This window comes from Salmonella sp. 32120201201600049SM, assembly GCF_017572835.1.
Taxonomy (GTDB): domain Bacteria; phylum Pseudomonadota; class Gammaproteobacteria; order Enterobacterales; family Enterobacteriaceae; genus Salmonella; species Salmonella enterica.
Map to the genome: position 1 here is coordinate 287,020 of NZ_JAGESA010000002.1, position 57,671 is coordinate 344,690.

Sequence of the window (57,671 nt, forward strand, 5' to 3'; positions counted from 1 at the left end):
CGTTCTGGCGCTGAGTTCCGCGTGCGATGCAGCGGCAATTTGCCAGCGGTCGTTATCCGTACTGCCTGGCGTTCGACACACGATATCCTCGTCGCATAGCGCCTCAATACAGGCGCGAAGGCCTGCGGCATCCATCGGTTCGCCTTTTTGCAGGAGTCGCCCAAGCGCGCTTTGGTGCACATCCGTCTCGCCTTTCTTATCGCTGCGACGCCGCACCAGCGGCGCGACGCCGAGGCTGCAATGCCACACTGCACGGGTCAGCGCGACATAAAGTAGGCGCAGGTCTTCCGCCAGGCGCTCGGCTTCCGCCAGTGCTATGCTCTCTTCGGCGTGACTAAGGTCCAGCACCGCCTCGTAGGAGTGCCTGTCGTGATAAAAAGCCTGGTCCTGCACGCGGAAATGGGTGATAAAAGGTAACCAGACCAGCGGGTATTCCAGACCTTTCGATTTATGAATGGTGACGATTTGCACCAGATGCTTATCGCTTTCCAGACGTAGTTGCTGGCTGGAAGCATTGCTATCGGGTTCAAGGATATGTTGCGCCAGCCAACGCACCAGCGCATGTTCGCTTTCCAGCTGCGAACCGGCTTCCTGTAACAGTTCGCTAATATGCAGAATATCCGTCAGCCGACGTTCGCCTCCCGCCGTCGCCAGCAGGTTTTCAGCAATATTGCGCGCCGACATTAGCGCGCGCAGCATAGGTATCACGCCGCGTTTATGCCAAATCTGTCGGTAGCCATCAAACTCTTCAACAACCGCATCCCACGCATTTTCATCATTGTTAAGCGTTTCGATATCCAGCGCGGTAAGGCCCATCATTGATGTCGCCAGAGCGCTACGCAGCGTATTCTCACGTTCGGGCGCCATCACCGCCTGCAACACCCACAGCATCTCCTGCGCTTCGAGCGTTTCGAATACGCTGTCGCGGTTAGAAAGATAGACGGAAGGGATCGCCAGTAAGGTCAGCGCATCCCGTATCAGCGCGGCCTCCCGCCTGCTGCGCACCAGCACGCTGATATCCGAGGCGCGAACGGGCCGCGACGAATCGCCGTTCGTCAGCAGTGCGTCGCCCGTTTGCCCGGCGCGCAGCCAGTCGCGAATTTGCGTGGCGCACACCTGCGCCATATAACTTTGATAATCGCCCGAACCGCAGCTTTCTCCCTCCATTAGCCACAGGGTCATCGCCGGTTGAGGCGCGTCATTCACTTTAAATTGCAGCGACTGGTTTCTGGGCGCAAACTTTACCGGACTGAAGGGAATATCGCGGAACATAAAGGCGTCATTCATCTGACTGAACAGCTTGTTAACGCTATTCACCATCCCCGGCGCGGAGCGCCAGTTAGTGTCAAGGGTATAGTGCGCGCTCACTTCGCTGCGAGCCTTCATGTAGGTAAAGATATCCGCGCCACGAAACGCATAAATCGCCTGTTTAGGATCGCCAATCAGCAATAGCGCCGTATCGGGTTGATGTCGCCAGATACGGCGAAAAATACGGTACTGTTGTGGGTCGGTATCCTGAAATTCATCGATCATCGCCACCGGAAAACGGGTACGAATCGCCGCAGCTAGCGCCTCGCCGCTTTCACTACGCAGCGCGGTATCTAAACGGCTGAGCATATCGTCAAACCCCAGCTCGCCGCGCCGGCGTTTTTCCTGAGCCACCGTTTCACGGATCTCTGATAGCGCTCGGGTAAGAACCAGATCTTTAATCGATAGCGGTTCGCCCAACAGGTTATCAATGGCGACAAACAATGGGTGCTGGGGCGTCACGCCGCCAGCTTTGGTGCGCTCAGCTAAAAAACGCTGTGAAAATTTTCCCAACGCCTCGGGTAATTGATAGTTTTTCGTCTCTTCTTGCGCCCACGCGGTGATCTTTTCGATCCATTTCGCCTGATTGCCGCGGTTGAACTTTCTGCGATCGATGCCGGATGATTCGATCAGCGCGTCCAGCTCGCTAACCGCCTCACACCACTGCTGCTTCACCTGGTTGATGCGCGCCAGGATCTGTTCATGACGCGATGCCAGCGTCTCCTCCTGCGATGGCGGCGCTTTAATGACCGGCGCTTCGCCCTGCAGATAACGATCGATATCCTTTAAGAGCGCCTTCGGTCCCTTCCACACGTCAAACACCACCTGAGCGATGTCGCGCGGCAGCGGATAGCAATGACGCCGCCAGAAATCGGCGCAGGCCTGATAACGCAACAAAGATTCGTCTTCAATAAGCTGTTGCTCAAACAACATACCGGATTCGAAAGCGTTCAGGCTGAGCATACGCTGGCAAAAACCGTGGATGGTAAAGACCGCGGCCTCGTCCATTTGTCGTTCCGCCAGTAATAACCACTGCGCGGCCTGCTTTTTGTCGCTAATTTCTTCCAGCAAGCGGGCATACAGCGGATTATCCGTGCTTTCCCGCAGACAGGCGATGCGCAACTCATGGATATTACTGCGGATTCGCCCACGCAGCTCTTCAGTGGCGGCCTCCGTAAAGGTTACCACCAGCAGTTCTTCAACGGTCAACGGACGGGGAAATGCGGCACTGCCGCCTAAACCGAGCAATAACCGCAGATACAGCGCCGCGATAGTAAACGTTTTGCCTGTGCCCGCTGATGCTTCAATCAGACGCTCGCCTGTCAGGGGCAAGCGTAGAGGATCAAGAGTCTCGGCGACATCATTCATTCTTTTCGCTCATTAGAGGTAACGTTTGCTGCAATGCGCTGACGTTATCCCACACTTTCCAGCCTGTCGGATGCACGTATTCTGCTTTTCCATTCTGGCTACCAGCAATCTGTGACAATATTGCCATACCTTGTGGTTCCACCACCGCCAGGTGGAAGAAGTCGGCAAGCTTTTGTGGCGTCAGCAATTTTATCTGAGCGATGATTTTATCACGCGAGTCAAAGCGCATATTACCCCGATCGAAATCCTTGCTTAAACGGGATGCTTCTTCGCCCAACGTTTGCGGCGCCTGGCGCATTTGCGTAATGATCGCTTGCTGAATTTGGGCGAACTCTTCCGGCTTCATCGCCCTCAGCTTCGCCTCGGCGTCAGGGAAAAATGCCTGATAGCGTTGCCACAGGTAAGAGGGCTGTTTATCGTTGCTCTGTAGCAGGAATCCCATTCCCCACTGACGGCCAACGCTCATCGGAAAGGCGAAAACGGCGTATCCCAGTTGCTCTTCGGTTCGTAGCTGATTGTAAAACCACGGTTGAACAATCTGACCTAACATCGCGCTGTAGGCGGCGCTGACGTACTCGTCGTAGCCGACCGGAACAAAGACCGCGGCTAACGCGGAGTCGGTGCTACTGCCCGCTTTTTCAAATATTACGGACTGCTTTTTCTCAACCACCACGTCTTTGTTACGACACCACGCCGATCCGTTCGCCACTAGCTGTTTTTGGACATCTTGCGCCAGAGAGGTCGCCTGGGCTTCGCTCATATTCCCTATAACCAGAAATTCCGGACGAGCGCCCGTTTTTAACGCATTACGATAGGCCATCACCTCTTTCAACGTAATGGACGGCAGCAAAGCGCGACGTTCATCACGGGAAAAATAAGGCACCTGCGAAATCATCTGCACCGGCATAATCGCCTGTTCGTAGGCTTTTCCCTTCTCCGCAGAATCCATCATCTGCGTATACCAGGATTTCGCCTGCGCCAGCTGTTCCTCCGTGGCGTCGTAGCTAAAATATCCTTCCAGCAACGCCAGGAAAAGCTGCGGCAAACGCTGGGTATAACCGTTCGCAGTGACCATCAGACCATTGTTGGCGTTAGTGGAAAAGCTAATGCCGCCCACTGCCGCCTGGTTGCTGAGCTGATCGAGCGCCATTCCCGCCAGATAATCATTAAGGGCGAACAGTACCTGATTGCGGGCGCTGTCCATCGCCTGCGGGTTACGCAATACCACGCTCACGTCAGCTTTTGGCTCGCTGGCGAAATAACGACTCGGCGCATAAACCACGCGCAAATCCGCTTTATCGACAATCAGTTCTGGCCGCACGTAGTTTTTGTCATTCTTAACAAGCGTGAAATCATCAGGAATATAGGGGTTTAACTCCGGCAGCGACAACGCAATGCTCTGTGCTTTTTGCTGCCAGTTTTTAAACGTCTGTTCGCTAATCTTATCGACCTGATAAGGCGCATCCACAAAATACGCCGTCTTATTATGGGGTTCCTGGGGACTGATGTACCAGATGCGCGCATTCTGCGGCGTCATCATCGCCAGGCGATTTTTGATAGCGGCAGGATCGTAACGATCGGCGATATTCGCCGCATCCAGCGTATGCGCTACCGGGACGCGGATCATAGTGTCCGCCAGCCATTCGACATAGTCCATATCGCGGGTAATCGACGGATAGCGGAAGTCGAGATCCAGCACATGCGCCAGCTCGTCAAAGTAACGTTTATCTATCCCTTTTTCACGTAACGTATTGAGATAGCTAAAGATAGCTGCGACGACTTCATCACGATTGGCCAAACCTTTATCGGTCAGCGTTGCCGAAATGGCAAATACGCCGCTGTTACCATTAACAATCGGATCGGAATCCGCGCTAATACCTTCGACCAGTCCTTGTTTTTGCAGCCAGTCAGAGAGCGTCCCCGGGCTACGATTGCCAATCAGATAAGAGACCAGTTCATCGGTCTTGCTACGGAACTGCGCGCTATTGTTATCAATACGAAACTCCACGCGCAGCACTTTACGCGGTAGCGCCGGCACGTAATGAATAATGATGCCCTTCTGCGCCTCGGTGATAACAGGTACGGTAATTTCCGGTTTTTTAATCTGTTTATTCGGCACGCGACCATAGGTTGCGGCGGCAATACTCGCCAGTTCCGGCAAGGGTTTATTACTGTAAATCACCGCCTTCATCAGATTAGATGAATAGTATTTTTCATGAAAAGCGATCAACGCCTGTTGCACCGGATTTCCCGGCTTATCGCTTAGCGTTTCCAGATTGCCGCCAGAAAAGTGCGAGCCTGGATGCGCCGGGTTAATGGTTTCGGCGCTTACCTGCGCCATACGCATACCGTCGCGGGTGCGCGCCATCGTCAGCTCGGCATTCACCGCGTTTCGTTCGCGTTCGGCATACTTTTTATCGAGCAATGGCGCGGCAATGGCGTCGGCCAGGCGATCTACGGCGCCTGGAAGCGCGTCGTTTTCAACCTCCAGGTAGAAGGCTGTTCGATAAGGCGCGGTGCTGGCGTTGTGGCTACCGCCATGTCTTTTAAGGTATTCGGCAAGGCTATCCGCCTGCGGATATTTTTTTGACCCCATCAGGCACATATGCTCAAGATAATGAGCAAGCCCCTGATGAGCCTCAGGATCTTCAAGCGATCCAACGGGCACCACTAACGCTGAAAGAGACTTTACAGCCTGCGGATCGGATACCAGCAACACCACCATGTCATTCTCAAGACGTATCGCCTGATACTGCCGGGTATCTTTATCGCTTTTACGGATAGTTTCTTGCAGCGGTTGCCAACCGATATCCGCCTGAACTGCAGGCCCCCAGAGGGCAACCAATAACAATAACGCTTTGAACCAGGTGCTGCGGGGCATTCACGGACCTCATCATTAACTTTCATTCCCACTCATCTGTATGGTCACGTAAACCATCGACCTGAGCAGAACGGGATATTATTGTGCTGAACCAGGCAGCATCTTTTTATCAGTAATCAGTCCGTGACGAAGAGCGCATCATAGTCGAAGCCTTTTAATTGCGCGATTTTCATACAATCAACGAGACTGATTAAAACGAAACAGCGGTAACAGGTAATGTCGGGACTGCGCAATGATAGCCTGCAACGTTTCAGATTCCAGCTGACGCCAAAGACGTTGATACCAGATATCTTCGCCTTCGCCGCTCACCATCATGTTGCCTTCATAAGCCTGTAAAAACTTTGTCCTGGCCTTCTGTAAGGTATCATCGTCGTCTAACATGACATCATTTTCAGCGTCATAACAGGCTTTTATCCATGCGCCGCCGCTTTCCGGCAGTACCAATAGCGGAGAAGACATGCCTTCCCGGTAGCCTTCAATCAGTTGCGCCAGGTAAGCCATTGCCTGCGTTTTATCAAGAGGCGGAAATCGCCACTCTCCCTCTTTGCGCAAAAACAGGCGACTTTCGCCACTCCCGCCGCTGGCACAATAGACAAGGTGTTCCAGCCAAAGTTGCACACCTTGCGCAACGCTGATTAAAGCGGGACGCCAGCGTAATAATCCATCCTCCTGTACCTGCGGTAGCCAGCCGGTTAGCTGAACGCCATTGCAAAGCAGATCCACTTCCAGGCTTTGGCTCGGCTTACGACAGGCGATAACCCGGCTTGCCAGTTGCTGCATCTCCTGACATTGCGCATCCCAGAATATTTCGCCAAACGCGCCGTAAGGCAACTCTCCCGCAGCCCGGAAACGGCGGAACAAGCGTTCGGCGTCCTCCTCTTCAACCAGCGTATTGAGCAACTGTTGGTTAAGTTGATATCGCGTCAATCCCTCTAATTCAAACGGTTCCGCATCAGGAATCTCACTCTCTTCCGAGCGGAAATTAACCTGAAGCCGCATCTGAAAAAATGCGCGTACCGGATGGGCCCAAAAACGCTGCAGACTTTCCAGAGTCAATGTTTCCGGCATCGTAAAAGGAAGCGGCTGCACAAAGTCAGAATGCGCTTTTCCCGACTGACTCGCCGCGGGCAACCACTCTCTGGCATAACTTTGCTGTTCGCCGGGTTGGTAATTTTGCGCATCAAAAGGCATACGGGTATGCAGACGCGTAATATGCGCTTTGACTCGTGCTTCGCTCTCATCACAGGTCAGCGTTTCGTCGCCCGGCAAATAGTGGCTTTGCCCGATGTAATCCACCAACTCTTGCACCAGTACAGAGGGAAAGCGTTCGCTATTATCCTGGATGGAGCGACCAATGTAGCTGATATACAGCGTCTGCTGCGCCGAGATTAACGCTTCCAGAAACAGGTAGCGGTCATCGTCGCGACGGCTACGATCCCCGCGCATGGGTTTTTGGCTCATCAGGTCAAAGCCCAACGGCGCAAGCTGGCGCGGGTATACGCCGTCGTTCATTCCCAGCAGGCAAACGACTCTGAACGGAATGGAACGCATCGGCATCAGCGTACAAATATTGATGGGGCCCGCCAGGAAGCGCTGGCTAATACGTTCCTGATCCAGACGCTGCGCCAGTTCATCCCGCAGTAGCGAAATCGGTACCGCGTCGCCATATTCCGCCGCGACACCTTCGGCGATAATGGCCTGCCACTGCTGTTCAATCAATGTCATTGCCGCTTCCGTGTCCGCATCGGGCAGGAAGAAATCATTGAGCATATCGCGACAAACGGGCAACCACTCTTCCAGCGGTCGCTCCTGCGCCAGACCGCGCCGCCAGATATTAAGCTGCATCAGCAGCGAAGCCAGATGCCCGACCAGCTCAGCAATCAGACCGCTGGATTCGTCATAAGGCAGAACCGACTGCCACTCGCCCTGGGCGCTTTCCATCGCATACCCCAGCAGCATACGCGTCAGGCCAAATTGCCACGTATGCTGCCCCGTGGCAGGAAGCTCCAGCTCGCGTACGTTGTCATCGTCAATTCCCCAGCGAATGCCTGACTCATTGACCCACAAGCGCAAATAACGCAGCCCTTCTTCGTTGATCGTAAAGCGGGCAGCCAATACCGGTACGTCTAACAACGCCAGAACATCCTCGGAGACGAAGCGGCTGTCCGGTAACGAAAGTAGGCTGATAAATGCCTGTAACACCGGATGTGACTGACGCGCCCGCCGATCGGAAATGGCATAAGGCAGATAGCGCTCCGTTGGCGCGCTACCAAATACCGCCTGGATAAACGGGCTATAGCTGTCAATATCAGCCACCATAACGATAATGTCGCGCGGCGTTAGTGTCGGATCGGCTTCCAGCATCGCCAGCAGGCGATCGTGCAGTATTTCCACCTCGCGCTGCGGGCTGTGACAAACGTGAAAAGAGAGGCTGTTATCCTCGGGATCGAGCAGACGCTTATTGTCGCTGCGCGAATACTCCTCAAGATTTACGCCCGCCACCGCATGGCTTTCCAGTTCAAGGATATCCGCCTGAATCCGATGCAAAAGATTATCTGGCGTAATATCAACAAACGCATCCAACTCCTGGCTGTTTTCCAGTTCAGATAGCAGGTAGATATAATCCCGCCCCAGTTTTCCCCATGAGGCCAGTAGCGGATTACCGATATCCTGTTCACCGTCGCTGTTAAATAAGGCTTCCGGATTCTGGTTTTCACGGAACAACGGTAAATGACGGTCTTCAAAACTGTGACGACGCTGGCGAGCCATGAGTTTTGCCAGCCAGGCTGGGTCTTTAATATCCCCCCAGTAATACCGACACGGATTAGTAAAAAGGAGATGGATTTCAATATGTTTACCCAGCGCCTGCAATGCTCTGAGATACACTGGCGGTAACGCGGAAATGCCGCAAATAAAAACGCGGGACGGCAACCCTGGCGGGCAGGCGGTCGCGCTTTCCAGCGTTTGAATAAAGCGTTGGTAGAGATTGGCGCGATGCCAGCGTGGCTGCCCCAGCGCGGCGGTATATTCCACCAATGCTTTCCACAGCGGCGCCTGCCAGTTTTGCGCCTCCCCCAGACCTTCCACGGTTTTTCCCGCTTCCCACTGCGTAAGCCAGTCAGGCCGATAAACCAGATACTGATCGAACAGGTCGGCGGCTCGCGCGGAAAGCTGAAAGAGTTTGCGTTTATCGGTGTCGTCGGTCAGATAATGGCGCAGCAGTACAAACTCATCCTTATCCAGCAACTGCGGCAGCAAGGTCATCAGTTTCCAGCTCATGCTTTGTTTGCTGAAAGCGCTTTCTTTGGGGATATCCGGCAACACGCGGACAAACATCTCCCAGATAAAACTCGCTGGTAACGGAAAAGCGATATTCGCCGCAATACCAAACTTTTGTGAAAGGGTCATCTGCAGCCACTGCGCCATACCCGTGCTTTGTACCAGAATCATTTCTGGTTCAAAGGGATCATCCAGCCGCTCGCGTTCGACGATGAATTCCATCAACGCTTCCAGCACATCCAGACGATTGGAGTGGTAGACCCTTAACATAATTACTCCTGACGATTAACGATTTGGACAATGCAAGCGCGTCATCTGCCCCTGCCTGCCAGAGGGTGAAACCATCGTGACGCTGATGCTGACACATCCCGATTGCGTTGTCTGCATCCGGTTGGCCTTCCAGTCCTCAGCAGGCGAAAATGGATACAGCGCCGTTTGCTGCCACGCCTGCCGCCAGATCTGGAGATACTGGTGTCGTAATGCAAAACTGTGCATTAATACCCGCTGATAGCCTGACAGCGCGGTGACGATCATTACCATTAGAACCATCGCCACTAAAACTTCCGGGAGGCTAAACCCGCGTTGTAAATTCAGGGGATGCGACATAACGCCACCTCTTTTAACGGACAAAAATCGCTCCAGCCGTGGGGAGAAAAGACAATGCTTCCCTGAATGACGTTGCCCAAACGCCATAACGTCATGCCGTCATCTTGCGCCGCCATCACCACCTCATCCTCCGATAATCTCCGCAAACAGACCCTCGCTCCTGAAGGGGAATAGCGCCGACATTCCATTTCGGTTACGCCTGACCATAGCTGCCCCCGCCCCCATTCCAGCGCCGACTGTACGAGCGCCTGGCGTTGTATCGCCATGCTCTGCGTCGTCACGCGGGCGGCATAGCTGGCCTGCTGCTGATTTACGCCTTGCAGTAGCAGACTACCCAGAATCAGTATTAAAAGCGCCAGTATTAGCGAAGAAGCGCCACGTTCCCGATTCACAGATTAAATCCCGTTACGCTGTATTGCGCGTCAATAACCGTCTGAGGCTCGGCTTTGCTGGCGCCGCGCAGATGCAGCATGAGCACTGGCGAGAATCCCGTTATATCCCGGCGCTCAACGGTAAACGCCGTGATGAGTACCGTATTGGGATCGGTCATTTTTTCCCATCCCTTACCCTGGCAAGATGTTGCTCCGCGTAATGTTTCCAGAACGTTATCCTTCATACGGAACCCGGTCTGGTCGGCCTCTTTCGCCGGTATGGTATCCCAGACACCGTTATTATTCCCGTCCCACTGAACGATGACGCATTGTCCCTGTTCGGCAAGATGTAACCCTTCGCCAATACAGTGGCCATGGCAGTAACCCGCACGTTGAAGATGCTTCGCTACGGTATAGGTTCGCTGCCAGATTTCATCTTCCAGCGATAACTGTCGCGTGTTGTGCCAGATCTCACGCTGTAGCGCCGGTAAAAATCGTGCGGACCCAAGCAGTAAAATGGAACCTATCGCCATCGCCAGCACAACTTCCAGTAGCGAGAACCCCCGCGTGGTTATTGACATGTGGCGGCCTCGTTACGCTCGCATAGCCTGATTCGCCCCCAGGAGGAGACGACCAGACGCCACTCTCCGGCAGCGTTTTTCAGTACGATGTGCCCTGCCCATGCCGTATTGCGCAGGCCAAAGAAGGCTAACGACGGCGTGATATCGGCAAGGACGACATCACGCCAGTCGGGCGTAAACACAAAGGGGGAAGATGGCGTACACGATGTTTGCGTAGCAACAGAGCTGACAAAGCACCATGAACCGCCTTCGCTGACCACGCGAAGAATGTGATCGCGGTTATGCCAGTGAGCGTCCTCACGAAGTTGCAGCAGGTAATCCCGCACCTGACATGCGGTTTGCCACAGGCGCTGTTGCTGCTGCCAGCGTTGCCAGCCATAAAGTCCTGTGGCGCTGAGAATGATAATGAGCGACATCGCGACCACCGTTTCAATGAGCGTATAGCCCTGTTGTTTTTTCATGTCGGCAGTATGGCGGACGGAAGAAAAATAACGAGCGCCAAATACAGATTGTTCGGCGCGTTACGGAAAAAAGTTCATGTCTTGCAGCGCGTTGCAAAATTTCAGGAATGCGCGCCGAAGATTGAGACGAAGGGTAAAAAAAACCGACGCGCGATGACGTCGGTTATGGCAGGATCGTCAGCGCTTAGATAGCGACCGGCGCTTTAATACCGGGGTGCGGATCATAGCCTTCAATTTCGAAATCATCGAACCGGTAGTCAAAAAGCGAATCGGGTTTACGCTTAATGACCAATTTCGGCAGCGCGCGCGGTTCACGGCTTAATTGCAGGTGCGTCTGCTCCATATGGTTGCTGTACAGGTGCGTGTCGCCGCCGGTCCAGACAAAATCGCCGACGTCCAGGTCGCACTGTTGCGCCATCATATGCACCAGTAACGCGTAGCTGGCAATGTTGAACGGCAGACCGAGGAACACATCGCAGGAGCGCTGATAAAGCTGACAGGAGAGTTTTCCATCTGCGACATAAAACTGGAAAAAGGCGTGACACGGCGCCAGCGCCATCTTATCCAGCTCGCCGACGTTCCACGCAGAAACGATAATACGGCGAGAGTCCGGGTCGTTTTTAAGCTGGCTTAAGACCGTGGCGATCTGATCGATATGGCGGCCATCCGGTGTTGGCCATGCACGCCACTGCTTACCATAAACCGGGCCTAAATCGCCGTTCTCATCGGCCCATTCGTCCCAGATGGTGACATTATTTTCGTGCAGGTAAGCGATGTTGGTATCGCCCTGCAAAAACCATAGCAGTTCGTGAATAATTGAGCGTAAATGGCAGCGTTTTGTCGTCACCAGAGGAAAGCCTTCCTGCAGGTTAAAACGCATCTGATGGCCAAAAATGGAAAGCGTGCCGGTGCCGGTACGGTCGTTTTTCTGTGTGCCTTCATCCAGCACTTTTTGCATCAGTTCTAAATACTGTTTCATGGTTCCTCAGGAAACGTGTTGCTGCGGGCGGCGGCGATATGCCCAAACCATCATGATCGCGCCAGCGATAATCATCGGGATAGAGAGAATCTGCCCCATGCTGATGTACTGTACCCACGCGCCGGTAAATTGCGCGTCCGGCTGGCGGAAGAATTCAACAATGATACGAAACGCGCCATAGCCAATCAGGAATAATCCAGAGACTGCGCCCATCGGACGCGGTTTGCGAATAAAGAGATTAAGGATGATAAACAGCACCACGCCTTCTAATGCCAGTTCATACAACTGGGAAGGGTGGCGCGGCAATACGCCATAGGTATCAAAAATAGGTTGCCATTGCGGATGTGACGGCAGCAGCGCAATATCTTCCGCGCGTGAGCCAGGAAAGAGCATGGCAAACCGGAAGTCAGGATCGACGCGCCCCCACAATTCACCGTTGATAAAGTTGCCCAGACGCCCGGCGCCCAGGCCGAACGGAATTAACGGCGCAATAAAATCAGACACCTGAAAGAACGAGCGCTTCGTGCGCCTGGCGAAGATAATCATCACCAGTATCACACCGATAAGCCCGCCGTGGAAGGACATGCCGCCGTCCCAGACGCGGAATAAATAGAGCGGGTTATCCAGAAACAGAGGGAAGTTATAAAACAGGACATAGCCAATACGTCCCCCCAGGAAGACCCCCAGGAAACCTGCATAGAGTAAATTTTCAACTTCGTTTTTGGTCCAACCGCTTCCCGGACGGTTAGCGCGACGCACCGCCAACCACATCGCGAAAACGAACCCCACCAGATACATCAAGCCATACCAGTGAAGCGCGACGGGCCCAATTGAGAAAATGACCGGATCAAAGTCCGGAAAATGCAGATAGCTACTGGTCATCTGTCACCACAATTTCTTGTTATTTCGCTGAAGAGATAGCGATTGATAAGCGCGCCTGCGCGTTGCAGACGCTCCAAAGGTGCGAATAATAGCACAAGGGTTAAAAGCGAGATGCCGATTACCGTTAAAAGATATGTATACGCATTGTCTTTCATCTTGCAGGCGTGTTGTCTGCGCCGTGAATCCACAGTTACTCTCTTTTCCCGCTCCAGTCGTTACAACCCTCCTCGAATCAATCCCCCCATCCCGCGGCGCTCCATAAACGCCGCCACCTGATGACGCACTTCGGTCGCCATCTGCGCCTCAAGGCTGCGTCTGGCAAGGGTTTGCGCGTCTTCAAAATCGATATGCCGCAGCAGATATTTCACACGCGCTACCGAACGGCCATTCATCGAAAGATGGCGATATCCCAGACCGATAAGAATCGCCACGCACATCGGATCGCCCGCCATCTCGCCGCACAAGCGAAGATCAAGGCCATGTTTTTCGGCTTCCTGCGCAATCATGGACAGTGCGCGCAGCATAGCCGGATGCAGACTGTCGTAAATACTGGCCACGCGGGTATTGTTGCGATCTACCGCCAGGATATATTGCGTTAAATCGTTGGTGCCGACCGAGATAAAGTCGATCCGGTTAGCCAGATGCGGCAGCATAAATACCATTGATGGCACTTCCAGCATAATGCCGATACGCGGTTTCGGGATCGCATAGCCGATCATCTCCTCGACCTCGCGCCCGGCGCGTTCGATCAGACGCCGCGCTTCATCGACTTCATCAATACTGGTGACCATCGGCAACAAAATGCTGAGGTTGCCAGTCGCCGCATTGGCGCGCAGCATCGCGCGGACCTGGATCAAAAAGATCTCCGGCTGATCCAGCGTAATGCGGATCCCGCGCCAGCCCAGACACGGGTTCTCCTCGCTGATCGGCATATAGGGCAGTTGCTTATCCGCTCCCACATCCAGGGTCCGCAGCGTCACCGGTTTATCGTTAAACATTTGCAGCATCCCTTGATACTGCGCCACCTGCTCTTCTTCCGAGGGAAACCCGCTTTGCAGCATAAAGGGAATTTCAGTACGGTACAGGCCGATACCGTCGATCCGACTGCCTAACTTTTCCTCATGCTCGGGACTGAGCCCGGCATTCAGCATCACTTTGACTCGCTCGCCGCTTTTCAGTTGGGCGGGAAGATTGACGTCGTCCTCCGCCAGACGACTGAGTTCTATCTCTTCACTAATGAGCCGCTGATATTCCTGAATAAGCACGGGTTCAGGATCGACCAGTAATTCACCGCGATAGCCATCCACCACCAACGTACGGCGATGTAGCACCGAAGGTTGGATATCCGCGCCCATGACGGTCGGGATACCGAGCGCGCGCACCATAATCGCCGCATGCGAGTTTGCCGCGCCGTCGCGCACCACAACGCCCGCCAGCCTGTCCTGCGGCAGCTCCGCCAGGGTGGTCGCCGACAGCTCATCCGCGACCAGAATAAAACGTTCCGGCCAGGCGTTTGGCCCCTGAACTGAATCATCAAGGTGGAATAACAGCCGCTGCCCCAGCGTGCGTAAGTCTCCCGCACGTTCTTTGAGGTAGTTATCGGTTAGCGCCGCAAATTGCTCGGCAAATTTTTCGATAATTTTTTTAACGGCCCACTCCGCAACAGCGCCTTTGTCGACCTCGGCGAAGAGTTCGCGACGCAGTCTGGCATCTGAAAGCAGGTGTGAGTACAGATCGAAAATGGCCGCCGTCTCTTTTTGCGCGCCGGCGGCAAAGCGTTTGCTGTATCGTCGGAACTCGTTCGCCGCCTCTTCCAGCGCGCCGGTCAATCGTTCACGTTCAAGAGAGGTATCCAGCGTAGACGCTTCGTAAACCTGTTCCATCAGCGGCATGGTCGCGTCTTGCCAGCCCGTTGCGATAGCCACGCCCGGCGCCGCAGGAAGCGCGCGGATTCGCGTCTGCCGGTATTGCCCGAACAGCGCTGTGACCTGCGACTGTGACAGGATAGCCGCCATCTGCGTAGCGAGCGTGACGAGGAAAGACTCTTCGCTTTCATCGTACTGGCGCAATTCGCGCTGCTGTACGACCAGCACGCCGAGAAGTTGGCGACGCTGAATGATCGGCACGCCGAGAAACGCGCGAAAACGCTCCTCTTTTACCGAAGGAATGTATTTAAAGCTGGGATGTTTTTGCGCATCGGCAAGGTTAATGGGTTCCGCCAGTCTGCCCACCAGACCGACGATCCCCTCATCAAACGCAAGCGCAACGGTTCGACCACGCGGTTTTTTCAATCCCCGCGTCGCCATCAGGTAATAACAGCGTCGGTCATGATCGGCCAGGTAAACCGAGCAAACCTCAGTATCCATCGCAAGACAGATATCCGTGACCAGAATATTCAGCGCCTCGTTCAGACGCGGCGCACTGGCCACTTTTTCGACTATTTCGCGCAGGCGAGTGAGCATAATTTGCGTGGCTTAACCTCTTTTACGTCGATAAGCAGGCGCGCTTTGTAGCTTAGGGGGATTATCCTGAAGCGCCATGACAACACTTGCAAACTCTTTCATTACCCTGCGGTAGACATCGCGTTTAAATGACACCACTTGTCGAACCGGATACCAGTAACTTACCCAGCGCCAGCCGTCAAACTCCGGCGTACTGCTGGTTTGCATATTGATTTCGGCGTCGGCGCTCATTAACTGCAAAAGAAACCACTTTTGTTTCTGGCCGATACATACCGGCTTTGTGTCCCAACGCACCAAACGTTTTGGTAACTTGTAACGCAACCAGTTGCGAGTAGAAGCAAGGATCCGCACATCTTTACGGCTTAACCCAACTTCTTCAAACAGTTCCCGGTACATCGCCTGTTCTGCCGACTCCCCTGGATTTATCCCGCCCTGCGGGAACTGCCAGGAGTGCTGACCAAATCGCCGGGCCCACATCACCTGCCCCTGACGATTACAAATTACGATACCTACATTTGGGCGGTAGCCATCGTCATCAATCACCGGACTACCTCAACATAAACCTTATATATGAACGATTGTTTCATACTCCAGTGAGGCGGTAAACCACTCTGTAATAGTGACACAGCCTAATAACAATTGAATAACTCACAGTAAATAGCCGAGTTATAAACAGATGATGACGCCCTTGCGCCATTTTATTCACCTTTTCTGTGGATATAGTTGTGAAGAAGTATGGAATTACCACGGGAAAACCCAGAACAGTCTGAATTCCTCATGCGGAAAACAGTAAAAATAGTGCCTTATATTCATTGTGTTATAGACAAATCTTACATGCCACCTTCATAAAGCGTGACCAGCATCACATCTAAGATCCTTATGCTGATGAAAGATCAACCAGCGTCGGTTTTATCCACAGATTGTGCCAATAACTTACGCACTATTTGTCTGAATTTTCGATTTTCGTCGCACGTCAAGGCTGTAAATGGAAACAGTAGTAGTGGTTTTACACAGTTATCCCAACTTTCTGTGGATAACATAGTGTAAGATCCTGTTTATTGTCAGTGACCAGAATTGGAAAACCCGCTTCAGCGTTGCGCAACACGAAGAAACAACACAAAAAAGGCAATAAAAATCAGTCTATTGAATATAAGACACAGAAAAAGATAAACTCTGCCCATACGGTATAAAATCACTGCTCATTTTTTAATCTAAGGTAATGGTAATGTCCGCTCTTTGTCCGCTACTGACTCCGCCTGCTTCGGAAGCATTGCTGTTAGCCCAGGCGCGGCAGCTTTCCGGCTATACGTTAGGCGAGCTGGCGGCGATGGCCGGCATTACCACGCCTAAAGATTTGAAGCGAGACAAAGGCTGGATCGGCGTCTTGCTGGAGATCTGGCTCGGCGCCAGCGCCGGGAGCAAGCCGGAGCAGGATTTCGCCGCGTTAGGCGTAGAACTGAAAACCATCCCGGTGGATAGTCTGGGTCGTCCTCTGGAAACAACCTTTGTTTGCGTGGCGCCGTTAACCGGTAACAGCGGCGTGACCTGGGAGACAAGTCACGTACGGCATAAATTGAAGCGCGTGCTATGGGTGCCGGTCGAAGGCGATCGCAGCATACCGTTAGCCGAACGCCGCGTAGGTTCGCCTCTACTCTGGAGTCCGAGTGAAGAAGAGGACAGGCAGCTACGCCTCGACTGGGAAGAGCTGATGGACATGATAGTGCTGGGCCAGGTGGAACGCATTACCGCCCGCCATGGCGAAGTCTTACAACTGCGGCCCAAAGCCGCCAATGCCAGGGCGCTCACCGAGGCTATCGGCGCGCGCGGGGAACCTATTTTGACGCTACCGCGTGGATTTTATCTGAAAAAAAATTTTACGCAGGCGCTGCTGGCTCGCCATTTTTTATTGCAGAATCCGTAACGTCCATTACACGCAAATGCGCCTCCGCTATGGCTACGCATCGGGCCAGCGCCGGATAAACGTAAGCGTATTGTCGCCGCTATTTTACACCGTTCCTGGTTGCGCAAATTCAGCCTGGGCTTTCGCCCGTCACTCGACGGGCCTATAATTACCGCTTCTTTTTTTGGCAGGACTTTGTTCGATGTTATTTGCATGGATAACCGATCCTAATGCCTGGCTGGCGCTCGGTACGCTGACGCTGCTGGAGATTGTACTTGGGATCGACAACATTATTTTTCTTTCTCTGGTGGTAGCAAAACTTCCTACGGCGCAACGGAACCACGCACGGCGGCTTGGGTTGGCGGCGGCGATGGTTATGCGCCTGGCGCTGCTGGCGTCAATCGCCTGGGTCACTCGGCTGACTAATCCGCTGTTTGAGCTTTTCGGCGAAGCGATTTCCGCCCGCGATCTCATTCTGTTACTGGGCGGGTTATTTTTAATCTGGAAAGCCAGCAAGGAGATCCATGAGTCCATCGAAGGCGAAGAAGAAGGGTTAAAAACCCGGGTTTCTTCTTTCCTGGGCGCAATTGTACAGATTATGCTGCTGGATATTATTTTCAGCCTTGATTCAGTTATCACAGCGGTTGGCCTCTCCGATCATCTGTTTATTATGATGGCGGCAGTCGTTATTGCCGTGGGCGTCATGATGTTTGCGGCACGGCCCATCGGCGAGTTTGTCGATCGCCATCCGTCGGTAAAAATGCTGGCGCTCTCCTTTCTGATCCTGGTTGGCTTTACCCTGATTCTGGAAAGTTTCGACGTTCACGTTCCGAAAGGGTATATCTATTTCGCCATGTTCTTCTCTATCGCAGTAGAGAGCCTGAACCTGTTGCGTAATAAAAAGAATCCGCTGTAATCCTGTCTCGCTCCCCCGCCGGGGAGCGAATACTCACTTTATTTCCTTTCTTCTCACAGATTAAGATTTTGCTGCTTCCGACATGCAGAGCTGCGCGTTATTACTAGACTATTATCAGACATATGATTAACAGACTATTATCAGATGCAGGCTACGTGAGGACAAACGGATGAAAAAGTGGGCAGTTGTAATTTCCGCAGTAGGGTTGGCTTTTGCGGTATCCGGATGCAGCAGCGATTATGTAATGGCGACGAAAGATGGTCGTATGATCCTGACCGATGGAAAACCACAAGTTGACGATGATACCGGTCTGGTCAGCTATACCGATGCACAGGGAAACGAGATGCAAATCAACCGTGACGAAGTGTCTCAAATCATCGAACGTTAAGCGGTGGCCTGTGATCGAGGTCAGCGTTCTGCAAGCCTTCAGGCTGCGTCCCGTAACGGTGCGTGGCGACCACGCCCGGTAACAATTACGCCGTGCAGCCTGCAATTTTACTTTCCCTTTTGCCTTCCCTCTGCCATTTTTATTGTCCTTTGTCGGGAATTTCTGACTTCATAATAAAAAGGAAACGGCTATGCACTATCACCGTATACCCCACAGCTCGCTCGAAGTAAGTACGCTAGGGCTGGGCACAATGACATTTGGTGAACAAAACAGCGAAGCCGACGCTCACGCACAGCTCGACTATGCCATCGCAAATGGCATTAACCTTATCGACGCCGCCGAGATGTATCCGGTACCGCCGCGCCCGGAAACACAAGGGCTGACGGAGTCCTATATCGGTAACTGGCTCGCCAAACGCGGCAACCGTGAAAAACTGATCATCGCCAGCAAAGTTAGCGGACCGGCACGTAATAATGATCAAGGCATCCGGCCTCATCAGGCGCTGGATCGTAAAAATATTCGCGAAGCGCTACACGACAGTTTGACCCGATTGCAGACCGACTATCTGGATTTGTATCAGGTGCACTGGCCGCAGCGCCCCACTAACTGCTTCGGTAAACTCGGCTATAACTGGACGGACTCCACGCCAGTAGTAAGTCTGCTGGAGACGTTAGACGCGCTAAGTGAGTTTCAGCGAGCGGGTAAGATTCGTTATATTGGCGTTTCAAATGAGACAGCGTTTGGCGTTATGCGCTATCTGCATCTGGCGGAAAAACATGACCTGCCGCGTATTGTCACGATCCAGAACCCCTATAGCCTGTTAAACCGCAGCTACGAGGTCGGGCTGGCGGAAGTCAGCCAGTATGAAGGTGTTGAATTGCTCGCCTATTCCTGTCTGGCGTTTGGCACATTAACCGGTAAATACCTGAACGGGGCCAAACCCGCAGGCGCGCGGAATACCTTGTTCAGCCGCTTCACACGTTACAGCGGCGAACAGGCGCAAAAAGCCGTTGCCGCCTACGTCGATATCGCGAAGCGTCACAATCTTGATCCGGCGCAGATGGCGCTGGCCTTTGTTCGCCGCCAGCCGTTTGTCGCCAGTACGTTACTGGGCGCAACCACGATGGCGCAGCTCAAGACGAATGTGGAAAGTCTGCATCTGACGTTAAGCGAAGAGGTCCTGGCGGAGATTGAGGCGGCGCATCAGGTTTATACCTACCCGGCGCCGTGATAGTCAGTGCCCGGTGGCGCTACGCTTCCGGGCTTACAGAGACAATGTAAGCCGGATAACGCGCACTCGCCGCCCGGCATATTCACTCAGTATGATGCCTGCCGGCGCTGCCAGATCCACAGCGCCGCGATCGCCAGCGCGAACAGCACGCCAAAGCCGATACCTATCGCCACTGCCGGAACGCCAACCAGCACCGCCAGCGAGTACAGTCCCAGCATTAATAGCATGGCGCTATTCTCGCCCAGATTTTGTACGGCAATGGCATTCCCGGCGCCAACGCTCTTCTTACCGCGCTCCTGGAGCAAAGCGTTGAGCGGCACCACAAAAAAGCCGCCCAGCATACCTATCAACAGCAACAAGGCATAAGCAGGCAGCAATGCGTGCTGTAATGAGAAGATCGCAACCACAACGCCAATCAAAATCCCGGCGGGCATACAGCGCGATACGGTCTCCAGCGTCACCAGTTTTGCCGCCGCGCCCGCGCCGACCACAATGCCTACCGCCACCATGGCGTTCAGGTAAGTCGGCGTGGCGTTATCCGTAATCCCCAGCGCCACCGGCACCCACAGCACCAGCAGAAAACGCAGCGTCACGCCTGCGCCCCAGAATAGCCCGGTCCCCACCAGCGAAAAACGCGTTTCACCGTTACGCCAAAGGACAACGCAAGCGCTGAAGAAGCTACGCGTCATCGCCGACAACCGCCAGGATTGTCCTGGACGCGCCGCCACAAGCTTCGGGATAAACAGGTTCGCCGCCACTGCGCCAGCGTAGGCCAACGCGCAGGCAACCAGCGCGGCGATGACATGCCAGTCGGCCAATACGCCGCCCGCGACGGAACCGAGCAAAATCGCCGCAATCGTAGAGGCTTCCATCAGGCCATTGGCTTTCACCAGCTTATCGCCCGTCGTTAGTTCGCCCAGAATACCGTATTTCGCCGGAGAATAAGCCGCCGCGCCAATCCCGACCAACGTATAACCGACAAAAGGATTTACGCCGAGGCAGATACCTGCCGCTCCCGCCAGTTTAAGACCATTGGCGACCATCATCACCCGGCCTTTGGCAAAGCTGTCCGCTATCTGGCCGACAAACGGCGCAAAAAGAATGTAAGCGCCCACAAACACCATTTGCAAAACAGGCTGGCTCCAGTCCGGGTAAAACTGAGCTTTCAGCAGTGCCAGCGTCGCAAACAGCAGCGCATTATCGCCAAAAGCCGAGAGAAACTGCGCGACAATCACCGACAGCATCCCTTTCGACCAGATGGAGGTGTTAGTACGTACTGACTCACTCATGATGTTGTTCCGGCGCATCCACCCAACTTTTCAGCGTCACAAAATCGGGTTTCCCGCTGCCAAGCAAGGGAAGCTGTTTCAGATAACGGATATCACGCGGGACGGCAAGTTCCGGAATACCGTGTTCACGGGCATAGTGCTGTAACTTTTCTCGGGTGAGTTCGCTGTCAGTCGTAAACAGTACCAGCGCTTCACCTTTGCTGGCATCGCTTTTAATGGCGGTAGCGTGCATTTTGTCCGCCGAAACGCCAAGCGCCAGTTGCTCGACCATCTCCAGCGAGACCATTTCGCCAGCAATTTTCGCAAAGCGTTTCGCGCGCCCCTGAATCTGCACAAAACCATTTTCATCGAAGCGTACAATATCGCCCGTGTCGTACCAGCCGCGCTCAGTTTCGCCTCTGGCGTTTTCCGCCGACGGCACCTCCAGCACGCCCGGTTTTTCCACGCGCAGATAGCCATTCATGATATTCGGCCCTTTCAGCTGTAGCCGACCGCCGTTTTCAATACCGGGCACCGCCAGCAGACGCGCGTCCATGCCAGGCAGAATGCGGCCAACAGTGCCAGGCTTAGCCGCCATCGGCACGTTAATCGAGACTACTGGCGCGCATTCCGTTACCCCGTAGCCTTCAAGAATGCGCAGACCGAATTTATCCTGCCACAGTTGTTTGGTGCTCTCCTGAAGTTTTTCCGCACCGGCCACCACATAGCGCAGACGATAAAAATCATACGGATTGGCAAAGCGCGCATAGTTGCCGAGGAAGGTTGACGTACCAAACAGCACGGTACAGTTACGGTCATAGACCAGTTCCGGCACAATGCGATAGTGCAGCGGACTTGGATAAAGAAATACTTCCGCGCCGGTCAACAACGGCGTAAACAGGCCCACCGTCAAACCGAACGAGTGAAAGAGCGGCAGCGCCGACATAAAACGGTCATTGGCGGTGAAATCCGCAATCGTTTTTATCTGCTCGACGTTCGCCAGAATGCTTTTATGGCTGTGCACCACCCCTTTCGGGTGCCCTTCCGAGCCGGAGGTAAAAAGAATGATCGCCTCGTCTTCCGGCTGCTGTTTTACCTGCGCCAGTCGCGGCGCCAGGAGGTGGGCAAAAATCCACAGCTTGTCGGCGGGTGTGACGTCCGCTTTTAAATCTTCCAGGTAAACCCAGTGAACCTGCGTTAGCTGCTCCGGCAGGTGCCACAATTTACCTTTATCGAGGAACTGGCGGGAGGTAAAAATCGTTTTAATTTCCGCCGCGGTAATCGCGCTGGTCAGCCCTTTTACCCCCGCAGTGTAGTTCATCATGGCCGGAATGCGGCGACGAGAAACCGCGCCGAAAATCACCGCCGCGCTGATGGCGGCATTCGGCAGCATTAAACCGATTTTCTCTCCCTCAACGCTGTACTTTTCCAGAATCCGGCCAACAAAAAGCGTCTTGGTCAGTAACTTACGATACGTATCCGGCGTAAAGTTAATGTCCTCAATACAGTTTTTACCCGCGCCGTAACGATATTGCGCCGCCAGCAACGATTCGTATAACGTCTCGCGCGGGCGCACCGCCATACGCGCTTCCATCATGATCTGGTGCAGCATCTCACCCGCTATCTTACGCCTGTCGCGCGCGCGCGGCGCTTCCGGCATCGGTATTTGCGTCGGCGGTAAAATATGAAGCTGAATGCGGGGGAATAAGCGCCGTTTAACCAGACCTTTCAGGCGACTGAAAGGGGTAAGCTCCGCGCCGTCAATGCGGAGCGGAATGACGGTTGCGCCCGATTTTGCCGCCACAAAGCCTGCGCCGTCATAAATTTTCATCAGCGAACCGGTCACGGAAATCCGCCCTTCCGGGAAAATCACCACTGGACGCCCCTGCTCCACCAGACGCACCAGGTGTTTAATGGACATGGGTTTAGTGGGATCGAGCGGTACAAAATCGATCAGCGGCGTTAACCAGCGCATATACCATTGCTGGCTGATGGAGGTATATACCGCAAAGACAGGCCGTACCGGCAAAAACAGCGCCAGTAGCATACCATCGATAAATGAAACGTGATTGGGGGTAATTAAGACCCGGTTCCCCTGTAGCGCCCGGACATCGCCAGTGACGCGCACACGATAAAGCACGCGAAACAGGTTACGGAAAAATCCAAACAGCATTTCAACTCCCTTTGGCCGACAATTCGCTAAAACATGAATTGTGGCAGATTACACGAGTTGCGTAACAGGAGCGATAGCAAAATAGGTTCGAAAAAAAACCTGCGCATCCGCGCAGGTTGGTGCAAGAGACAGGTACGAAGAGCGTACCGAATAATCTCACCAATCAATACCTCTGGGATCTTGATTGTGGGCTTCGCGCGTCTGCATCGCCAGTCCGAAAACGCAAAGGAATAAACGGAAATGCAACGAGTTGTGTAAATTATCCGTTACTGTTACAGGTTCAGGCGAAACAAAAAAAAACCTGCGCATCTCTACGCAGGTTGGTGTAATTCGTGTGATCAACAATGACGTTGATTCCACCTATCAATACCTCTGGGATCACCACTCTATCAACCTGACTCGCTGGCCTGCCAGCAGACAATCGCAACAGCGCTTCGCAAACTGTAACGAAAGATTTGTATTGTCACTTTACAGACGCATTTCTCCCGTGCAGGTCACATTTGCCCGACACGGCGGGGCAAGAGGCTTGAACAGACGTTCATTTTCCGTAAAACTGGCGTAATGTAAGCGTTTACCCACTATAGGTATTATCATGGCGACCATAAAAGATGTAGCCCGACTGGCCGGTGTTTCAGTCGCCACCGTTTCTCGCGTTATTAACGATTCGCCAAAAGCCAGCGAAGCGTCCCGGCTGGCGGTGACCAGCGCAATGGAGTCCTTGAGCTATCACCCTAACGCCAACGCGCGCGCGCTGGCACAGCAGGCAACGGAAACCCTCGGTCTGGTGGTCGGCGACGTTTCCGATCCTTTTTTCGGCGCGATGGTGAAAGCCGTTGAACAGGTGGCGTATCACACCGGCAATTTTTTACTGATTGGCAACGGGTATCATAACGAACAAAAAGAGCGTCAGGCTATTGAACAGTTGATTCGTCATCGTTGCGCAGCGTTAGTGGTACACGCCAAAATGATTCCGGATGCGGACCTGGCCTCATTAATGAAGCAAATCCCCGGCATGGTGCTGATTAACCGCATTTTACCGGGGTTAGAACACCGCTGTGTCGCGCTGGATGACCGTTACGGGGCATGGCTGGCGACCCGGCATCTGATCCAGCAAGGTCATACGCGTATTGGGTATATCTGTTCCAATCACACTATCTCTGATGCCGAAGATCGCCTGAGGGGCTATTACGATGCGCTGGCGGAAAGCCATATCCCGGCTAACGATCGGCTGGTGACGTTCGGCGAACCGGATGAAAGCGGCGGCGAGCAGGCGATGACTGAGTTATTAGGTCGCGGCAGAAATTTTACCGCGGTGGCCTGCTATAACGACTCGATGGCGGCCGGCGCGATGGGAGTATTAAATGATAATGGCGTGGGGGTGCCGGGCGAAGTATCGCTCATCGGTTTTGATGATGTACTGGTCTCACGCTATGTGCGTCCCCGACTGACCACCATTCGGTATCCGATCGTCACCATGGCGACACAGGCGGCGGAGCTGGCCTTAGCGCTGGCAGGGAAATGCCCTACGCCAGAAGTAACTCATGTATTTAGTCCGACACTGGTACGCCGACATTCGGTGTCCACGCCGACGGATACCGGGCACCTGTCGACAACCGATTAATCAGGGTAGCATGATGGCGACAATGCTGGATGTTTCCCGCCATGCGGGCGTATCAAAGGCCACCGTCTCACGAGTGCTGAATGGGACGGGGCAGGTAAAAGAAAGTACGCGCCAGAAAGTGTTTACGGCGATGCAGGCTCTGGGCTATCGCCCCAACCTGCTGGCACGCTCGCTGGCGAATCGCACCAGCAACAGCATCGGTCTGGTCGTCTCTACGTTTGACGGCTTCTATTTTGGCAGTTTGTTGCGCCGGGCGTCGCGCCAGGCGGAGTTTCATAACAAGCAGTTGATCGTCACCGATGGTCACGATACGCCGGAACGAGAGCAGAAAGCCGTACAAATGTTGGCCGACAGACAGTGCGACGCTATTATTCTTTACACTCGCTATATGGATGAGCCGGCGATTTTGTCGTTGATTGACGCCACGGAAATGCCGCTGGTGATTATTAATCGCAACGTCACTCAGGCCCGCGATCGCGCTATTTTCTTCGAGCAGGAGACGGCGGCATTCCAGGCGGTGGAATATCTGATTACGCAGGGCCATCGCGATATCGCCTGTATTACGCTGCCTGTTCATACTCCCACCGGCACATCACGCGTAGCGGGTTATCGCAAGGCGCTGGAAAAATATGGCATCCCCTGGCAACCGGCAAAAGTGAAATACGGCGATTACACGCTGACGCGCGGCTATGACGCCTGCCGGGAATTACTGGAGGAAGGCGTCACGTTTAGCGCGCTATTCGCCTGTAATGATGACACGGCGCTGGGCGCGGCAAAAGCGCTGCGCCAGGCCGGATTACGCATCCCGCAGGATGTGTCGCTGTTTGGTTTTGACGATGCGCCGGGCGCAACCTGGCTTGAACCGGGGCTTTCAACAGTCTATTTACCCATCGAGGATATGATAGCCACCGCGATCGATCAGGCCGTTCGTCTGGCGAACAGCGAGCCGGTCGCCCCGATCCCACCCTTTACCGGCACGCTGATTCTGCGCGAGTCCGTCGCCGCAGGCCCGTTTTTTCAACGTCCGGCCTAATGATGCGCTTCAGAGCATCTCCAGCGCTAACAGCTCTTCAATGGTCTGACGACGGCGGATCAGCCGCGCCTGTCCATTGTCAAACAGTACTTCCGGCAGGAGCGGGCGGCTGTTGTAATTCGATGACATAGACGCGCCGTACGCGCCGGTATCGTGCAATACGAGGTAATCGCCGGGGATGACCGCAGGTAAGGCGCGTGTTTCAACCATTCCCCCTTCCTGCTGCGTAAAAACATCGCCTGATTCGCATAGCGGCCCGGCGACCACCGTCTCGACCCACGGGCCATTTTCAAGCGCGCGACCATCCGCCGCCAGCGCCGAAATACGGTGATAGCTACCGTACATCGCCGGGCGCATCAGATCGTTAAAACCAGCGTCGACCAGCACGAAATGGCGGCTTCCCATCTGTTTTACGCTACGCACCTGCGTTACCAGCACGCCCGATTGCGCCACCAGATAACGTCCGGGTTCGATCTCAAGTTTGACCGCATGTCCCAGATGGCGGGCTATTTGCTCGCGCGCCGCGTTCCACAGACCATAGTAATGGCGCGTATCAACGGGCTCTTCTCCCTCACGATAAGGTATCGAGAGTCCGCCGCCTGCCGAAATCGCCTCCACATCCTGACCACATTCCAGCACCTGGCGAACCATCGCGCCGCAAACCTGCTCCAGATGACCATAATCGACGCCGGAACCAATGTGCATATGGATACCGACAAGTTTCAGTCGGTATTTCTGCATTACCGCCAGCGCCGCCGGAAGATCGCTATGCCAGATGCCGTGTTTGCTGTTTTCGCCCCCGGTGTTGGTTTTCTGGCTGTGGCCGTGACCAAAGCCAGGATTCACGCGCAACCAGACGCGATGCCCAGGCGAAACCTGACCAAGCTGCGTCAGCATATCTACCGAGCCGGCATTGACCGGAATATGCAGTTCACTGACGCGCGCCAGCGTGGCGGCGTCAATCACATCGGCGGTAAAAACGATATCATCAGGGCACGTTTGCGGATCGTAGCCCGCCGCCAGCGCACGTTCGATCTCTCCCAATGAAACAGAATCCACCTTGACACCCTGCGCGCGCATTAAGCGCAGGATATGAATGTTCGAACAGGCTTTTTGCGCAAAACGCACGACGTCAAACTGCTGCAGGGCGGCTATCTGACGGCGAATAATGTGCGCGTCATAGACCCAGACCGGACAGCCGAATTCAGCAGGCAATCTGAGCAAATTTTCAGCGTTAAGGTCAGTTTCAGCGTGATAATGCGGCAATGACATAACAAACTCCGGAACAGGCTTTTTAACGATTACGCCATACCTTAGAAAGAATAAAAAATATCGTTTTATTGTCAGTCTATGCAAAAATGATATGGGATAAATGATTCAGGGAAACGTATGGCTGCCGTAAATTTACGTCACATTGAAATTTTTCACGCCGTAATGACCGCCGGAAATCTCACCGAAGCGGCGCGGCTGCTGCATACCTCGCAGCCTACCGTCAGTCGCGAGCTGGCGCGTTTTGAGAAAGTGCTGGGATTAACGCTGTTTGAGCGCACACGCGGGCGCTTACATCCGACAGTGCAAGGGCTACGCCTGTTCGAAGAGGTACAACGCTCCTGGTATGGGTTGGATCGTATCGTCAGCGCGGCGGAAAGTCTGCGCGAGTTCCGTCAGGGCGAGCTCTCTATCGCCTGCCTGCCGGTCTTTTCACAATCCTTTTTGCCGCCGTTACTACCGCCTTTTCTGGCGCGTTATCCGGATGTCAGCCTGAATATTGTGCCGCAGGAGTCGCCGTTGCTGGAAGAGTGGCTCTCCGCCCAGCGCCACGACTTAGGGCTGACGGAGACGCTTCATGCCCCGGCAGGAACAACCCGCACCGAGTTACTAACGCTAAATGAAGTGTGCGTACTGCCCTGCGACCATCCGCTTGCCGCCAAAACGGTACTGACGCCAGACGATTTTCAGGGGGAAAACTTTATCAGCCTCTCCCGCCTGGACAGCTATCGACAGTTGTTGGATACGTTATTTGCCGAACATCAGGTGAAGCGCAGAATGGTGGTGGAAACGCATAGCGCGGCCTCCGTCTGCGCGATGGTGCGCGCCGGGGCGGGCGTTTCGATCGTTAACCCGCTGACCGCGCTGGACTATGCCGCCAGCGGCGTCACCGTCCGCCGCTTCAGCATTGACGTGCCCTTTACCGTCAGCCTGATTCGCCCGCTACACCGCCCTGCCTCCGCGCTGGTTGACGCCTTCAGTAAGCATTTACAAACGCACCTTTCGCGCCTGGTCGAACCGCTGGAGGTTATTCTGGGGCCGATGACGAAAGCATAAAGCTCACGGCATCTGCGGCATGAATTGCCGTGGTATCGAAAACCGGTAGCGCGCCTTGCGTCTGGGGAACAAGCAAACCTATTTCAGTACAGCCAAAAATAACGCCCTGCGCGCCTTGCACAGCCAGTTGTTCGATAACCTGTAAATAATAGTGGCGCGACGCGTCAGTGAATGTCCCCTGACAGAGCTCGTCAAAAATCACCTGATTGATACGCGCCCGATCGTCCGCCTCCGGCACGATGGTCTCAATCGCAAATTGCTGTTCCAGCCGCCCGCGATAAAAATCCTGCTCCATCGTATAGCGGGTCCCTAATAGCGCCACGCGATGTAACCCCTGACGGGCGATGGCTCGCCCGGTAGCATCCGCGATGTGTAGGAAAGGCAGAGAACAACGAGATTCAATAATGTGCGCGATTTTATGCATGGTGTTGGTACACAGCACAATGCCTTCTGCGCCCGCCTGCTGTAACCCCTGCGCGGCCTGCGCCAGGATATCGCCCGCTTTATCCCACTCGCCACGGCGTTGACATACTTCAATATCGTGGAAATCTACGCTATGCAGCAGTAAGCTCGCCGAGTGCAGGCCTCCCAGCTGCTGTTTAATGCCTTCATTGATTAAACGGTAATAAGGGATAGTCGATTCCCAGCTCATCCCCCCCAACAGTCCGATCGTTTTCACTGCGCTCTCCTTTTTGTAAAGCATTATGGCAGTGAAACAAACTTACACATCCGTTTCCAGTCTATTTTTCATCATGCCGGATAACAGGCGTCATCCGGCATGGGAGGGGGGATTACACGCCAATATTTCTTAGCTTCTCGCCCGCCATTAGCTTGCGTTCGATGTGCTCCAGGGTGACATTTTTGGTTTCCGGAATCAGCCAGAAAGTGATGCCGATAAAAGCGATATTCAGCGCGGTGTAGAGCCAGAATGTACCTGCCGCGCCAATGCTGTCCAACAGTGTCAGGAATGTCGCGCCGATGATCATGTTCGATACCCAGTTTGTCGTGGTTGAACAGGTAATGCCAAAATCACGGCATTTCAGCGGCTGGATTTCCGAACACAGTATCCACACCACCGGAGCGGCGCTCATCGCGTAACCGGCGATACACATCATCGTCATCCCAACGGAAAGCCAGGAGAGACCGCTTGATGCCGTACCGTTATCAAACTGCATCAGGCAGTAGCCCAACACCAATGTCCCTAACGCCATTACGCTGAAACCGATTTTTAACGCCGGTTTACGCCCGGCCTTATCGACCGTAAAGACGGCGATAAAAGTCGCGAACATAAAGGTCAGTCCGACCACCAGCGTAGCGATCATTTGCTGTTCCGTGGTGGTAAAGCCGGCCATTTTAAAAATGCGCGGCGCATAGTACATAATGATGTTCATGCCGGTGAACTGCTGCATTGCCTGTAGCAACATACCGAGGAACACGGCGCGGCGAACATTGCGGTTAGCTTTAAATAATGCCCACCCGCCCTGCTTGAGTTTGAGGCTTTCCCGAATCTCATTCAGTTCATCACGGGCTTTTTCCGAGGTATCGCGCAGCATACGCAGCACCTCTTCCGCTTCAATATGGCGACCTTTTTGCGCCAGCCAACGCGGACTATTCGGCAAGAATACCACCAGAATAATGAGCAACACCGCAGGCAGCGCCAGTACGCCCAACATCGCGCGCCAGTTGCCGCTGTAGCTAAATGCCGTATCGGATAAAAAAGCCAGCACAATGCCTAACGTCACCATCAGTTGATACATACTGATCATTTTGCCGCGAACATTTTCGCTAGCCATTTCAGAGAGATAAAGCGGCGCGGTATAGGAGGCAATCCCTACTGCTACGCCCAGTATCACGCGGGCGCCAATCAATACTTCCACGCTGGAAGCAAACGCCGACCCCAGCGAGCCGAGCACGAACAAAATCGCGCCAGCCATCAGGCTATACTTACGCCCCAGCCGAAATGAAAGCCAGCCGTTAAATAATGCGCCAATTGCCGCGCCAAGCATCATACTGCTGACGACCCACTCCTGCAGCCGACTGGTCAGTACGAAATGGTCGGTAATAAAAGGCAGCGCCCCGGCGATAACGCCGATATCCAGACCAAATAACAGTCCCGCAACCGCTGCAGAAACCGAAACAAACATATTCATACGTCGTGTGTCGCGAAGCGAACGCGGCGTTAAAGCAGAGTCATTAATAGAGACCATATTTTCCTGCCACAACAGAGTAAGACATAGCCTGAAAGTACGGGATACTCTTCCTCAAGTGTCAGGCTGGAAACGGCATAAATATGGATTAAATGGCTACGCTATAGCGATATGTGATGGATATTACACTTTTTAAATTTAACGCCGTTGCCAGATATTTTTTCAAACCACCAATATTTCAATAATTTAAATCATTGATTATAGCTATTATTTAACAATATATGGATTAAGTTAAACTCACAATATGGACTATGCTAATGAGATCATAAAAAAACCCTGTACGAGGACAGGGCTTTATCAGTTTTTTCGGCCAAAGCGTCGATTTTCCCAGAAACGCATTTGTCAGTAGCGGATTAACGCGCCAGCCAACCGCCATCTACCGCTATGGTATAGCCGTTAATATAATCAGCGGCGCTGGATGCCAGGAAGACTACCGGCCCCATTAAATCGCCCGGTAGCCCCCAACGTCCAGCCGGAATACGGTCAAGAATTTCGGCGCTACGTTGTGCATCAGCGCGCAATTGCTGGGTATTATTCGTGGACATATAGCCCGGCGCGATGGCGTTTACATTGATATTGTGTTTCGCCCACTCGTTCGCCATCAGACGCGTTATTCCCATTACGCCGCTTTTCGACGCGGTATAAGACGGAACGCGAATGCCGCCCTGGAAGGAAAGCATAGACGCGATATTAATAATTTTGCCGCCGTTGCCCTGGGCAATAAAATGTTTTGCCGCCGCCTGAGACATAAAGAACACGCTCTTGATGTTCAGGTTCATAACGTCATCCCAGTCTTTTTCCGTGAAATCAATCGCATCTTCACGACGGATCAAACCCGCGTTATTCACCAGAATATCAATATGACCGTATTCCGCCACCGCCCGTTCCAGTAGCGCCGGAATACCATCGATTTGGCGCAGATCGGCAGTCAGGCTTAAAAAACGACGTCCCAGAGCGGTGACGCGCGCAATAGTTTCCGTCGGTTCAACAATGTTAATACCGACAATGTCACAGCCCGCTTCCGCCAGCCCTAACGCCATCCCCTGCCCCAATCCGGTATCGCACCCCGTCACAACCGCGACTTTACCTTCAAGAGAAAATGCATTCAAAATCATTGTTAATCCTTATTTTTGTCATGCCTGCCACGCACAGGCGTTATCACCGGTCGCGACTAGCGCAGATCTTGTACCGCAACGTGATCCATGTCATCGAAGACCTGATTTTCTCCCACCATGCCCCAAATAAACGTATAGGCTTTGGTGCCAACGCCGGAATGTATTGACCAGCTTGGGGAAATAACCGCCTGTTCATTACGCATCACAATATGACGGGTTTCCTGAGGCTGCCCCATCATATGGAAAACGCAACTGTCCTCTTCCATATTGAAATAGAGGTAAACTTCCATACGGCGCTCATGGGTATGGCATGGCATGGTGTTCCATAGATTACCGGGCGCCAGTTCGGTGAGTCCCATACTGAGCTGACAGGTTTCCAGTACATCCGGTACGAAGTATTTATTGATGGTGCGACGGTTACTGGTGAGGTTATCGCCTAAGGTGACGGGCGCAACGTCGGCAGGCGACACTTTTTTCGTCGGATAAGCGGTATGCGCTGGCGCGCAGTTGTAATAAAACTTCGCCGGTCTGCTCGCCTCATTGCTGACGAAGACCAGCTCTTTCGCCCCTTTACCAATATACAGAGCATCACGATGACCAATATCATGGCGCTGCCCGTCAACGATAATGGCGCCCGCGCCGCCAATATTAATGACGCCCAGCTCGCGGCGGTCCAGTAACCGGGAAACGCCAAGCTGTTTACCCACCTCTCCGCCGATTTCAACAGAATGGCTGACGGGCATAATGCCGCCGACAATAATACGGTCGATATGGCTGTAGACCATCGTATATTCATCAGCGACAAAAATATTTTCTATTAAAAACTCGCGTCGCAGCGCCTGGGTGTCCAGCGTTTTAGCGTGCTCGCTATGGATGCTTTGCCTTACGTCCACTTTTCCCTCCAATGATAAATCGATCGCAATGGCATAAAATCAAAACACTGTTTTGTTTTATTTAACGGCATCATAGTCGCCTGGATAAAGGTTTTCAACAATAAATAAAACAACGTTTCATTTATATGGTTGGTTATTTTTAAAACTGCTGTAGCGATCACGATCGGCGCTAAAACTTACGCACTTGTCTGATTTTCAGACATGTGCGCCAGATGCTGTATGCGGTTACTCAGATAAAAATTGGAGCTTGTTTTAGAACGAGGTCTGATGTGCGAATTGAATTAAAAGCGGTATGCGTCTGCAATGCCCGACGCGGCAAGAAGTTCTGCGCTATAACGAAAAAGGGGGGGGCTGTCACTGGCTTTGCCCTCGTGATAGAGGGCTTTTTATAACGGAATACTGAAGCAGGAAAAGGGTGGCTGGCGTAGGATCAGTCGCGTTCAATGGTTAAAGCAACGCCCTGGCCGCCACCGATACACAGCGTCGCCAGACCTTTTCGCGCGTCGCGTTTAACCATTTCGTGCACCAGTGAAACCAGAATTCGACAGCCGGAAGCGCCAATGGGATGCCCCAGCGCAATCGCGCCGCCATTAACGTTTACCCGTCGCTCATCCCATTCCAGCATTTTTCCTACCGACAACGCCTGGGCGGCAAACGCTTCGTTGGCTTCGATAAGGTCGACCTCCGTCAGTTGCCAGCCGGCACGCTCCAGACAGCGCCGGGTAGCATATACCGGCGCAATCCCCATTAGCGCAGGATCGACGCCGACGCTGGCAAACGCGCGGATGCGCGCCAGCACCGGCAGCCCCAGCGCCTGGGCTTTCGCCTCGCTCATCATCATCACCGCGGCGGCGCCATCGTTGATTGAGGAGGCATTACCCGCCGTCACCGAACCTAAACTATCAAACGCCGGATGCAGCAGGGCTAACCCCTCCGCACTGGCGTCGGCCCGCGGTTGTTCATCCGTATCGACAATTGCGGTCTGCCCATTACGTTGCGTGACGATGGGGACAATCTCATCTTTAAAACGCCCGGTATCAATCGCGGCCCTGGCTTTTTGCTGCGAACTGAGCGCATAAGCATCCTGTAACTCGCGGCTGATGCCATATTCCCGCGCCAGGTTTTCTGCCGTCACGCCAATGTGATAATCGTTGAAGGCATCCCATAAGCCATCATGTACCAGACTATCCACCAGATTGTCGGCATCAGGCAACGCGCCGGTACGGCTGTCATTGAGGACATGCGGCGCACGGCTCATATTCTCCTGCCCGCCCGCAATAACAATGTCCGCTTCGCCGCACTGAATAGCCTGCGTCGCCAGGTGCAACGCTTTTAAACCGGAACCACAAACGTCATTAATAGTAATGGCGGAAACGGTAGTCGGCAGCCCTCCTTTGATGGCTGACTGGCGCGCCGGATTCTGCCCGGCGCCAGCCGTCAGCACCTGACCGAGGATGACCTCATCGATAGCGTTAGCGTCCACGCCGGTGCGCTCAATTAACGCTTTTACGACCATGCTCCCCAGCTCGACGGCGGAATGACGGGCCAGCGTTCCCTGAAAACAGCCGATGGGTGTCCGTAAAGCCCCCACTATCACAACCTCTTTCATTACCACCTCAGCGCAAAATGACACCGCCATAGTAGAGCATTGTTAAAATTAGTTATCTTGATTGTTTAAAAAAAGTGAGTTTTATCACAAAGGAAATGACGCTGATTTGACGGTGACGCAGCTTATTTCTGCTGCAAATGGTAGCGAAGCCAGTTCCCTGCCGTTCCGGGCGGCGTCTTCTTGTTCCACAGCAAATCAATAGCAATCGCCCTCGGCCAGCCAGGAACTTCCAGCTGGGCCAGCGGTTTTTCCGCCGCAAACTCTTCCACCAGCGCGCAGGGCAATACGCACCAGCCAAATCCCTGAACCGCCATGCTCAACAGTAATAAATAGTTTGGCGCTGACCAGGCCGGGCCGCGCGTAATGTTGGCATTAGATTCAAGGTAGGTATTCAGACGCAGCTCGCGCCAGGTATGCAGTTGTTCCCATTGCAGGTTCGTCTGCGACGCCAACGGATGCGTGGTCGCCACATAAACCCCCATCCAGCTTTGAACAGGCAGACGCGTCGCGCCAATGTCTGTGGGATAGTCATCACGCGCTTCAATCAGACCTATCTGGGCGCGCCCTTTTTGCAGCAGGTCGATGACATCATCATTTTCTCCGATCAAACATTCAAACTCGGTATGCGGAAATTGACGATCAAACTGCGCCATTAACTCTTCCAGACTGTCAGGGTGCAGGGTATCAGAGAGGACGAACGTGAGCCTTGCCTCCGTCTCGCCGGATAACGTCAGCGCCACCTCATCCAGACGGTCGCTCGCCGATAAAATAGCCTGAACATAGCTAAGCACCCGTTTTCCTTCTTCGGTCAGAACGGGCTGGCGCGAAGATCGATCAAATAATGAAAATCCCAGATCCGCCTCCAGATGCGCAATGGCGGTACTAATGGTGGACTGGCTTTTACGCAGGCGGCGCGCCGCCGCAGAAAACGAACCGCAAGAAACGGTCTCAACAAATGCCATTAACGCTTCAGGTGAGTAACGCATAACCTATCTACTTTATCGATGGATGTTATCTTTTAGGTATCACATTAAACGATAAAATAGCGGAAATTTCTTTCGTTTGATTAAGAGTAAGGTTTTTTCGTTTATGCAACATGACGCCATACAACGTCGCTCGCTACCGGAGCGTATTTTCCATGCTGTCTGTTTTGAAGGTATTGCGACTGCGATACTGGCGCCAACGACCGCCTGGCTAATGCAGCGCTCGGTGCTGGAGATGGGCGGCCTGACGATATTGCTGGCAACGACGGCCATGATCTGGAATATCATTTATAACGCTCTGTTTGATCGACTGTGGCCTGCGCATCAGGTGAGACGAACCGCCAAAGTGCGCGCACTCCATGCGTTAGGATTTGAAAGTGGGTTTATTGTCATTGGTGTGAGTATTGTCGCCTGGGTACTGAATGTCAGCCTGCTACAAGCATTCACCCTGGAAATTGGTTTCTTCCTGTTCTTTTTGCCGTACACGATGCTGTACAACTGGGCGTACGATGTTTTACGCCAGCGAATAGTGACCCGCCGCCAACAGCGCGTTAGTGCATGATATTGCTCTTTTTTGCCGGGATCACAACGCTCCCGGCCCTCCTCCTCCACGACATCCATCTGCTTAAAACGCCCCCAACTGACGCTATTTATGGTAAATTGCGCTTCTTTTTGTGTGTTTTATAGTTGATAAATTCAAATAATGTCTAAAATTTGGTCAAAAGATGAGACTCTCTGGAGTTTTGCATTATACGGAACGGCTGTAGGCGCAGGCACTCTTTTCCTTCCCATCCAGTTGGGATCGGCAGGCGCAATCGTGCTATTTATTACCGCGCTGGTCGCCTGGCCTCTGACATACTGGCCACATAAGGCGCTGTGTCAGTTTATTCTTTCCTCAAAGACTTCTGCAGGTGAGGGAATTACTGGCGCCGTTACTCATTATTACGGCAAGAAAATCGGCAGTATTATTACCACGCTTTATTTCATTGCGTTTTTTGTCGTGGTATTAATTTATGCTGTGGCGATTACCAATTCCCTGACAGAGCAATTAGCGAAGCATATTCAGATAGATATTCGCATCCGGATGGCAGTTAGCTTCGGCGTAGTACTTATCCTGAATATGATTTTCTTAATGGGAAGACATGCCACTCTTCGCGTAATGGGCTTTTTAGTCTTTCCACTTATCGCTTACTTCTTGTTCCTTTCGCTCTACTTAACCGGAAGCTGGCAACCCTCGTTACTGACCGGGCAGATGTCTTTGGATAGTCACACGTTGCACCAGGTATGGATTTCTATTCCGGTGATGGTTTTTGCTTTTAGCCATACGCCCATTATTTCGACGTTTGCCATCGACAGACGGGAAAATTTTGGCGATCAGGCCATGGATAAATGCAAAAAGATCATGAAGGTCGCCTATCTGATTATCTGCCTGAGCGTGCTGTTCTTTGTCTTTAGCTGCCTGCTCTCCATTCCGCCGTCATACATTGAAGACGCGCGCAACGAAGGCGTTACCATCCTTTCCGCGCTCTCGATGATGCCCAATGCGCCGGCCTGGCTCTCTATTTCCGGTATTATCGTTGCCGTCGTGGCCATGTCGAAATCTTTCCTCGGCACCTATTTCGGCGTCATTGAGGGCGCAACCGAAATGGTAAGAACCACCCTACAGCAGGTTGGCGTGAAAAAAAGCCGGGCGTTCAATCGCGCGCTGTCTATCATGCTGGTTTCCGGGATTACGTTTATTATTTGCTGTATTAACCCGAATGCCATCTCTATGATTTATGCCATTAGCGGCCCGCTCATTGCGATGATCCTGTTTATTATGCCCACGTTGTCAACGTACCTGATACCGGCATTGAAACCCTACCGTTCAGTAGGCAATTTCATTACGTTGGTCGTCGGTTTACTTTGCGTATCGGTGATGTTTTTCGGCTAAAGTAAAAGATAGCCGGGATATAACTCCCGGCTATTTAATATAAGAATCCAGCACCTTTAATATTACGTCCAGATCTTCTTCACGCCTGGCTTCATCACTCTGATGAACGATATGCTCGGTCAGATGCCCTTTAATCACCTCACGCATTAAGCCATTTACCGCGCCGCGAATCGCCGCGATCTGTTGTAACACGGCCGCGCATTCATGCGGTTCATCCAGCATTTTTTTTAGCGCTATCACCTGCCCCTGAATCTTGCTGGTTCTGGCTTTAAGCTTTTGTTTGTCCCGGATGGTATGTGACATTGCAACACCTCACTAACATTAACGAATACAAATTATAGCATTACGATGCTACTGGGGGGTAGTATTACATACTGGGGGGGAGTAGAATGACGCCCACATAAAACAACTAAGAATCATTCTCATGGGTGAATTTTCGACACTTCTTCAGCAAGGAAATGGCTGGTTCTTCATTCCCAGCGCCATTTTATTAGGTATTTTGCACGGGCTTGAACCAGGGCACTCCAAAACTATGATGGCGGCTTTTATCATTGCCATTAAAGGTACGGTTAAACAGGCCGTCATGCTCGGTCTGGCAGCAACGCTTTCTCATACCGCGATCGTCTGGTTAATCGCTCTGGGTGGGATGTATCTTAGCCGGGCATTCACCGCACAATCAGTGGAACCATGGCTGCAGTTAATTTCTGCGATCATTATTCTGAGCACCGCGTGCTGGATGTTCTGGCGGACATGGCGAGGCGAGCAGCAGTGGCTGGCGGGAAACCACCATCACGACCACGACCACGACCACGGCCATGACCATGACCACGACCACGACCACGACCACGACCACGACCACGACCACGACCACGACCACGACCACGACCATGACCATGACCATGACCATGACCATCATGGTCACATACATCCGGAAGGCGCAACGTCAAAAGCGTATCAGGATGCCCATGAACGCGCCCATGCTGCCGATATTCAACGCCGTTTTGATGGTCAAACAGTGACTAATGGACAGATCCTGCTATTCGGCCTGACCGGAGGGCTTATCCCCTGTCCGGCTGCGATCACCGTTTTACTGATTTGTATCCAGCTTAAAGCGTTTACGCTGGGCGCCACGATGGTGCTGAGCTTTAGTCTTGGCCTGGCATTAACGCTGGTGACGGTAGGCGTTGGCGCGGCGATAAGCGTTCAACAGGCAGCAAAGCGCTGGAGTGGTTTTTCGACGCTTGCCCGGCGGGCGCCCTATTTTTCGAGCATTCTGATTGGTCTGGTCGGCGTGTATATGGGAATTCATGGCTATACCGGGATCATGCAGTAAATATGTAACGCTTCTGCTCAGGCCGTATCATTCACGTCGGGTTTCATTCCAGAAGCGTTTTTACTTATCAAACGGTATGAAAGGCCATACATTCAGCGTCCCGCCTGAATTCTGTATTTTACTCCACTACACCACAGGCAAAAAATACCCCACCGCCACCGGGTTTAGCCGGCGTGTCAGTGTTTCTGGATAGGGTCGCCGGAGGCGGGTTATTGCGGAGCGATAAACGGAGTTCGCTGCAGTGATTTACAAAACCGGGTACCAAACAGCAGTTCCCGTAATCGGTTCCGCATTCCCAGCTTCACCAGTAACCGGTATTTGTCCTGCCAGATTTGCTTCTCCTGTGTATTCAGCCTTCCACACAACGCTGACAACCTTCCTCGTCCACGGTAAACTTCCTGAAGCAAGCGTAACTGGGCCAGGCTCACTCCGCATGCCAGTATCTCCCGGTGCATCAACTGATCCATATAGTTCATCAACCGCTTCGGATTGTTAAATATCGGTGGCACTTCCAGAAAGCCCGTCACCGGATCCGGAGATAACAAAAAGGCGTCCAGCCCTCCTGTCCTGCGCAGGCGTGCGCCCCCGGCCCACTGTTCATCCCGCCGCCACCGAATAAGTATCTCCGCCAGTTCCTGCTCCAGCAGCGCCGGGATGCCGCCGTATACCTTCAGTACCACCCGGTCGCTGAAAAACAGCTCATCGCTGATAATCATAACCGGGTAGTCCGGCAGTATCTGTCTCAGGGAATAGAACAAAAAGAGATGTTCACGGGGACGCAGACACAGTATCAGTATGGCCTCCGGTTTCCGACGTAATTGCTGCAACAGAACAGGCAGACTGTATGCGGTTTCACAGTTGCAGCCCGGCAGAAATCTCCGGACCAGGTGTGCCACGGCGATCGTCACCGGCCAGCAGTCACCGTAAACGATAATCTGCCGGGCCGGCATCCGGTTATGTTCCGTCATCCTCATCCTCCTTCTTTTTCAGGATTTTCCCCGCATTTCTGTTACTGCACAGCCGGTTCCACAGTTCATTTGCCATCGACCTGTCACCATTACCGACCCGGCGTTTTGATACCAGCGGCGGTCCGGCTTTTTCACGGCGCGTGGACGGGGTGGGACTGTCAAGAACCCGGATAACATAAATCTCATAGCGTCGTGCTTTATTAGGCAGGGTCTGGTGACGGCAAATGCTGACCACCCGCGATGTTTTGCTTCGCAGATAGGCAATCAGGTAGCTGGCCCGTCTGGCCGTGATGTGAAACGCCTCTGCTATCTGGTTACGCTGAACCCAGTTCTGCTGCAACAGGCACCAGTGTGCCACGATGATATACAGGGGCTCGCCGGAATACTGGCGGACACTTACCGGAATAAAACAGGCATCATGGTTGGTCTGTCCGGGATAATGAATATCGTTACCTGAAAAAACTATCTTCCCTTTTGATTTATCAGAAGACATGCAAACTCTCCGTTTTTTTAGTGAAAAAGACCGAGAAGAAAAAAATAATCATAAAGATAAATTTATAGCTATTTTTTAATTAACTATCAGGAAATGGTATTTAATCCTGCTAATTGTAAGTAACAATCACTGTCATTGCGGCTGAAAAAGCGCCTGTTTTAATTACCTCACCGGGTATAGCTTCGACCTTTGCTTTATACTGTTTTATAATTCTGCCACCGGCACCGTTATCAAGATGGATAGATCCCATATCTGTTTTCACATTAAATTTAACTGGTGTGTTATTATCCACATCCATTACCGACAGTCTGAAACCATTGTTTTCTTGTTTATTATTCTTAAGAATCACGGTGCTGTCAGCATCTGCCAGTGTCAGACCGTTGGTCCTGAACTCTATAGCCAGTGGGGCGACGAACGGGATCTGCGTTCCGACATTCTGTTGTGCTGTAACGGTGAAAGGTACTTCCCTGGGCACCAGGGTTTCCTTATATTCCGTATAAAAACGCCCCATATTGATGGTATTAGAAGGAGAGATAATAACCTTGCCTGAGTTGTCAGGAATAAATCTGAGATTAAACGCAGAAACAGTTAAAGGTCTGAATGGAACAGTCGGTGGTTCAACAGACAGTCCGGGTTGTGACGGGCTATAGGGATATATATTAATTTTACTTCCCGGAATGTTTATGTCCAAAAAATTATTATTGAAAACCTGTTCGACAAAAATATGTACTGTAATCGTTCCGCTCCGGTTATATGTTTTTTGCGCGTCCATACGTTGCCCGAATGCTTTTGAACTGAACCAGCCTGAAAACCCTGCCTGTATATCCCTCCACGTAAATGTCACGGGAGTCAAACTCCCTTCCTGAACAACGATATCCATTCCAAGACCGCGATCTTTTAGCGCAGTGGCTACCTGTCTCATATCGGAAAGCGAAACTGCTGTAGAGTAAACAAGTGAATTAAAACTGCTCCATGTTGTAGTACAGGTATAACTTATGGGAACAGTAATCTTCTGCAGTTCCTGCCCTTGTAAATATTGTCCTCCCTTCAGACTGATATTCTGAATATTTACATTTCCATTGGCATCACATTTTGACCAGTCATAGTTTGCCCTCGCAGAATCACAGACAGCAAAGAAAAGAAACACACCTGACAGTATCAGTGATTTCATATTGAATAATCGTCCTGTCATGATGTCGCCCCTGCGTCCTTAAACGCGCAGTTCAGGGCATCGCAGGCGTAGCGGTTCATCTGCAGTCCACCGTAATCATCAATATACCCCACCCACAGCGTCCGGGTTTCTGCCGGCAGAACAGCCTTTAAAGGCAGGTTCCCCAGGGGCGGCACCATCACGCCCTCGCGGAAACCGCTGAGCCTGTGGCTACGGTCTGCTCCCAGCCACGCCACAGTGATGTAGTACGGCGTCGGGTTTCTGAGGGTCAGATGTCCCGCATTCCGCTCAGCAGTCAGCTTTCTTTCCGGCTGGTCACTGCTGCTTCTGATAATGGCTTTCGGACGGTAAAACAGTTTCAGCTGGCTCTGCATGGCCAGTTGCAGAACGTTGTCGTCTTCTGGCTTCGGGGGAACGCCCCGCACGTTAAACCAGAACAGTGTTTCCCTGTCCTGAGGGAGCTTATCTGTCAGCCCGCGAACCTGGGTGATGCGGACCTGGGATTTCTGTCCGGCATCAATACGCTGCAGCGGCGGCAGCGCCATCAGCGCATCGGTTCTCACCCCGTCAGCGTCCGTCACCCAGGACTGCGCCAGGAACGGCGTGGTTTTGTCATCGTTATTCAGCGTGATGGCCACCGTTTTCTGCGGCGCATCCATGATAATACGGGTCCGGTCAACATTGACGGCCGCCGGGCTGTACTGGCTCCATGCTGCCGCCAGTGCGAGTAAAATCACACGGCTTCTTCTGCTGTTTTTCACCTGTTTTCTCCTTTAGACCTGCTCTGTGACAGGGATATTTTTATCTGCAGGGCAGTAACAGCGGCCCCCGGCTGAGTGTCACCGTTTCCGGCAGGGTGAGTCTGCACTGCACCCGGCCATCCCAGGACACATTCAGGGTCCGGCGGTCTTCCCCGCTGAGACCTGTCAGGTAGGCCAGACCGCCATCTCCGACCATCCCCGCGGTTCTGCCGGTTTTCCCGGACACCACCAGGGCGCCAAACGGTGGACTGGCGCCATCAGCCAGCCGGATATGACCGAGCACCTGCTCCCCCTGGCTGGCGTCAATCTTCCGGTAGCCCACCGCGCCCTCCGTCAGCACCTGGCTGATGACGGAGCTGCTGACGTCCACGTCCTCCGGCAGGGCGGCCACATCAACCGAAATATCGCTGCGGCGATAACTGCTGCCGGCGCTCACCACGCCCACCCCGAAGCGGTTGGTCACCCCGCTGTTGCCGTTCACCGGCACACCGGCCACGTCTCCGGTATCTATCATCATGCGAGGCTCATTCCCGGCCATCGACTGGCTGAAGGCGGCGCCGTGGGCGGTGGCGGTCACCGAGCCGTACCAGCTCAGGCCCAGGCTGCGGTACTGTCCGGGCTGCAGGGTGGCGTCCGCTGCCGCCTGACCCCACGGCAGACGGCTCTGCACGCTGCCGCTAAAGCTGCTGTTACTGCCGGTGTCATAGCGGTTATGACCGGCGCTGATGTTCCATGTGGTATCCGGGTTATGGAAATCGCTGTAATTCACGGTCTGCTGCAGGCCGCCCCGGTTATCCTTCTGCACGCTGTAGCTCACCTGGCGGCTGTCACCCCACGGGATACTGATGGTGGCGTAGACCTGCTTCTGGCTCCCCCCGCCGGTGTACTGGTTACGGGCAAACGACACCGAGGCCGAGAGCCCCTGAAGGTCGCCGAGACTGAACACTTTGTTGAAGCTGAGCATGTAGTTATTGTTGGACTGTGCGTTCCAGTAATTGAGCCGGCTTACCGAGAGGGCCGCGCTCATGTTGAGTACCGGAACGGACTGGCTGTAAGTCACGGTGTAGCTCTGTTTTTCATGCCATGCATCGCCGCCGTCGGTGGCCCGACGCTGCAGGTACTCCGGCATGGAAAGAAATTGGCGGTCCGAAAAGCGGTATCCGACGAACGCCAGGGTACTGCCGGTTTTATCAAACGTTTTGGCATAGTTGATACGGTAGCTGTAACCGGACTGCTTCTGCCCATGCGGCAACCGCGCATCTGAGCGGGTGACGTCCGCAGACAGAGCGCCCAGCAGCCCCATATTCTGGCCGATCCCGAGCGCCGCGGACTGGTAGTCGCCGGTGGAAGCAATGAGGCCGCCATACAGCGACGTGTTGTTAAATGCTCCCCAGGTGGCCTCCCCGAGCAGAAAGTCAGGGCTGACCGTGCTGTTGTTATGCGTTCCGCCGTACAGCGGACGTCCGGCGGCCACCTTATAGCGAACCTGTCCCTGGCGTGCCATAAAGGGGACGCTGGCCGTGTTGACCTGCCAGGTCCGGACGCTGCCGTCGCTTTCCCGGACGCTGACATCCAGGTTGCCGCTGATATTCTGGCTCAGGTCGGGAAGCTCAAAAGGCCCCGGCGACACCCGGGTCTGGTACAGAATGCGGCCATTCTGGCTGACGGTAACCTGTGCATTACTGTTCGCAATGCCGCTGATTTTCGGGGCATACCCCTGAAGAGAGGGCGGCAGCATGCGCTCATCGCTGGCCAAAGTGAGCCCGGCAAAGCGGAAGGAGTCAAAAATAGCGGAGCTGAGGTACGTCTGTCCGAGCGTCAGTTTTGAGCGCAGTGCTGGCAGGGCACGGAACAGATACGTCTGCGGCAGATAAAAATCGGACTGTGATGCGCCCCGCCCACTGTCAAAACGGCTGTACTGATAATCGCTCCGCAACCGCCAGGCGCCGAGATTAAACCCGGCGGTGCCGTAGAGGCTGTAGCTGGTAGAGGTCTCCCCCTGCTGCGGCATATAGCGATTGGCCATCAGGCTGTAATCGAGCAGGCCGGCGGTGACGCCGTCGCTCCAGCGTGAAGGGGGCACCCAGTCCGGGTCCTGATAACGCATCCAGGCTTGGGGGATAATGAAGGTCAGACGCTGATTTTCAGCGCTGTACCGTACCTGACTGTCAGCGGAGCGCAGCTCAAGGCATTGCCCGTCCGGGATACCGGTAACGGGTTTCAGGCCATGAATAATCTTATCCTTAAGACCCAGCATGGCCACCATGTCTGTTGTCACACAGATGACGGCCGCGTCGCGTCCGGCAACCGGTACAACTCTGACCGGATACTGTTCCCGTACCGGCTGGTCATTGAGCCAGATATCGAGAATATAGTTACCGGGCGCCACATACCCCTCGCGGCTGAAGGCCGTGAGGTCCACGTTGGACAGGTTCCCGCTGTCCAGCAGGCTGGCATTGAACTCCGTGGCCTGCGACTTCAGGACGGAAAATGTCAGGGTAATCAGAATGGCAAGCCGGGTAATTTTCATGGCATGGCGCTTTCGTGTTGTCGTCCGTGTAACAGACAGCCCGCAGGCATGGTCAGATATAAAAGCCGTCCGAACCCCTCCGTGGACGGCTTCTCCCTGTCGTTATTTACCGCGTAAAATCACAGGTATTTCAGGGTGTAGGTGACAGATGCGGTGAAGTCACCGGGCGTGACGCCATTATCCAGTGCTATTAGCCGGGCATAGAAGTTGAGTTCGTTGTTTCCGGCCTGCAGTTGCTGAGCGTCGCCCTCCGGCATCTGGGTGTTGGGCTCGATAATTGCGGTGTTGTCACTCTTCAGTAGCTGGACACCAACATGCTGTGCGCTGCCGCTGGTGGTGTAAGCCTTTTTCGCGACATTGGCTCCGCCAGAGAAAGAGACGGTCACTTTGGACATTTTCCCAACCGGGTTCGGATTGGGCGATGCATTATCCGTATCAAATGCACAGTTCTGCAGATGAATGGTGAACGGTTTTGATTCCGTAGTTGCGTCGGTGGTATTCAGTTTACGGTAAGAAATCTGTCCAAACGGAACGGTGATCGCATCGTCGCCCGGTGCGATATCACAGGGTGAGTTGGTGATGGTACCAGTGAAAAGAATTTTACCTGAGCCGAACGGGCCTGCTGTTGGTGGATCGACTGCATATACAGAAGCGCCATACATCATACCGGCAGCCGCCATGGCAAGTATTATTTTATTACGCATAGATAATATGTCCTTTGGGTGAATGAGAATTATTTTGCAAAGGCTGAAAACAAATCTGAGGGTATTAATGAAAGCGTTCAGAAAAGATTCGCATGAATAATAAACGCCGGGTGTTAAACGAAGCACCTGAACTTTCCATCGAAAAATATTGATTTCAGCTAATGCCTAATCAGTTGTAAGAAAATTCTTATTCAAATTAAAACAATAAAAATAGATCGATACGATCGATGATTATGATCGTAATTTAAGAATAATCATCAAAGAAATACTTTTAAATGTAATTATAAGCGAATGAACACCTAACAGACAGATATTCTCAGCGAACATGAAATATTTTGTAATATGTTATCTGGAATGTATGTTTTGCTTTTCCATTACAATGGATATTTACAACACATAATACTAATCATATATAACAATGAAATTACTTGTAGCATAAAAAACTGGATATAACGCAAGTAGAAGGGATTTAATTCCAAAGCATTAACTTAATAAATCATTATGAACCATCATAAGCGGAAGGGATAAAAAATAATAAATGAAATGATATTCTTCTGTATTTGTGATGGACATCACAATAGATATAAATGCAGGTACCCTGACATTACTGAACTTCACGGATGAATTTTAAAAACAATGCCGACAGCAAAGAGCAAACTGGTAATAGCTGTCAGACATAATGCTGCCTGCTGTAATATATACAGCAGGCTGGGGGATATTAATGCGCGGCGTCGTGCTGCACGGGGGGCGTGGGTGATTCCTGAACTGACTGAGAGTCTACAACTATGCCATCCTGAGCTGATTTCAGTAACAGACCTGCCTGATAGTATTTTCCTTCGTTCATCAAGGAAAGCGCTGTGGTCACATCCTTACGGGTTTGCTGAAGAGGAATGAGTTCCTGATTTTCAATAACACTGACGCCTGCTAGTTTCAGGGCCTCTATAGTCCCTTTTTTATCTCCTTCTTTCATTTTCTGGTTTGCTTTATTAATAGCATCATTTTTCTGGCCCGCAGGGAGATAATCTTCTGCTACCGTAATCGATGAATTTATCCGAATATAGTGGTCTCCTTCAACCGGGGCTTTTTTATCTGATTTGACATACAGCTTCCAGTCAGTGCTGTCATCGTTCAGGAGTTTTTCTGCTTGCGCAGCCAGTTGTTCCGCCTTTTGGGTCCGACCATTAAACAACTCGAATCGCGACATTCCGATATCACGCATGGCCTGCCAGGCCTGTCCGGATATCTTGTCATTATTCAGAGTAACGTTATCAGTCATGTTTGTTGCGGCCATAATATTTCCTGAAAACAGGATAACCATCAGCGCAACGCCTGGCATAATATGGCTTTTCATAATCCATCATCTCCACAAAGTAACATTTTTTATCGGATTATCCTATTCAGAACCGGTAACCCACGCCAAGATTAAAACCATTGCTATTAAGGCTTCCGCTGTTATGGGTAGCATCAAAATCCGCGCCCTCATAACCCAGAGTTATAGCGACATTACTGACCGGGGTATAAGCCACGCCAGCAGAATAACCATATCCGACCTTACTGTCAGACTCATTTATCCCGTGATCACGCTGATGCAATAATACGGGACCCACTTGACTATACAGACTTAACTGGTTATTTATTTTCCATGAGGGGCCTGCAAGCAGGGAGTAATAACGGGTTGTTACACGACCATTACTGCTTTCATCGGAATAGCGCTGGCTTCCATTTAGCCAGGCAAATGAGGTTGTCAGCCCCCAGTCCGGTGACATTTCATAGTTGTTTGCCAGCCGAACCCCACGCAACGTCCCGGCGTGATTAGTATGGGACTGGGCGTATCCAAGTGAAAATGTACTGGCATTATCGTCTGCCCATACCGGACTGGCTGCAGCAGACAGCAGAACAATACCGGCACTTCCGGCTAATAGCATTTTGTTCATCTTCTTCTCTCCGGTTATTTTTACCTGATGCCTTACTGGCATGTATTAAGTTAAAATCTTTCCGTGATAACAAACTATAAATAAATCTTTTAAATTATGAGCGCTGTTACGCCAGCAAATACCTTTATCTCCGGCTGTCGGGAGGCTATTCACGAAAATATATCCAGGCCAGAAACAGTATTTAATAATAAATAAACTGAAAAATAAAAACTGACAAAAATAGAAGTTCACTGATATATACCCAAAATAATTCGAGTTGCTTAAAGGCGGCAAGGGAGTGAGTCCCCAGGAGCATAGATAACGATGTGACTGGGGTGAGCGACAAATCTGCCGGGAGCAGATTTGAACGTCGCGTGCGACGGCCCGTCAGGGCGAGGCCCATGGATGGACTGAGTAATCCGTAGCCAACACATAAGCCACTTGAAGTATGAAGGGTATATAACGGGAAAGAAGGCATATCGGCCTGGTAAATCAACGTCTGTGACTTAGTTGCAGGAAACGGCTATGGTGAGGGGGGGGGCGGCAGTTATCGGGCAGTAACGGCATTGTTCAGTGAGTATCCAGGAAACAAAAAAGGAAACGTCCCTTTAAGGGACGTTTCCGGGCGATTACTCAAGGTCAGCGTGTCTCTTAAACATCGTGTCGCTGGTTTCACCGAGTTGGGCCATCAGCTCAAGCACGATAGCGTCATAGGTGATAAAGCAGAGTTGCTCAAAAGCCGATCCCATAGGCTGCGAAAAAGCACCTTCTTCGCGATCGTTGTCTTCTTTCACAGTTCCAGGCAATACAAGAGTACTTTTGGCCAGTTTGCCGATTGTGGACTCCGCTTTCATTGTGACAAGCGCCACATCCACGCCACAGGCTACGGCCTTCTGCGCCAGGCTCACCAGACTGCCGGTCTCACCGCTACCGGAGCCAATAATGACCAGGTCGCCTGGTTTCGTATGAGGAGAAGAAATTTCGCCCACTACGCTTACTGAAAAACCGAGGTGGAGAAGGCGGTTTGCAAAGCCGCGGATGGCGATGCCGCTACGACCCGCGCCCTGCAGAAAGATATGTTTGGCATTCTTAATCTGTGCGACGAATTGGGCAGCCTGGGCATCATCAATCTTCATCGCATTTTGCTGCAACTCGCTCAGGATATTTAAAGTATTTTGTTGAACGCTCATGTGATTCCCTCCCTTTAAGCGATGGTACGACCACCATCCATCAGAATGGTTTGCCCCTGGATGTACGAGTTGTCTTTATCAGCCAAAAAGATTGCAAGGTTTGCTACATCGTCAATGGTTCCAAGGCGGCGCACTGGAATTTTTTCCAGAACGGCATCAAGATCGGCCTGGGTAGGATAATTGACGCGCATCATTTCACCGGTATCAATCAGGCGTGGAGCGATAGCATTAACATTGACACCCTTAGGTCCCAGTTCTTTTGCCAGACCACGAATCAATCCTTCACCGCCAGCTTTACTGGCCGGGTAACTCACGCCACCGCCAGTACCGGAAAGCGCCGAGCCGGATGAGATATAAACGATAGATCCATGATTAGTAGTGAAGTCGTCGTAGAATGCTTTAACGGTGTTAAACAGGCCAGTAAGGTTAATTGCAATCGTCTTATTCCACTCTTCAAAAGTGATGTTATTAACCTTATTAGCAAACGCCACGCCAGCGTTTAATACCAAAATATCAATACGTCCGAAGGTTTGAAAAACCTGCTCACGAACGTTTTCCAGAGCTTTCGGATCGGATACATCGGTTTTAACGAATAAGGATTTAACATTACCGAAAGTTAACTCTTCGGCCGTCTTTTTACCATTTTCTTCGTTATAATCCACAATGACAGTATGAGCCCCACGGTCTGCGAATTGCTTAGCAATTCCTTTACCGATTCCATGTGCCCCACCGGTTACTAGCGCGACTTTACCTTCAAATTTACTCATTTCACTATACTCCTCAAAATCTCATGACAAAGGGGAGGACAACTCCCCTTTCAGGTAATTGGTGATTTAATGAATGCCAATAATAGCGTGTAGGGTTACTGGGTTTATTTGGTACCGAACTGCTATTGGATCGCTGCCCTTAATTTCTGATAGCTTTCTCTCGGTGCATCATTAAATAACGCGCCACCAACAACAATTAAATCAGCACCCGCTTCTTTTACCTTTTTAGCAATTTCAGCATTAACGCCGCCATCAACCTCAATCTGAATATTACGTCCGGCAACCATCTTTTTAGTATTCCTGATTTTCTCCAGACTTTTTTCAATAAATGTCTGACCAGGCTGACCTGGGTTGATGGTCATAATCAAAACATAATCAATATCATCCAGGAGGTATTCAATTACATGTTCCGGCGTCCCCGGATTGAGTACCACACCGGCTTTGCGCCCGGCTTTCTTTATCTTCTGGATAATATAATGAACGTGCGGCGTTGATTCATAATGAACCGAGATCATTTCCGCTCCGGTTTTAATAACATCATCGATATGTCTTTCCGGGTTTGCCAGCATCATATGCACATCAAATGTCATTGAACTGGCTTTTTTCATTGCCGCAATTTGGTTAGGACCGAAAGCTATATTGCTTACATAAGTACCATCCATTAAATCAACATGCAGAATTTCTGTTTTTTCTGTTTCCAGAAACTGAATTTCTTCCTGCAAACGTAATATGTTTGCACCAAATACTGATGGTAAAATTTGTGCCATTTTAGTCAACTCCATAAATTAATGCGTAACTGTGCTCAACCAGTAGGTCAGAATCTCCCATGGGCCGGTTAATACGAAGTCCGTGCCCTGGCCATTAAGGCCGACGCCAGCACCGTTCAGGAACTCAGTTGCACCGGGCGCGACATACCCCCCCAGATACATAACCACCACACAGAACAGTAAGGTTGAGATAATCGAGCGAATAACGTTGCCGTTACTGACCATGACTGTCATGGTCGTCATGTAGATAATTGACATCAGCACGCCGATTGGGAATATCTGAATACCCGGTAAAACCAGCGCACAAAGCATTGTCAGAGGGATGGTAATAACGGTGACAGTAACCGTTGCTGGGTCGCCAAGCGCAAGGGCACAGTCCATCCCGATATTCAGCTCCGCATCTTTACCCATCTGCTTTTGCATGATTTCTTTAGCACTCTTACCTATCGGGTTAAGCCCTTCCATAAGGACCCCAACCACTTTTGGCAACAGCACCATGACGCCAGCCACGCCCATCGCCATTGGCACGATGGTTGTAATGGGTTGTTTGGTTAACAATCCCAGGAGACAACCGACAATCACGCCGATGATTGCGGGTTCACCGAATACACCCAGTCGTTTCTGAACGCTCTCTAAATCCACATCCAGCTTGTTTAAACCCGGAATGAAATCGATAATTTTGTTAACAACCCATGCAAATGGAAGTGTCCATCCGATGTGGATCATCGTGGTACAGGTCGTCCCCTCGAGGCCGTAGTATTTCTGCCATCTTGGCGCAATAAGATCGCCAATAAACAGTGCGGCTACGCTCAGAGCCACGGCGACACCCAACCCAAGGAAAAAGCTGTCAAAGACGAAATACGCAAGAGCCCCCGGAACCAGGAAATGCATGTAGTTCCAGATGTCCACATTAAGAGTTTTGGTAAGCTTCAGACGAACCAGGATCAGGTTCAGGATAATGCCAATAGGAATAACCATTGCGGCAAACGGGGCAACCCACGCAGCTGCGCCAACGGCAGGCCATCCAATATCAGCCACGGTGAACCCGCTGCCAATTTTTGAGTAATACGTAATTGCTGGCTGCAGGGCTGTGTTTAGCAGCCCAACAACCAGTCCCAGACCGATGAAACCGATACCTACAGTGATGCCAGATTTAATGGCGGCACCCACTTTCATTCGAAAAACCAGACCTAAAAGGAAAATAACAAGCGGCAATATTGCTGTAGCGCCCATGCTTGTAATAGTAAACATGATGCTTTTTAACATTTCCATTTAACCATCCCCCGTCTTTTTTAGACTTTAGCCTTTGGAAATTTCGCTTAACAGTTCACCTAATTTTTTACGCAGTGCGGCTTCGTTAATACCGGTAATAAAACCTGCGACGCTCATGTGCGGCTTACCAATATCACCTTTATAATTATTCGTCGTCAGGACCACATCAGCGCTTTGCATTTCAGAGGCCAGCTCGGACATGCTGCATTTATTAATCTTAAAGTTGGCAATTCCGTATTCAGCACAAACCGATTTAACTTCATCAGCGGCTAGTGTGGAGGTTGCGACACCGCTTCCGCAGGCTACGAGGATAGTAATCATGGTAAAATCTCCGGGTAATTGTTATTTAATTATCGTGTTAATAAACAATGCCTTTGCTTCTTCAGCAGGAAGCTCCAGCATCTGGTGGTAAAAATCAGCTAACTGAAGATGGTTAAACAGCGCCTTCAACAACTGCAATTGATCTGCAGGTTGGGTAACAACCAGGTTGACAACCAGGCGGACCCACAGTTTTTCATCGCCATCTGCCTGATTAACTTCTATTTCCTGTGGCAAACGAATGATATAAATCGCCGGGCTGACGGCGTGCTGGCTATCGCAATGGGGGATGGCGACAGCATAGCCGTCAAGTAAAATTCCAGTTGGATAGTCGGCTTCACGTTCACGCAGCGCCTGGAGGTAAGTCTCTCTTACAATCCCATCGGCCAGATGTTTCTGGTGAATATGCTCCAGCACTTCATCATAATTTTTGAATGCCGCCCCATCCGCGACATTGATAGAAATTGCACCCACTTTTTTCTCCTCACCTAACCAATTGCTCATGTGAGCAACACCCTAATCACATGAGCAGTTATAGCACATCAGTGAATTGCTGAAATGAGGAGCTTGCAAAAGTTATATCTTGATCACACAAAATCACATACGCGCAATCATTAAAATGCTCACATGAGCAAACATGCCGATTACTCAATGCACCACAAATGCTTATGCCATTGAATTTTAATTAATTTAATTGAATTGGCTTATTTTTGGGGCTTTTACGTTGGTAACACTTCAAACGCTCTTATGAGCATGGCGTTCTGATAGTTGTGGTTTCAGCAGGACAACGGCACATGAAATGTACCGTTATTGAATTTAGAATCAACAGGTTATCACTGTTGTATGTTTCGCAACTTCGGCAATACCGTCTTTATCAGCAATATCATTAGTGATCAGTGCGGTAATCTCAGACCAGTCGCAGATCTTAAATAAGCTGCTGCGCTGGAACTTAGTGTAATCGCCCAGGATATATTTCTTCTCGGAATGGGCAATGATCGTTCGATCCAAAAAGGCATCTGAGGAGGACGGAGTGGACGGGCCCGTCATATTGTTGAAACCATCAGTGCCGATAAAGCATAGATCAACGTTAATATCATTAATCATTGACACAGCCCACCCGCCAAAGACAGAAGAGCTTTTTTTCCTCAGCTCTCCGCCGAACAAAAAGACCTGGTTATCTGACTCGATCAGCACACTGGCCACCGGCAAAGAATCGGTAAAAATTTTAAAACCAGATTTCATGCACAACAGATTTGCCAGTTCATAGTTAGAACTCCCTGTACCAATGATCATTGAGCTATTGGGGGGGATAAAATCCAGCGCTTTTCTGGCTATGGCTTGTTTGAAAGTACTGTTTTCTTTTTCCCTGACCTGGAAAGGATGTTCGACAGCCCCCTGCTTTAAGGTTGCACCTCCGTGGCTTTTAACCAGCAGCCCTTTTTTTTCAAGATGGGTGAGATCTTTGCGGATAGTTTCATAAGTGACCTCATACTTTTTGGCAAGGTCGCTAACGTACACGGTACCCGCCGAAATAATCTCTTCAAGGATCAATTTTCTCCTTTCTTCAACCAGGTACATCCTTCCCCCTATAACTATTCAACTCAATGCCATGAAGCGAATCATAGCACACAAGATGCAAACAAAAACAAACTCAAGGAGAAGACAAGTTGCCATCGGCCTGTGAGCAGTCATTCGCGAAAGTAACAGTCAAAAAAAATAAAATACTTCTAAATCAATATATTAACTGGATTAAATCGAGTTTATTGTCTACAGCCTATAAATCCTTCTTCCCTGAACGGCACAACATAATTGGTAAAAATTAGTTTTTGTTTGTTTTTATTGGTTTTTAATTTAAATAAAATCAATAAGTTATGAATTTTGTGATTTTGATCTCAGTTGACAACCAACATTTACCAACCGCATACTTGGCTTAAGTTCTTTATGACAGGTTAGTTGAGATGAAAACGAAAATTGCAATCGCATGTGATGATGTAGGGTTTGATCGTAAGGAGGAGATTAAAAAGTACCTTGAAGAAGAGAAAAATGCAGATGTCGTGTACGATCCCGTAAAACGAAAAGAAGACGGTTTCAACAACTTCGCTCGTCTGGCGGATGAAATGGCAGGTGTTATTCAGCGGGATGAATGCCGCCTCGGTATCTACATCTGTGGAACCGGAATTGGCTTTACTTGCCAGATAAATAAGCACTGGGGGATCCGTGCAGTCGCCGTCACCAACCCCTACTCAGCCAAGCGAGCAAGACTCAGTAACAATGCTCAGGTGATTGGTCTTGGCTGCAGAGTTAATGATCTTGAATACACAAAAATGATCGTTGATGCCTGGTATGACAATGCGTTCGACTTTGCCACTGCAAGGGAAAATTCCAAAAAGAATCTACTCGAAGCAGAACGCAGCGACAACGCATTGCTGACGAAACCTGAAGATGTGCGATGGAATATGGGTTTCAGACCAGATGATGAGAAATCTGAGGGCTAATAAATGGAACTGATCACACAGTTTATCAATGACCTGGGTAACTTTATTTTTATACCGGTCATTTTCCTTGTACTGATGAAACTTCTGGGGCGTCCGCTGTCGGAGTGTATTTCATCAGCCATTAAAGTCGGCATCGGTTTTATTGCATTAACCATGACCATCAAGCTGATGCTTGAAAAAATGCAGCCAGCGGTGACAGGGCTTGCTGAGGCCACCGGCTCCTCACTGAGCGCCATTGATGTTGGTGGCGCAGCCACAGCAGTTATGGGTTTTGGCTCAAGCATGGGGGCGATAATTATTCCACTGTGCGTTGCCGTGAATATTGCCATGCTGGTGGCCCGTTTGACGGACTGCGTAAACGTTGACGTATTTAACCTTCACCAAAATGCCTCAATGGGAGCAATCGTTGGAGTTTACTCCGGCAGCTTCCTTTACGGTGTTCTTACGGCTGCATTGTTCCATGTCTGGGCGCTTATTGCGGCTGACCTGGGTGCGAAAAACAACGAAAAATTCTTCAACCTGCCAAAAGGCGTTGCCATCTCCCACCCGGTTGCAAACACCTATTTGCTGTTCGCTTATCCGTTTAACTGGATATACGATCGCATCCCTGGATTCCGTAATCTGAACGTTACGGCGGAAAGCATTCAGAAACGCTTTGGTATCCTTGGCGATCCGACCATGGTTGGTTTCATTATTGGTATTCTTCTTGGCTTCTGTGGTTATGGTTGGGAATCTCCGTATCACACCATTATCGCCAGCCTGCAGTTGGGTATGTACCTTGCCGCCGTGATGCTCCTGCTGCCGCGCATGACCTCAATCATGATGGAAGGTCTGGTTCCGCTCTCCAACGTGGCACGTAAGAAACTGGTTAAACGTTTCCCGGATCGTGAGATCACTGTCGGGATGGATACCGCACTGATAGTTGGTCATCCGTCCGTTATCGCGCCTGCACTGCTGCTGATCCCGGTCATTGTTATCCTCGCCGTTGTCCTTCCCGGCAACCGAGTGATGCCGCTGGGGGACCTCTCACAGTTCGTATTCTTTATTGCGTGCATGGTACCGGTTTTTAATGGCAACATTATTCGTACCTGGGTGACTTCCATCATCCTTTTTGGCGGCGGCTTATACATCGCATCCTGGATGGCTCCAGCAACAAATGAAGTGTTTCAGAAATTCGGCACTAATCCTGATGCCAGCGTGATGTACTCATCGCTTAACCCTTCAGCTAACCCGTTCACCGGACTCTTTGCTGGACTCAGCCATGTTGGCATCGCAGGTTATGCTCTCGCCGCTGTGTTGCTGTTGTCCGTAGGCTATTTACTCAAACAGAAAGCACGCCGTCAGTTGAAAACTGAGGCAGAAAAAACGGCTTAAAACTTCATAAGGTGATTGAAAATGAAAAAGATTTTAGTTGTATGCGGAAACGGCATAGCCTCCTCTTCCATCATGGTTTCTGTCCTGCAGGACTACCTGAAAGAACAGAATATCGAAGCGCAGGTAGATAAATCCTCATTGATGGCTTGCACCACGGACACATTTAACAGCTATGACCTGATTGTTTCTTCAACCAAGCTGGATAACCCAGGCATCACTACTCGTGTGATTGTCGGAGCGGGCCTGTTAACGGGATTGGGCGAAGATGAGATTTTTGATGCTGTTAAAGAAGAAATGCTTAAGTAGGTGAATGATGAAGCTTGAGATTCTGGTAAATGACGTTGAGGGTACGATCGCTGACTGGCATGCAGCAATTGAGTTTGCCGGCCAGAAGCTTTTGGAGAAAGGCTATATCACTCCCGAGTATATTCAGGCCTGCCTGGAGCGTGAAAAGACTTATCCAACGGGTTTATTGATGGCGAACGGTCAGGGCATTGCCATCCCGCATGCAGACTATACGCTGGTAAAAACCAACAGCATAAGCATTGTGCGTTTTGATAAAGGAGTCGTGTTTGGTCAGATGGAAGATGCTGACCTAACAGTTGAATGCAGCATTATGTTTAATCTCGCATTCGCAACCAGCGACCAGCATATGTCTGTGCTGCGTCGCCTTTTTACGCTCTTCCAGGATATTTCGTTCATCGAGTCGTGCCGTAATCTCAAAACGCACGAAGTCGGGAAATATGTTGAAGAGATGCTTGCCGCATCCTGATAGCGTGTTTCCTTCTGGAACTGTCTGGCGGCATACGGCGTCATCCGTCTGAGGCAGATACCTCCGTATCTGCCTCAGATTTCTGACAAAGTGCATACCTGTTGGAATTGCCCAGGTTTGTCATCAGTCACCACTGCAGGCTGTGTAACGACCAATGAAAATGAAAACGGCTATTAATCCAGCAGTTTAATAGCCGTATCAAAGTCAGTGATCAGCACATTCAGAAGACCTGATTTGAGAGAGGCAACTATACCTTCATATTTTTCGTCCCCTCCAGCCACACCAATCAGTTTCTTTGTGGCACGCAATTGATCTGTCGTAATGCCGAAACCCAGGCGGTTCAGCGGACTATCCAGAATTTCCCCTTTGCTATTTACCAGTGTTACGCATACATCAGCAGTAATGTCCTGGCTTATTAAAGCCTCACGCCACGCTTCAGGGAATATATCGCATAGACTGGAAGAGCCTGTTTTCCAGGCCCCAATCCCTGTAATTACGACATCCATATTTGAGTAAAATTTTTGCGTATCCTGAACAGCCTGATCGTCAGCGAGTTTCTGGGCTAAACTTTCGTCATCCACCCACATGGGTACATACATCGGGTGCGCTCTTCCGTGGGAAATTGCGGCAACTTTGTGTATTAGATCAATCGGTCCCTGACTAAATTCAATACCAGGATGAACGCCAGAAAGCTGAACCACATCCAGAACAGGTAATGTCGTCAGTTGACTCACCGTACTTGAAAGAACCCGCCCCCAGGCCAGACCAAACTTCATACCCTCTTTAAGAATCTCACTCAAGTAGGTCGCCGTTATCCCTCCCAGCTTGACGTTTAATTGTTCCTGGGAAGACCAGGACTCGGAAACGGAGAGCACAACTGCATCCTGCAATCCGTATTTCTTACAGAGATTTTGCGCTATTTCCTCGTCCAGAGCTTGCTGTTTAGGGAAGGTAAATTTTACATACTCTTGCGCAATGGCTTCATCAATCAGGCGTGCAACTTTGAAGCGAGACAGACCGAGCTCCTCTGCAATTTCTACCTTCGTCTTCATCTCAGAGAAATAACGCTTAACAACAAGAGAGTAGATAAAACGAGGATCGTAGTTGCGCAGCTTCGGATTTTTGTTCTCTTTTGGCATAGCGGTTATCCATACGTAACAGGAGGCATCATAAATTTGTTGAGCGATCCGCTCAGATGCAATACTCAAAAGAGTACACTTTTACTCGCTCATCAGATACCTGTGCAGGAGGAAATTTCGAATTTTGTGATGCAAAACGCCCCGTCAATGCGCGAGCGAGATCGTAGAGAAGCCTCAGCACTAAGAACGTAAAATGAAGCCTCCCCCTCATGTTTACTTCACTCTTTGTCCTGCATCATCAACGGCTTTCTCGCCGTCTTCCTTAGTAAATGCGCCTTTTTGCGCGTCCGGAAGAATATCCAGTACCACTTCGGAAGGGCGGCACAAGCGCGTTCCCAACGGTGTCACCTCAATTGGACGGTTAATCAAAATCGGATATTGCAGCACATTGCCGGGTCAAACACCGTTAACGTTTTCATTCTGAATACCTCACATTCGAAAAATCACATATGTTCAGGCAAATTTTTTAGAGACAAACAGCCTTACCACTACCAGAGCAGTTTGCCGATGCCAGCTTACGGGCGATGGCCTGTACGTCGTCCTGTTGGCTTAACCAAGCCTGCTCAATCACCTGAGCGGCCCAGGAAGGAATATGCGGAGATAAACGGTAGTGAACCCACTTGCCCTGTTTGCGATCCAGTAATAGACCACTTTCCCTGAGCATTGCTAGGTGGCGGGAGATCTTGGGCTGTGACTGTTCTAGCGCAGCGCAAAGGTCGCACACGCACAGCTCTCCCATCTCTCTGAGCAGTAACACGATGCCCAAGCGGGTTTCATCGGAGAGGTTTTTGAAGAGTTGTAGGGAAGTTAGTAGCATCTGTCCTCCGATTGCTTTAATAACAGGATACTCTGTAGGTCTACAATCGCAACAATACATTCGAAAAAACATATATAACCGTTGTCTTGGAACATTTTAACCAGATATCAGTAA

At 51.6% G+C, this 57,671-nt stretch carries 52 protein-coding genes and 1 pseudogene (1 of these 53 running past the window's edge); 14 read left to right on the forward strand and 39 right to left on the reverse strand.

The genetic code is table 11. From position 1 onward, the window contains the following. From recB to rppH, 11 genes are all read right to left on the reverse strand, one after another. On the reverse strand, positions 1 to 2,676 hold the 5' portion of the coding sequence (recB, locus tag J4650_RS07350; RefSeq protein ID WP_023993968.1) for an exodeoxyribonuclease V subunit beta. The gene continues 870 nt to the left of window position 1, outside the view; only the first 2,676 of its 3,546 coding nucleotides appear in the window; it begins with the start codon at positions 2,674 to 2,676; the stop codon falls past the left edge of the window. Further along, the gene (gene ptrA / locus J4650_RS07355) at positions 2,669 to 5,557 is read right to left on the reverse strand and encodes a pitrilysin (RefSeq protein WP_023993967.1); all 2,889 of its coding nucleotides are present in this window, start codon (positions 5,555 to 5,557) and stop codon (positions 2,669 to 2,671) included. Before ptrA ends, recB begins: the two co-directional genes overlap by 8 nt. Before the next feature lie 177 nt (positions 5,558 to 5,734). Then, positions 5,735 to 9,106, reverse strand: a complete 3,372-nt coding sequence (recC, locus tag J4650_RS07360) for an exodeoxyribonuclease V subunit gamma (protein WP_124234958.1) — start codon at positions 9,104 to 9,106, stop codon at positions 5,735 to 5,737. Between the two features lie 15 nt (positions 9,107 to 9,121). Then, positions 9,122 to 9,442, reverse strand: coding sequence for a prepilin-type N-terminal cleavage/methylation domain-containing protein (locus J4650_RS07365; protein WP_000019291.1), 321 nt, complete (start codon positions 9,440 to 9,442; stop codon positions 9,122 to 9,124). Continuing rightward, positions 9,427 to 9,834 carry a DUF2509 family protein gene (locus J4650_RS07370; protein WP_001078534.1) on the reverse strand — a complete coding sequence of 136 codons (408 nt, stop codon included), beginning with the start codon at positions 9,832 to 9,834 and terminating at the stop codon, positions 9,427 to 9,429. Before J4650_RS07370 ends, J4650_RS07365 begins: the two co-directional genes overlap by 16 nt. Further along, entirely contained in the window at positions 9,831 to 10,394 is a 564-nt protein-coding gene (locus tag J4650_RS07375) for a prepilin peptidase-dependent protein (protein WP_000029150.1), read from the reverse strand. Before J4650_RS07375 ends, J4650_RS07370 begins: the two co-directional genes overlap by 4 nt. Beyond that, positions 10,385 to 10,855: a prepilin peptidase-dependent protein gene (locus tag J4650_RS07380; protein ID WP_000744668.1), complete on the reverse strand. Its 471-nt coding sequence runs from the start codon at positions 10,853 to 10,855 to the stop codon at positions 10,385 to 10,387. The genes J4650_RS07375 and J4650_RS07380 overlap by 10 nt, the downstream gene beginning before the upstream one ends. Before the next feature lie 184 nt (positions 10,856 to 11,039). Then, a complete protein-coding gene (gene thyA, locus J4650_RS07385; protein WP_000816247.1) occupies positions 11,040 to 11,834 on the reverse strand; it encodes a thymidylate synthase in 795 nt (264 codons plus the stop codon). A gap of 6 nt (positions 11,835 to 11,840) precedes the next feature. After that, entirely contained in the window at positions 11,841 to 12,716 is an 876-nt protein-coding gene (gene lgt / locus J4650_RS07390; protein ID WP_000204645.1) for a prolipoprotein diacylglyceryl transferase, read from the reverse strand. A gap of 215 nt (positions 12,717 to 12,931) precedes the next feature. Next, positions 12,932 to 15,178 carry a phosphoenolpyruvate--protein phosphotransferase gene (gene ptsP, locus J4650_RS07395; protein ID WP_000957887.1) on the reverse strand — a complete coding sequence of 749 codons (2,247 nt, stop codon included), beginning with the start codon at positions 15,176 to 15,178 and terminating at the stop codon, positions 12,932 to 12,934. 12 nt (positions 15,179 to 15,190) lie between these two features. Beyond that, positions 15,191 to 15,721, reverse strand: a complete 531-nt coding sequence (gene rppH / locus J4650_RS07400) for an RNA pyrophosphohydrolase (protein WP_000564481.1) — start codon at positions 15,719 to 15,721, stop codon at positions 15,191 to 15,193. Between the two features lie 682 nt (positions 15,722 to 16,403). On the opposite strand from rppH, the gene mutH reads away from it, so the two are divergent. The 4 genes from mutH to J4650_RS07420 all read left to right on the forward strand — a co-directional run bounded on the left by mutH (position 16,404) and on the right by J4650_RS07420 (position 19,613). Beyond that, complete coding sequence (gene mutH / locus J4650_RS07405) at positions 16,404 to 17,099, forward strand: DNA mismatch repair endonuclease MutH (RefSeq protein WP_001274930.1); 696 nt, start codon at positions 16,404 to 16,406, stop codon at positions 17,097 to 17,099. Between the two features lie 181 nt (positions 17,100 to 17,280). Then, entirely contained in the window at positions 17,281 to 17,994 is a 714-nt protein-coding gene (locus tag J4650_RS07410) for a TerC family protein (RefSeq protein ID WP_000895635.1), read from the forward strand. Between the two features lie 169 nt (positions 17,995 to 18,163). Then, the gene (locus tag J4650_RS07415) at positions 18,164 to 18,382 is read left to right on the forward strand and encodes a YgdI/YgdR family lipoprotein (protein WP_000758662.1); all 219 of its coding nucleotides are present in this window, start codon (positions 18,164 to 18,166) and stop codon (positions 18,380 to 18,382) included. A gap of 190 nt (positions 18,383 to 18,572) precedes the next feature. Beyond that, on the forward strand, positions 18,573 to 19,613 hold the full coding sequence (locus tag J4650_RS07420; protein ID WP_000558960.1) for an NADP(H)-dependent aldo-keto reductase: 1,041 nt from the start codon (positions 18,573 to 18,575) through the stop codon (positions 19,611 to 19,613). Between the two features lie 86 nt (positions 19,614 to 19,699). Here J4650_RS07420 and lplT read toward each other — a convergent pair whose 3' ends face one another. Together lplT and aas are read right to left on the reverse strand one after the other, a co-directional pair. Next, positions 19,700 to 20,902, reverse strand: a complete 1,203-nt coding sequence (gene lplT, locus J4650_RS07425; RefSeq protein ID WP_000004686.1) for a lysophospholipid transporter LplT — start codon at positions 20,900 to 20,902, stop codon at positions 19,700 to 19,702. After that, positions 20,895 to 23,054 carry a bifunctional acyl-ACP--phospholipid O-acyltransferase/long-chain-fatty-acid--ACP ligase gene (gene aas, locus J4650_RS07430; RefSeq protein ID WP_023993965.1) on the reverse strand — a complete coding sequence of 720 codons (2,160 nt, stop codon included), beginning with the start codon at positions 23,052 to 23,054 and terminating at the stop codon, positions 20,895 to 20,897. The genes lplT and aas overlap by 8 nt, the downstream gene beginning before the upstream one ends. Positions 23,055 to 23,646: 592 nt before the next feature. Between aas and galR the strand changes: the two genes are divergently transcribed. Together galR and J4650_RS07440 are read left to right on the forward strand one after the other, a co-directional pair. After that, positions 23,647 to 24,675, forward strand: a complete 1,029-nt coding sequence (gene galR / locus J4650_RS07435) for an HTH-type transcriptional regulator GalR (protein WP_000201030.1) — start codon at positions 23,647 to 23,649, stop codon at positions 24,673 to 24,675. 10 nt (positions 24,676 to 24,685) lie between these two features. Then, positions 24,686 to 25,708, forward strand: a complete 1,023-nt coding sequence (locus J4650_RS07440) for a LacI family DNA-binding transcriptional regulator (RefSeq protein WP_000968353.1) — start codon at positions 24,686 to 24,688, stop codon at positions 25,706 to 25,708. Between the two features lie 9 nt (positions 25,709 to 25,717). Here the strand turns inward: J4650_RS07440 and lysA are convergent, their stop codons facing one another. After that, a complete protein-coding gene (gene lysA / locus J4650_RS07445; protein WP_000056589.1) occupies positions 25,718 to 26,980 on the reverse strand; it encodes a diaminopimelate decarboxylase in 1,263 nt (420 codons plus the stop codon). Positions 26,981 to 27,097: 117 nt separating this feature from the next. Here lysA and J4650_RS07450 point away from each other — a divergent pair, with 117 nt between their 5' ends. After that, complete coding sequence (locus tag J4650_RS07450; RefSeq protein WP_000741798.1) at positions 27,098 to 28,033, forward strand: LysR family transcriptional regulator; 936 nt, start codon at positions 27,098 to 27,100, stop codon at positions 28,031 to 28,033. Here J4650_RS07450 and J4650_RS07455 read toward each other — a convergent pair. The 6 genes from J4650_RS07455 to J4650_RS07480 all read right to left on the reverse strand — a co-directional run bounded on the left by J4650_RS07455 (position 28,005) and on the right by J4650_RS07480 (position 34,843). Continuing rightward, a complete protein-coding gene (locus J4650_RS07455; protein WP_023993964.1) occupies positions 28,005 to 28,712 on the reverse strand; it encodes an aspartate/glutamate racemase in 708 nt (235 codons plus the stop codon). The genes J4650_RS07450 and J4650_RS07455 overlap by 29 nt on opposite strands. Before the next feature lie 112 nt (positions 28,713 to 28,824). Beyond that, positions 28,825 to 30,240 carry an arabinose-proton symporter AraE gene (araE, locus tag J4650_RS07460; RefSeq protein ID WP_000253635.1) on the reverse strand — a complete coding sequence of 472 codons (1,416 nt, stop codon included), beginning with the start codon at positions 30,238 to 30,240 and terminating at the stop codon, positions 28,825 to 28,827. A gap of 353 nt (positions 30,241 to 30,593) precedes the next feature. Next, positions 30,594 to 31,355, reverse strand: a complete 762-nt coding sequence (kduD, locus tag J4650_RS07465) for a 2-dehydro-3-deoxy-D-gluconate 5-dehydrogenase KduD (RefSeq protein ID WP_000602490.1) — start codon at positions 31,353 to 31,355, stop codon at positions 30,594 to 30,596. A gap of 56 nt (positions 31,356 to 31,411) precedes the next feature. Further along, a complete protein-coding gene (kduI, locus tag J4650_RS07470) occupies positions 31,412 to 32,248 on the reverse strand; it encodes a 5-dehydro-4-deoxy-D-glucuronate isomerase (RefSeq protein ID WP_000383274.1) in 837 nt (278 codons plus the stop codon). Positions 32,249 to 32,678: 430 nt separating this feature from the next. Further along, positions 32,679 to 33,857, reverse strand: coding sequence for an acetyl-CoA C-acetyltransferase (locus J4650_RS07475; protein WP_000665980.1), 1,179 nt, complete (start codon positions 33,855 to 33,857; stop codon positions 32,679 to 32,681). A 122-nt stretch (positions 33,858 to 33,979) separates the two neighbouring features. Then, positions 33,980 to 34,843 (reverse strand): LysR family transcriptional regulator, encoded by an 864-nt coding sequence (locus J4650_RS07480; RefSeq protein WP_001270774.1) that lies wholly within the window; start codon positions 34,841 to 34,843, stop codon positions 33,980 to 33,982. A 103-nt stretch (positions 34,844 to 34,946) separates the two neighbouring features. Between J4650_RS07480 and J4650_RS07485 the strand changes: the two genes are divergently transcribed. Both J4650_RS07485 and J4650_RS07490 read left to right on the forward strand, forming a co-directional pair. Further along, positions 34,947 to 35,402 (forward strand): multidrug/biocide efflux PACE transporter, encoded by a 456-nt coding sequence (locus J4650_RS07485; RefSeq protein WP_001519547.1) that lies wholly within the window; start codon positions 34,947 to 34,949, stop codon positions 35,400 to 35,402. Between the two features lie 141 nt (positions 35,403 to 35,543). After that, complete coding sequence (locus J4650_RS07490; protein WP_000036837.1) at positions 35,544 to 36,773, forward strand: amino acid permease; 1,230 nt, start codon at positions 35,544 to 35,546, stop codon at positions 36,771 to 36,773. 30 nt (positions 36,774 to 36,803) lie between these two features. On the opposite strand, the gene rcnR is transcribed toward J4650_RS07490, so the two are convergent. Next, entirely contained in the window at positions 36,804 to 37,076 is a 273-nt protein-coding gene (rcnR, locus tag J4650_RS07495) for a Ni(II)/Co(II)-binding transcriptional repressor RcnR (RefSeq protein ID WP_000019953.1), read from the reverse strand. 121 nt (positions 37,077 to 37,197) lie between these two features. Between rcnR and J4650_RS07500 the strand changes: the two genes are divergently transcribed. Next, positions 37,198 to 38,106, forward strand: a complete 909-nt coding sequence (locus J4650_RS07500) for a nickel/cobalt efflux protein RcnA (protein ID WP_038993302.1) — start codon at positions 37,198 to 37,200, stop codon at positions 38,104 to 38,106. A gap of 209 nt (positions 38,107 to 38,315) precedes the next feature. Here J4650_RS07500 and J4650_RS07505 read toward each other — a convergent pair whose 3' ends face one another. The 15 genes from J4650_RS07505 to J4650_RS07575 form a co-directional block, all read right to left on the reverse strand. After that, positions 38,316 to 39,074 carry a transcriptional regulator gene (locus J4650_RS07505; protein WP_000134802.1) on the reverse strand — a complete coding sequence of 253 codons (759 nt, stop codon included), beginning with the start codon at positions 39,072 to 39,074 and terminating at the stop codon, positions 38,316 to 38,318. Next, positions 39,061 to 39,567 (reverse strand): CaiF/GrlA family transcriptional regulator, encoded by a 507-nt coding sequence (locus J4650_RS07510; protein ID WP_000093338.1) that lies wholly within the window; start codon positions 39,565 to 39,567, stop codon positions 39,061 to 39,063. Before J4650_RS07510 ends, J4650_RS07505 begins: the two co-directional genes overlap by 14 nt. Positions 39,568 to 39,676: 109 nt before the next feature. Beyond that, positions 39,677 to 40,759 carry a fimbrial protein gene (locus tag J4650_RS07515; RefSeq protein ID WP_023993962.1) on the reverse strand — a complete coding sequence of 361 codons (1,083 nt, stop codon included), beginning with the start codon at positions 40,757 to 40,759 and terminating at the stop codon, positions 39,677 to 39,679. Then, positions 40,756 to 41,499, reverse strand: a complete 744-nt coding sequence (gene stdC / locus J4650_RS07520; protein ID WP_023250444.1) for a fimbrial biogenesis chaperone StdC — start codon at positions 41,497 to 41,499, stop codon at positions 40,756 to 40,758. The genes J4650_RS07515 and stdC overlap by 4 nt, the downstream gene beginning before the upstream one ends. A gap of 40 nt (positions 41,500 to 41,539) precedes the next feature. Next, positions 41,540 to 44,029 carry a fimbrial outer membrane usher protein StdB gene (stdB, locus tag J4650_RS07525; protein ID WP_124234959.1) on the reverse strand — a complete coding sequence of 830 codons (2,490 nt, stop codon included), beginning with the start codon at positions 44,027 to 44,029 and terminating at the stop codon, positions 41,540 to 41,542. 119 nt (positions 44,030 to 44,148) lie between these two features. Then, on the reverse strand, positions 44,149 to 44,733 hold the full coding sequence (locus J4650_RS07530) for a fimbrial protein (RefSeq protein ID WP_023993960.1): 585 nt from the start codon (positions 44,731 to 44,733) through the stop codon (positions 44,149 to 44,151). Positions 44,734 to 45,451: 718 nt separating this feature from the next. Next, positions 45,452 to 46,084, reverse strand: a complete 633-nt coding sequence (locus J4650_RS07535) for a YfdX family protein (protein WP_000835262.1) — start codon at positions 46,082 to 46,084, stop codon at positions 45,452 to 45,454. 46 nt (positions 46,085 to 46,130) lie between these two features. Then, positions 46,131 to 46,667, reverse strand: coding sequence for an STM3031 family outer membrane protein (locus tag J4650_RS07540; RefSeq protein WP_001038500.1), 537 nt, complete (start codon positions 46,665 to 46,667; stop codon positions 46,131 to 46,133). A 608-nt stretch (positions 46,668 to 47,275) separates the two neighbouring features. Then, a complete protein-coding gene (hxlB, locus tag J4650_RS07545) occupies positions 47,276 to 47,836 on the reverse strand; it encodes a 6-phospho-3-hexuloisomerase (protein ID WP_000116120.1) in 561 nt (186 codons plus the stop codon). Positions 47,837 to 47,850: 14 nt separating this feature from the next. Continuing rightward, on the reverse strand, positions 47,851 to 48,603 hold the full coding sequence (locus J4650_RS07550; protein WP_000032693.1) for a glucose 1-dehydrogenase: 753 nt from the start codon (positions 48,601 to 48,603) through the stop codon (positions 47,851 to 47,853). Between the two features lie 122 nt (positions 48,604 to 48,725). Next, positions 48,726 to 49,370 carry a ribulose-phosphate 3-epimerase gene (gene rpe, locus J4650_RS07555; RefSeq protein WP_000057267.1) on the reverse strand — a complete coding sequence of 215 codons (645 nt, stop codon included), beginning with the start codon at positions 49,368 to 49,370 and terminating at the stop codon, positions 48,726 to 48,728. An 18-nt stretch (positions 49,371 to 49,388) separates the two neighbouring features. Next, entirely contained in the window at positions 49,389 to 50,642 is a 1,254-nt protein-coding gene (locus J4650_RS07560) for a PTS transporter subunit IIC (RefSeq protein ID WP_000425557.1), read from the reverse strand. A gap of 27 nt (positions 50,643 to 50,669) precedes the next feature. Then, on the reverse strand, positions 50,670 to 50,963 hold the full coding sequence (locus J4650_RS07565; RefSeq protein ID WP_000628511.1) for a PTS sugar transporter subunit IIB: 294 nt from the start codon (positions 50,961 to 50,963) through the stop codon (positions 50,670 to 50,672). Positions 50,964 to 50,984: 21 nt separating this feature from the next. Then, positions 50,985 to 51,464, reverse strand: coding sequence for a PTS galactitol transporter subunit IIA (gatA, locus tag J4650_RS07570; RefSeq protein ID WP_023993959.1), 480 nt, complete (start codon positions 51,462 to 51,464; stop codon positions 50,985 to 50,987). Between the two features lie 318 nt (positions 51,465 to 51,782). After that, on the reverse strand, positions 51,783 to 52,538 hold the full coding sequence (locus J4650_RS07575) for a DeoR/GlpR family DNA-binding transcription regulator (RefSeq protein ID WP_001531807.1): 756 nt from the start codon (positions 52,536 to 52,538) through the stop codon (positions 51,783 to 51,785). A 380-nt stretch (positions 52,539 to 52,918) separates the two neighbouring features. Between J4650_RS07575 and J4650_RS07580 the strand changes: the two genes are divergently transcribed. Genes J4650_RS07580 through J4650_RS07595 form a run of 4 tightly spaced genes read left to right on the forward strand, consistent with a single transcriptional unit; the run spans position 52,919 to position 55,601 of the window. Next, the gene (locus tag J4650_RS07580; RefSeq protein ID WP_000850102.1) at positions 52,919 to 53,455 is read left to right on the forward strand and encodes an RpiB/LacA/LacB family sugar-phosphate isomerase; all 537 of its coding nucleotides are present in this window, start codon (positions 52,919 to 52,921) and stop codon (positions 53,453 to 53,455) included. Between the two features lie 3 nt (positions 53,456 to 53,458). Next, positions 53,459 to 54,829, forward strand: coding sequence for a PTS transporter subunit IIC (locus J4650_RS07585; protein WP_023993958.1), 1,371 nt, complete (start codon positions 53,459 to 53,461; stop codon positions 54,827 to 54,829). A 21-nt stretch (positions 54,830 to 54,850) separates the two neighbouring features. After that, positions 54,851 to 55,135 (forward strand): PTS sugar transporter subunit IIB, encoded by a 285-nt coding sequence (locus J4650_RS07590; RefSeq protein WP_000723161.1) that lies wholly within the window; start codon positions 54,851 to 54,853, stop codon positions 55,133 to 55,135. 7 nt (positions 55,136 to 55,142) lie between these two features. After that, positions 55,143 to 55,601 (forward strand): PTS sugar transporter subunit IIA, encoded by a 459-nt coding sequence (locus J4650_RS07595; protein ID WP_001683480.1) that lies wholly within the window; start codon positions 55,143 to 55,145, stop codon positions 55,599 to 55,601. A gap of 173 nt (positions 55,602 to 55,774) precedes the next feature. On the opposite strand, the gene J4650_RS07600 is transcribed toward J4650_RS07595, so the two are convergent. The 3 genes and pseudogenes from J4650_RS07600 to arsR all read right to left on the reverse strand — a co-directional run bounded on the left by J4650_RS07600 (position 55,775) and on the right by arsR (position 57,557). Continuing rightward, positions 55,775 to 56,740, reverse strand: coding sequence for a sugar-binding domain-containing protein (locus tag J4650_RS07600; RefSeq protein ID WP_001123709.1), 966 nt, complete (start codon positions 56,738 to 56,740; stop codon positions 55,775 to 55,777). A 213-nt stretch (positions 56,741 to 56,953) separates the two neighbouring features. Beyond that, positions 56,954 to 57,127, reverse strand: a pseudogene (locus J4650_RS07605) (arsenate reductase); the annotation flags it as partial. Between the two features lie 79 nt (positions 57,128 to 57,206). Continuing rightward, a complete protein-coding gene (gene arsR, locus J4650_RS07610; RefSeq protein WP_023993955.1) occupies positions 57,207 to 57,557 on the reverse strand; it encodes an As(III)-sensing metalloregulatory transcriptional repressor ArsR in 351 nt (116 codons plus the stop codon). Positions 57,558 to 57,671: the final 114 nt, after the last annotated feature.

Bases quoted from the DNA above. Each gene is read 5' to 3' on its own strand.
- ptrA (WP_023993967.1), bottom strand. From the start codon at position 5,557: ATGCCCCGCAGCACCTGGTTCAAAGCGTTATTGTTATTGGTTGCCCTC.
- recC (WP_124234958.1), bottom strand. From the start codon at position 9,106: ATGTTAAGGGTCTACCACTCCAATCGTCTGGATGTGCTGGAAGCGTTG.
- J4650_RS07365 (WP_000019291.1), bottom strand. From the start codon at position 9,442: ATGTCGCATCCCCTGAATTTACAACGCGGGTTTAGCCTCCCGGAAGTT.
- J4650_RS07375 (WP_000029150.1), bottom strand. From the start codon at position 10,394: ATGTCAATAACCACGCGGGGGTTCTCGCTACTGGAAGTTGTGCTGGCG.
- J4650_RS07380 (WP_000744668.1), bottom strand. From the start codon at position 10,855: ATGAAAAAACAACAGGGCTATACGCTCATTGAAACGGTGGTCGCGATG.
- thyA (WP_000816247.1), bottom strand. From the start codon at position 11,834: ATGAAACAGTATTTAGAACTGATGCAAAAAGTGCTGGATGAAGGCACA.
- lgt (WP_000204645.1), bottom strand. From the start codon at position 12,716: ATGACCAGTAGCTATCTGCATTTTCCGGACTTTGATCCGGTCATTTTC.
- ptsP (WP_000957887.1), bottom strand. From the start codon at position 15,178: ATGCTCACTCGCCTGCGCGAAATAGTCGAAAAAGTGGCCAGTGCGCCG.
- mutH (WP_001274930.1), top strand. From the start codon at position 16,404: ATGTCCGCTCTTTGTCCGCTACTGACTCCGCCTGCTTCGGAAGCATTG.
- J4650_RS07410 (WP_000895635.1), top strand. From the start codon at position 17,281: ATGTTATTTGCATGGATAACCGATCCTAATGCCTGGCTGGCGCTCGGT.
- J4650_RS07415 (WP_000758662.1), top strand. From the start codon at position 18,164: ATGAAAAAGTGGGCAGTTGTAATTTCCGCAGTAGGGTTGGCTTTTGCG.
- J4650_RS07420 (WP_000558960.1), top strand. From the start codon at position 18,573: ATGCACTATCACCGTATACCCCACAGCTCGCTCGAAGTAAGTACGCTA.
- lplT (WP_000004686.1), bottom strand. From the start codon at position 20,902: ATGAGTGAGTCAGTACGTACTAACACCTCCATCTGGTCGAAAGGGATG.
- aas (WP_023993965.1), bottom strand. From the start codon at position 23,054: ATGCTGTTTGGATTTTTCCGTAACCTGTTTCGCGTGCTTTATCGTGTG.
- galR (WP_000201030.1), top strand. From the start codon at position 23,647: ATGGCGACCATAAAAGATGTAGCCCGACTGGCCGGTGTTTCAGTCGCC.
- J4650_RS07440 (WP_000968353.1), top strand. From the start codon at position 24,686: ATGATGGCGACAATGCTGGATGTTTCCCGCCATGCGGGCGTATCAAAG.
- lysA (WP_000056589.1), bottom strand. From the start codon at position 26,980: ATGTCATTGCCGCATTATCACGCTGAAACTGACCTTAACGCTGAAAAT.
- J4650_RS07450 (WP_000741798.1), top strand. From the start codon at position 27,098: ATGGCTGCCGTAAATTTACGTCACATTGAAATTTTTCACGCCGTAATG.
- araE (WP_000253635.1), bottom strand. From the start codon at position 30,240: ATGGTCTCTATTAATGACTCTGCTTTAACGCCGCGTTCGCTTCGCGAC.
- kduD (WP_000602490.1), bottom strand. From the start codon at position 31,355: ATGATTTTGAATGCATTTTCTCTTGAAGGTAAAGTCGCGGTTGTGACG.
- J4650_RS07475 (WP_000665980.1), bottom strand. From the start codon at position 33,857: ATGAAAGAGGTTGTGATAGTGGGGGCTTTACGGACACCCATCGGCTGT.
- J4650_RS07480 (WP_001270774.1), bottom strand. From the start codon at position 34,843: ATGCGTTACTCACCTGAAGCGTTAATGGCATTTGTTGAGACCGTTTCT.
- J4650_RS07485 (WP_001519547.1), top strand. From the start codon at position 34,947: ATGCAACATGACGCCATACAACGTCGCTCGCTACCGGAGCGTATTTTC.
- J4650_RS07490 (WP_000036837.1), top strand. From the start codon at position 35,544: ATGTCTAAAATTTGGTCAAAAGATGAGACTCTCTGGAGTTTTGCATTA.
- rcnR (WP_000019953.1), bottom strand. From the start codon at position 37,076: ATGTCACATACCATCCGGGACAAACAAAAGCTTAAAGCCAGAACCAGC.
- J4650_RS07500 (WP_038993302.1), top strand. From the start codon at position 37,198: ATGGGTGAATTTTCGACACTTCTTCAGCAAGGAAATGGCTGGTTCTTC.
- J4650_RS07505 (WP_000134802.1), bottom strand. From the start codon at position 39,074: ATGACGGAACATAACCGGATGCCGGCCCGGCAGATTATCGTTTACGGT.
- J4650_RS07510 (WP_000093338.1), bottom strand. From the start codon at position 39,567: ATGTCTTCTGATAAATCAAAAGGGAAGATAGTTTTTTCAGGTAACGAT.
- J4650_RS07515 (WP_023993962.1), bottom strand. From the start codon at position 40,759: ATGACAGGACGATTATTCAATATGAAATCACTGATACTGTCAGGTGTG.
- stdB (WP_124234959.1), bottom strand. From the start codon at position 44,029: ATGAAAATTACCCGGCTTGCCATTCTGATTACCCTGACATTTTCCGTC.
- J4650_RS07530 (WP_023993960.1), bottom strand. From the start codon at position 44,733: ATGCGTAATAAAATAATACTTGCCATGGCGGCTGCCGGTATGATGTAT.
- J4650_RS07535 (WP_000835262.1), bottom strand. From the start codon at position 46,084: ATGAAAAGCCATATTATGCCAGGCGTTGCGCTGATGGTTATCCTGTTT.
- J4650_RS07540 (WP_001038500.1), bottom strand. From the start codon at position 46,667: ATGAACAAAATGCTATTAGCCGGAAGTGCCGGTATTGTTCTGCTGTCT.
- hxlB (WP_000116120.1), bottom strand. From the start codon at position 47,836: ATGAGCGTTCAACAAAATACTTTAAATATCCTGAGCGAGTTGCAGCAA.
- J4650_RS07550 (WP_000032693.1), bottom strand. From the start codon at position 48,603: ATGAGTAAATTTGAAGGTAAAGTCGCGCTAGTAACCGGTGGGGCACAT.
- rpe (WP_000057267.1), bottom strand. From the start codon at position 49,370: ATGGCACAAATTTTACCATCAGTATTTGGTGCAAACATATTACGTTTG.
- J4650_RS07560 (WP_000425557.1), bottom strand. From the start codon at position 50,642: ATGGAAATGTTAAAAAGCATCATGTTTACTATTACAAGCATGGGCGCT.
- J4650_RS07565 (WP_000628511.1), bottom strand. From the start codon at position 50,963: ATGATTACTATCCTCGTAGCCTGCGGAAGCGGTGTCGCAACCTCCACA.
- gatA (WP_023993959.1), bottom strand. From the start codon at position 51,464: ATGAGCAATTGGTTAGGTGAGGAGAAAAAAGTGGGTGCAATTTCTATC.
- J4650_RS07575 (WP_001531807.1), bottom strand. From the start codon at position 52,538: ATGTACCTGGTTGAAGAAAGGAGAAAATTGATCCTTGAAGAGATTATT.
- J4650_RS07580 (WP_000850102.1), top strand. From the start codon at position 52,919: ATGAAAACGAAAATTGCAATCGCATGTGATGATGTAGGGTTTGATCGT.
- J4650_RS07585 (WP_023993958.1), top strand. From the start codon at position 53,459: ATGGAACTGATCACACAGTTTATCAATGACCTGGGTAACTTTATTTTT.
- J4650_RS07590 (WP_000723161.1), top strand. From the start codon at position 54,851: ATGAAAAAGATTTTAGTTGTATGCGGAAACGGCATAGCCTCCTCTTCC.
- J4650_RS07595 (WP_001683480.1), top strand. From the start codon at position 55,143: ATGAAGCTTGAGATTCTGGTAAATGACGTTGAGGGTACGATCGCTGAC.
- J4650_RS07600 (WP_001123709.1), bottom strand. From the start codon at position 56,740: ATGCCAAAAGAGAACAAAAATCCGAAGCTGCGCAACTACGATCCTCGT.
- arsR (WP_023993955.1), bottom strand. From the start codon at position 57,557: ATGCTACTAACTTCCCTACAACTCTTCAAAAACCTCTCCGATGAAACC.